General features: G+C 54.0%; 51 protein-coding genes and 3 pseudogenes. 23 read left to right on the forward strand and 31 right to left on the reverse strand.

What is annotated here, in order from left to right; translation table 11 throughout:
• Nucleotides 1-85 precede the first annotated feature (85 nt).
• Both mobB and mobA read right to left on the reverse strand, forming a co-directional pair.
• Nucleotides 86-625 (reverse strand): molybdopterin-guanine dinucleotide biosynthesis protein MobB, encoded by a 540-nt coding sequence (gene mobB / locus APU02_RS19300; protein ID WP_060570964.1) that lies wholly within the window; start codon nt 623-625, stop codon nt 86-88.
• A complete protein-coding gene (gene mobA / locus APU02_RS19305; RefSeq protein WP_072197156.1) occupies nt 607-1,191 on the reverse strand; it encodes a molybdenum cofactor guanylyltransferase MobA in 585 nt (194 codons plus the stop codon). The genes mobB and mobA overlap by 19 nt, the downstream gene beginning before the upstream one ends.
• A gap of 69 nt (nt 1,192-1,260) precedes the next feature.
• Here mobA and APU02_RS19310 point away from each other — a divergent pair, with 69 nt between their 5' ends.
• The 3 genes from APU02_RS19310 to dsbA all read left to right on the forward strand — a co-directional run bounded on the left by APU02_RS19310 (nt 1,261) and on the right by dsbA (nt 3,231).
• Nucleotides 1,261-1,530 (forward strand): YihD family protein, encoded by a 270-nt coding sequence (locus APU02_RS19310; protein WP_012133952.1) that lies wholly within the window; start codon nt 1,261-1,263, stop codon nt 1,528-1,530.
• Nucleotides 1,531-1,606: 76 nt separating this feature from the next.
• Nucleotides 1,607-2,593, forward strand: a complete 987-nt coding sequence (locus APU02_RS19315) for a serine/threonine protein kinase (RefSeq protein ID WP_060570966.1) — start codon at nt 1,607-1,609, stop codon at nt 2,591-2,593.
• Nucleotides 2,594-2,607: 14 nt separating this feature from the next.
• Nucleotides 2,608-3,231: a thiol:disulfide interchange protein DsbA gene (dsbA, locus tag APU02_RS19320; RefSeq protein WP_042292408.1), complete on the forward strand. Its 624-nt coding sequence runs from the start codon at nt 2,608-2,610 to the stop codon at nt 3,229-3,231.
• 12 nt (nt 3,232-3,243) lie between these two features.
• On the opposite strand, the gene APU02_RS19325 is transcribed toward dsbA, so the two are convergent.
• Nucleotides 3,244-4,179, reverse strand: coding sequence for an acyltransferase (locus tag APU02_RS19325; protein WP_042292410.1), 936 nt, complete (start codon nt 4,177-4,179; stop codon nt 3,244-3,246).
• 363 nt (nt 4,180-4,542) lie between these two features.
• Between APU02_RS19325 and polA the strand changes: the two genes are divergently transcribed.
• Nucleotides 4,543-7,329: a DNA polymerase I gene (gene polA, locus APU02_RS19330; protein ID WP_060570967.1), complete on the forward strand. Its 2,787-nt coding sequence runs from the start codon at nt 4,543-4,545 to the stop codon at nt 7,327-7,329.
• Between the two features lie 333 nt (nt 7,330-7,662).
• On the opposite strand, the gene yihA is transcribed toward polA, so the two are convergent.
• Entirely contained in the window at nt 7,663-8,295 is a 633-nt protein-coding gene (gene yihA, locus APU02_RS19335) for a ribosome biogenesis GTP-binding protein YihA/YsxC (RefSeq protein WP_042292415.1), read from the reverse strand.
• 212 nt (nt 8,296-8,507) lie between these two features.
• Here yihA and APU02_RS27155 point away from each other — a divergent pair.
• The 3 genes and pseudogenes from APU02_RS27155 to hemN all read left to right on the forward strand — a co-directional run bounded on the left by APU02_RS27155 (nt 8,508) and on the right by hemN (nt 10,943).
• A pseudogene (locus APU02_RS27155) lies at nt 8,508-8,760 on the forward strand (hypothetical protein).
• Between the two features lie 112 nt (nt 8,761-8,872).
• Entirely contained in the window at nt 8,873-9,382 is a 510-nt protein-coding gene (gene yihI / locus APU02_RS19345; protein ID WP_042292418.1) for a Der GTPase-activating protein YihI, read from the forward strand.
• A gap of 187 nt (nt 9,383-9,569) precedes the next feature.
• Entirely contained in the window at nt 9,570-10,943 is a 1,374-nt protein-coding gene (gene hemN / locus APU02_RS19350; RefSeq protein ID WP_060570968.1) for an oxygen-independent coproporphyrinogen III oxidase, read from the forward strand.
• A gap of 52 nt (nt 10,944-10,995) precedes the next feature.
• Here hemN and APU02_RS26335 read toward each other — a convergent pair whose 3' ends face one another.
• From APU02_RS26335 to glnA, 4 genes are all read right to left on the reverse strand, one after another.
• Nucleotides 10,996-11,106: a YshB family small membrane protein gene (locus APU02_RS26335; protein WP_090050632.1), complete on the reverse strand. Its 111-nt coding sequence runs from the start codon at nt 11,104-11,106 to the stop codon at nt 10,996-10,998.
• 112 nt (nt 11,107-11,218) lie between these two features.
• A complete protein-coding gene (gene glnG / locus APU02_RS19355; protein ID WP_060571022.1) occupies nt 11,219-12,628 on the reverse strand; it encodes a nitrogen regulation protein NR(I) in 1,410 nt (469 codons plus the stop codon).
• Between the two features lie 10 nt (nt 12,629-12,638).
• Nucleotides 12,639-13,688, reverse strand: a complete 1,050-nt coding sequence (gene glnL, locus APU02_RS19360) for a nitrogen regulation protein NR(II) (RefSeq protein ID WP_042292424.1) — start codon at nt 13,686-13,688, stop codon at nt 12,639-12,641.
• A 213-nt stretch (nt 13,689-13,901) separates the two neighbouring features.
• The gene (gene glnA, locus APU02_RS19365; protein ID WP_042292427.1) at nt 13,902-15,311 is read right to left on the reverse strand and encodes a glutamate--ammonia ligase; all 1,410 of its coding nucleotides are present in this window, start codon (nt 15,309-15,311) and stop codon (nt 13,902-13,904) included.
• A 377-nt stretch (nt 15,312-15,688) separates the two neighbouring features.
• Between glnA and typA the strand changes: the two genes are divergently transcribed.
• Nucleotides 15,689-17,512: a ribosome-dependent GTPase TypA gene (gene typA / locus APU02_RS19370; RefSeq protein WP_042292429.1), complete on the forward strand. Its 1,824-nt coding sequence runs from the start codon at nt 15,689-15,691 to the stop codon at nt 17,510-17,512.
• Nucleotides 17,513-17,628: 116 nt separating this feature from the next.
• Here the strand turns inward: typA and ompL are convergent, their stop codons facing one another.
• The 9 genes from ompL to yihU form a co-directional block, all read right to left on the reverse strand.
• Nucleotides 17,629-18,321 carry a porin OmpL gene (ompL, locus tag APU02_RS19375; RefSeq protein ID WP_060570969.1) on the reverse strand — a complete coding sequence of 231 codons (693 nt, stop codon included), beginning with the start codon at nt 18,319-18,321 and terminating at the stop codon, nt 17,629-17,631.
• Between the two features lie 66 nt (nt 18,322-18,387).
• Entirely contained in the window at nt 18,388-19,806 is a 1,419-nt protein-coding gene (locus APU02_RS19380) for an MFS transporter (RefSeq protein ID WP_060570970.1), read from the reverse strand.
• A gap of 42 nt (nt 19,807-19,848) precedes the next feature.
• Complete coding sequence (locus APU02_RS19385) at nt 19,849-21,234, reverse strand: MFS transporter (protein ID WP_060570971.1); 1,386 nt, start codon at nt 21,232-21,234, stop codon at nt 19,849-19,851.
• A gap of 46 nt (nt 21,235-21,280) precedes the next feature.
• Nucleotides 21,281-23,317, reverse strand: coding sequence for an alpha-glucosidase (locus tag APU02_RS19390; RefSeq protein WP_060570972.1), 2,037 nt, complete (start codon nt 23,315-23,317; stop codon nt 21,281-21,283).
• A gap of 95 nt (nt 23,318-23,412) precedes the next feature.
• Nucleotides 23,413-24,288 (reverse strand): sulfite exporter TauE/SafE family protein, encoded by an 876-nt coding sequence (locus APU02_RS19395; protein WP_060570973.1) that lies wholly within the window; start codon nt 24,286-24,288, stop codon nt 23,413-23,415.
• A 91-nt stretch (nt 24,289-24,379) separates the two neighbouring features.
• Nucleotides 24,380-25,288, reverse strand: a complete 909-nt coding sequence (locus APU02_RS19400; RefSeq protein WP_060570974.1) for an aldose-1-epimerase — start codon at nt 25,286-25,288, stop codon at nt 24,380-24,382.
• Between the two features lie 57 nt (nt 25,289-25,345).
• Nucleotides 25,346-26,587: a sulfoquinovose isomerase gene (gene yihS / locus APU02_RS19405; RefSeq protein WP_060570975.1), complete on the reverse strand. Its 1,242-nt coding sequence runs from the start codon at nt 26,585-26,587 to the stop codon at nt 25,346-25,348.
• Between the two features lie 13 nt (nt 26,588-26,600).
• Complete coding sequence (yihT, locus tag APU02_RS19410; protein ID WP_060570976.1) at nt 26,601-27,479, reverse strand: sulfofructosephosphate aldolase; 879 nt, start codon at nt 27,477-27,479, stop codon at nt 26,601-26,603.
• Between the two features lie 28 nt (nt 27,480-27,507).
• Nucleotides 27,508-28,389: a sulfolactaldehyde 3-reductase gene (gene yihU / locus APU02_RS19415; protein WP_060570977.1), complete on the reverse strand. Its 882-nt coding sequence runs from the start codon at nt 28,387-28,389 to the stop codon at nt 27,508-27,510.
• A gap of 166 nt (nt 28,390-28,555) precedes the next feature.
• Here yihU and APU02_RS19420 point away from each other — a divergent pair, with 166 nt between their 5' ends.
• The 7 genes from APU02_RS19420 to fabY all read left to right on the forward strand — a co-directional run bounded on the left by APU02_RS19420 (nt 28,556) and on the right by fabY (nt 36,558).
• Nucleotides 28,556-29,452 carry a sugar kinase gene (locus tag APU02_RS19420; RefSeq protein ID WP_060570978.1) on the forward strand — a complete coding sequence of 299 codons (897 nt, stop codon included), beginning with the start codon at nt 28,556-28,558 and terminating at the stop codon, nt 29,450-29,452.
• A 33-nt stretch (nt 29,453-29,485) separates the two neighbouring features.
• Nucleotides 29,486-30,289 (forward strand): DeoR/GlpR family DNA-binding transcription regulator, encoded by an 804-nt coding sequence (locus APU02_RS19425; RefSeq protein WP_060570979.1) that lies wholly within the window; start codon nt 29,486-29,488, stop codon nt 30,287-30,289.
• Between the two features lie 454 nt (nt 30,290-30,743).
• Nucleotides 30,744-33,488: an autotransporter outer membrane beta-barrel domain-containing protein gene (locus APU02_RS19430; protein ID WP_060570980.1), complete on the forward strand. Its 2,745-nt coding sequence runs from the start codon at nt 30,744-30,746 to the stop codon at nt 33,486-33,488.
• A gap of 184 nt (nt 33,489-33,672) precedes the next feature.
• Nucleotides 33,673-34,272: a glucose-1-phosphatase gene (yihX, locus tag APU02_RS19435; protein ID WP_042292451.1), complete on the forward strand. Its 600-nt coding sequence runs from the start codon at nt 33,673-33,675 to the stop codon at nt 34,270-34,272.
• Nucleotides 34,266-35,138 (forward strand): virulence factor BrkB family protein, encoded by an 873-nt coding sequence (locus APU02_RS19440; RefSeq protein ID WP_042292454.1) that lies wholly within the window; start codon nt 34,266-34,268, stop codon nt 35,136-35,138. Before yihX ends, APU02_RS19440 begins: the two co-directional genes overlap by 7 nt.
• Nucleotides 35,135-35,572 carry a D-aminoacyl-tRNA deacylase gene (gene dtd / locus APU02_RS19445; protein ID WP_042292457.1) on the forward strand — a complete coding sequence of 146 codons (438 nt, stop codon included), beginning with the start codon at nt 35,135-35,137 and terminating at the stop codon, nt 35,570-35,572. The genes APU02_RS19440 and dtd overlap by 4 nt, the downstream gene beginning before the upstream one ends.
• 44 nt (nt 35,573-35,616) lie before the next feature.
• Nucleotides 35,617-36,558 carry a fatty acid biosynthesis protein FabY gene (fabY, locus tag APU02_RS19450; protein WP_042292459.1) on the forward strand — a complete coding sequence of 314 codons (942 nt, stop codon included), beginning with the start codon at nt 35,617-35,619 and terminating at the stop codon, nt 36,556-36,558.
• Here fabY and APU02_RS19455 read toward each other — a convergent pair.
• Complete coding sequence (locus tag APU02_RS19455) at nt 36,528-37,475, reverse strand: alpha/beta hydrolase (RefSeq protein WP_060570981.1); 948 nt, start codon at nt 37,473-37,475, stop codon at nt 36,528-36,530. The genes fabY and APU02_RS19455 overlap by 31 nt on opposite strands.
• Nucleotides 37,476-37,674: 199 nt before the next feature.
• Here APU02_RS19455 and APU02_RS19460 point away from each other — a divergent pair, with 199 nt between their 5' ends.
• Nucleotides 37,675-37,923, forward strand: a complete 249-nt coding sequence (locus tag APU02_RS19460; protein WP_060570982.1) for a CopG family transcriptional regulator — start codon at nt 37,675-37,677, stop codon at nt 37,921-37,923.
• Nucleotides 37,923-38,292 (forward strand): annotated as a pseudogene (locus APU02_RS19465) (type II toxin-antitoxin system VapC family toxin). The gene APU02_RS19460 and the pseudogene APU02_RS19465 overlap by 1 nt, the downstream one beginning before the upstream one ends.
• A gap of 35 nt (nt 38,293-38,327) precedes the next feature.
• Here APU02_RS19465 and fdhE read toward each other — a convergent pair.
• The 4 genes from fdhE to fdnG all read right to left on the reverse strand — a co-directional run bounded on the left by fdhE (nt 38,328) and on the right by fdnG (nt 44,121).
• A complete protein-coding gene (gene fdhE / locus APU02_RS19470; RefSeq protein WP_042292465.1) occupies nt 38,328-39,257 on the reverse strand; it encodes a formate dehydrogenase accessory protein FdhE in 930 nt (309 codons plus the stop codon).
• A 266-nt stretch (nt 39,258-39,523) separates the two neighbouring features.
• Complete coding sequence (fdoI, locus tag APU02_RS19475) at nt 39,524-40,159, reverse strand: formate dehydrogenase cytochrome b556 subunit (protein ID WP_042292467.1); 636 nt, start codon at nt 40,157-40,159, stop codon at nt 39,524-39,526.
• A complete protein-coding gene (gene fdxH, locus APU02_RS19480; RefSeq protein ID WP_060570983.1) occupies nt 40,156-41,058 on the reverse strand; it encodes a formate dehydrogenase subunit beta in 903 nt (300 codons plus the stop codon). The genes fdoI and fdxH overlap by 4 nt, the downstream gene beginning before the upstream one ends.
• Nucleotides 41,059-41,070: 12 nt before the next feature.
• The gene (gene fdnG, locus APU02_RS19485) at nt 41,071-44,121 is read right to left on the reverse strand and encodes a formate dehydrogenase-N subunit alpha (RefSeq protein WP_082636871.1); all 3,051 of its coding nucleotides are present in this window, start codon (nt 44,119-44,121) and stop codon (nt 41,071-41,073) included.
• 191 nt (nt 44,122-44,312) lie between these two features.
• Here fdnG and fdhD point away from each other — a divergent pair, with 191 nt between their 5' ends.
• A complete protein-coding gene (gene fdhD, locus APU02_RS19495) occupies nt 44,313-45,149 on the forward strand; it encodes a formate dehydrogenase accessory sulfurtransferase FdhD (RefSeq protein ID WP_060570985.1) in 837 nt (278 codons plus the stop codon).
• 126 nt (nt 45,150-45,275) lie between these two features.
• On the forward strand, nt 45,276-45,488 hold the full coding sequence (locus tag APU02_RS19500; RefSeq protein ID WP_042292481.1) for a DUF1471 domain-containing protein: 213 nt from the start codon (nt 45,276-45,278) through the stop codon (nt 45,486-45,488).
• A gap of 43 nt (nt 45,489-45,531) precedes the next feature.
• On the opposite strand, the gene APU02_RS19505 is transcribed toward APU02_RS19500, so the two are convergent.
• Nucleotides 45,532-45,855: an AzlD domain-containing protein gene (locus APU02_RS19505; RefSeq protein ID WP_060570986.1), complete on the reverse strand. Its 324-nt coding sequence runs from the start codon at nt 45,853-45,855 to the stop codon at nt 45,532-45,534.
• The gene (locus APU02_RS19510; protein ID WP_060570987.1) at nt 45,855-46,514 is read right to left on the reverse strand and encodes an AzlC family ABC transporter permease; all 660 of its coding nucleotides are present in this window, start codon (nt 46,512-46,514) and stop codon (nt 45,855-45,857) included. Before APU02_RS19510 ends, APU02_RS19505 begins: the two co-directional genes overlap by 1 nt.
• 100 nt (nt 46,515-46,614) lie before the next feature.
• Between APU02_RS19510 and APU02_RS19515 the strand changes: the two genes are divergently transcribed.
• A complete protein-coding gene (locus tag APU02_RS19515) occupies nt 46,615-47,163 on the forward strand; it encodes an XRE family transcriptional regulator (RefSeq protein ID WP_042292509.1) in 549 nt (182 codons plus the stop codon).
• A gap of 346 nt (nt 47,164-47,509) precedes the next feature.
• Nucleotides 47,510-48,901, forward strand: coding sequence for a carbohydrate porin (locus APU02_RS19520; RefSeq protein ID WP_060570988.1), 1,392 nt, complete (start codon nt 47,510-47,512; stop codon nt 48,899-48,901).
• A 45-nt stretch (nt 48,902-48,946) separates the two neighbouring features.
• Here the strand turns inward: APU02_RS19520 and rhaM are convergent, their stop codons facing one another.
• From rhaM to rhaB, 6 genes and pseudogenes are all read right to left on the reverse strand, one after another.
• Nucleotides 48,947-49,261, reverse strand: a complete 315-nt coding sequence (rhaM, locus tag APU02_RS19525; RefSeq protein WP_042292513.1) for an L-rhamnose mutarotase — start codon at nt 49,259-49,261, stop codon at nt 48,947-48,949.
• Nucleotides 49,258-50,406 carry a lactaldehyde reductase gene (gene fucO / locus APU02_RS19530; RefSeq protein WP_060570989.1) on the reverse strand — a complete coding sequence of 383 codons (1,149 nt, stop codon included), beginning with the start codon at nt 50,404-50,406 and terminating at the stop codon, nt 49,258-49,260. The genes rhaM and fucO overlap by 4 nt, the downstream gene beginning before the upstream one ends.
• 49 nt (nt 50,407-50,455) lie before the next feature.
• A pseudogene (locus APU02_RS26340) lies at nt 50,456-50,581 on the reverse strand (ABC transporter permease); the annotation flags it as partial.
• Nucleotides 50,582-50,632: 51 nt separating this feature from the next.
• The gene (gene rhaD / locus APU02_RS19540; RefSeq protein ID WP_060570991.1) at nt 50,633-51,460 is read right to left on the reverse strand and encodes a rhamnulose-1-phosphate aldolase; all 828 of its coding nucleotides are present in this window, start codon (nt 51,458-51,460) and stop codon (nt 50,633-50,635) included.
• A 64-nt stretch (nt 51,461-51,524) separates the two neighbouring features.
• Complete coding sequence (gene rhaA / locus APU02_RS19545; RefSeq protein ID WP_060570992.1) at nt 51,525-52,784, reverse strand: L-rhamnose isomerase; 1,260 nt, start codon at nt 52,782-52,784, stop codon at nt 51,525-51,527.
• Nucleotides 52,781-54,250, reverse strand: coding sequence for a rhamnulokinase (rhaB, locus tag APU02_RS19550; RefSeq protein WP_060570993.1), 1,470 nt, complete (start codon nt 54,248-54,250; stop codon nt 52,781-52,783). The genes rhaA and rhaB overlap by 4 nt, the downstream gene beginning before the upstream one ends.
• 302 nt (nt 54,251-54,552) lie before the next feature.
• Between rhaB and rhaS the strand changes: the two genes are divergently transcribed.
• Together rhaS and rhaR are read left to right on the forward strand one after the other, a co-directional pair.
• Nucleotides 54,553-55,389, forward strand: a complete 837-nt coding sequence (rhaS, locus tag APU02_RS19555) for an HTH-type transcriptional activator RhaS (RefSeq protein ID WP_060570994.1) — start codon at nt 54,553-54,555, stop codon at nt 55,387-55,389.
• Nucleotides 55,390-55,544: 155 nt separating this feature from the next.
• Nucleotides 55,545-56,393 (forward strand): HTH-type transcriptional activator RhaR, encoded by an 849-nt coding sequence (gene rhaR, locus APU02_RS19560; RefSeq protein ID WP_042292682.1) that lies wholly within the window; start codon nt 55,545-55,547, stop codon nt 56,391-56,393.
• Here rhaR and rhaT read toward each other — a convergent pair.
• Nucleotides 56,390-57,424: an L-rhamnose/proton symporter RhaT gene (gene rhaT, locus APU02_RS19565; protein ID WP_060571023.1), complete on the reverse strand. Its 1,035-nt coding sequence runs from the start codon at nt 57,422-57,424 to the stop codon at nt 56,390-56,392. The genes rhaR and rhaT overlap by 4 nt on opposite strands.
• Nucleotides 57,425-57,671 lie beyond the last annotated feature (247 nt).

Here is a 57,671-nt window from a genome sequence, read left to right on the forward strand (position 1 = left end):
GCCCATCCTGACGGATGGGCTTTTTGCGTTTCTGGCACAGGCCATCTCAGCGCAGCGCCATCCGGCACGGGATGGCGGCTTTGCTTTATTCGGGCGACGGCGAGGAATTCCCCTTCAGCCAGTCCAAAACAAAGGTGGCGATCTGCGGTATATCATTTATATCCAGAACGGGTACGCTCACGTCAAGCGGCACATCACTGGCAATCGCAATGACATGCTCGTCTACAGCCAGTTCATCCATCCCGTGGCCGCATTCCTGGCGGAATAATAGGATCTTCGCCACTGTTTCATGCTTGAACCCTTCTACCAGCACCAGGTCCAGCTTAGAAGCATCCATCTGATTTGCCAGATACGCTAAATCCAACTCTGCTTCTTCCGGCGTTTCAGTCATCAGAGCCCAACGCTGCTGGCTGGCGACCAGGGTTTGCATGGCTCCTGCTTTACGCAGTTCATAACTGTCTTTACCTGGCTTATCCACGTCCATATTATGATGGGTGTGCTTGATCAAACCCGGACGGACGCCGCTGGCGCAAAGCGCTGGAATCAGCTTTTTTAACAGCGTGGTTTTTCCGGTTCCACTCCATGCAGCTATCGCCAGTAAAGGGATTATGGTTTGTCCTGCCATCTGGCAAGTTCCTCAAGTGTATTCACGTTTACGAAAGCTTCTTTGCAATCGCTGAAATCAACGGCATGTCCGCCTGCCTGGCGCATAAAAACCATTACCCGGCGCTCACCAGAGCACAAATACTGCTGCAAAAATGGCTGAACCGAGCGGTTTACCAGCGCGATGGTAGGATGATCCCGCTCGCCATCGTGAACCCATACCACTGGCGCATTGTGTCGCTGATGTCGCAAGCGGGCGACCAAATCATCAGGAATAAACGGCGTGTCGCACGGGCAAAACAGAAACCAGTCGCCTTCCGCCTGCTGAAAAACGGAAAGCATACCGGCGAGCGGACCAGGGTAATCCTCCAGTGAATCGGTGATAACCTTCAGCCCACCGGCGCGATAGCGATCAAGATGGCGGTTTGCGTTCACCATCACACTATCCAGTTGCGATAAGAGCGTATCGGCAACGTGTTTCCACAGCGGCTTCCCTTGCAGTTCAAGTAACCCCTTATCTGTTCCGCCCATTCGCCTGGCTTTTCCGCCCGCCAGCACAACCCCTGTTATTGCACTATCCTCATTCACTGATATCGCCTCTTTTATTGTGGGATTGACCCTGCTAACGTGTCTGTCTCAAGAGTAAGGAGCACTACCATGAAATGTAAACGTCTGAATGAAGTTATTGAACTCCTCCAGCCTGCCTGGCAAAAGGAGCCAGACCTGAACCTGCTGCAATTTTTGCAGAAACTGGCCAAAGAGTCAGGTTTTGACGGCGAGCTGGCGGATTTAACTGACGACATTCTGATCTATCACCTGAAAATGCGCGACTCTGCGAAAGACGCCGTTATTCCCGGGATTCAGAAAGACTACGAGGAAGATTTCAAAACGGCGCTGCTGCGCGCACGCGGCGTAATTAAAGAGTAAAAGCTTGTAAGCGGCGCAACCGAAACCGTCACGAAATGATATCCTGAATCATTCAAAGCATTTTCCGGATGATGGGATGAACGATAACGCTTTTACTTTCCAGACATTACACCCGGATACCATCATGGATGCGCTGTTTGAACAGGGGATCCGGGTGGATTCCGGACTGACCCCGCTGAACAGCTACGAAAACCGCGTCTATCAGTTTCAGGATGAAGATCGCCAGCGTTTTGTTGTGAAATTCTATCGCCCTGAGCGCTGGTCCGTTGGACAGATCCTGGAAGAGCATCATTTTGCGCAGGAACTGGTGAATGATGATGTCCCGGTGGCCGCACCGCTGGCCTTTGATGGCCAGACGCTGTTGCATCATCAGGGATTCCACTTCGCCATCTTCCCGAGCGTAGGCGGCCGACAGTTTGAAGCGGATAATATCGATCAGATGGAGTCAGTTGGCCGCTATCTTGGGCGTATGCACCGTACCGGACGTCGTCAGCCTTTTACGTTCCGCCCCACCATCGGTCTGGAAGAATACCTCACTGAACCGCGCAAACTGTTTGAGCATGCCGTACTTATTCCCTCCGGACAGAAAGCGGCCTTCCTGAAAGCGACCGATGCGCTGATCGCAGCGGTGACGGATCGCTGGCATACATCGTTTGACATTCTGCGACTGCATGGCGACTGTCATGCCGGGAACATTCTCTGGCGCGATGGGCCTCTGTTTGTGGATTTAGATGATTCCCGTAATGGTCCGGCTATACAGGATCTCTGGATGCTTCTGAATGGAGACAAAGCGGAACAGCGCATGCAGCTGGAAGCGATTATCGAAGCGTATGAAGAATTTAGTGAATTTAATCCGGCTGAAATCGGGCTAATAGAGCCTTTACGCGCGATGCGTTTAGTTTATTATCTGGCCTGGCTGATGCGTCGTTGGGACGATCCTGCCTTTCCTAAGAATTTCCCGTGGTTAACTGGGGAAGATTACTGGCAGCGTCAGACCGCGACGTTCATCGAGCAGACTAAAATCCTGCACGAACCCCCATTACAATTAACACCTATGTATTAATCGGAGACGCAATCATGAAAAAGATTTGGCTGGCGCTGGCTGGTATGGTTTTAGCTTTTAGCGCATCGGCAGCGCAATTCCAGGATGGCAAGCAGTACTCCACACTGGAAAAGCCCGTTGCCGGTGAACCGCAGGTGCTGGAATTCTTCTCTTTTTATTGCCCACACTGCTACCAGTTCGAAGAAGTGCTTCATGTTTCTGATAACGTGAAGAAAAAACTGCCGGAAGGCGTCAAAATGACCAAATACCACGTCGAATTCCTCGGCCCGTTGGGTAAAGATCTGACCCAGGCGTGGGCCGTAGCGATGGCGCTGGGTGTGGAAGATAAAGTAACCGTGCCGATGTTCGAAGCGGTACAGAAAAACCAGACAGTACAAAGCGTAGCGGATATTCGTAAAGTGTTCGTTGATGCTGGCGTTAAGGGTGAAGACTACGACGCGGCGTGGAACAGCTTTGTGGTGAAATCACTGGTCGCACAGCAGGAAAAAGCGGCGGCCGACCTGGAACTGAGTGGCGTTCCGGCGATGTTTGTTAACGGCAAATATCAGGTGAATCCGCAGGGGATGGACACCAGCAGCATGGATATCTTTGTACAGCAGTACGCAGATACCGTGAAATATCTGGTCAGCAAAAAATAATAATAAAGCCGGTCACTGACCGGCTTTATTATTTTCAGCTTTTATTGCCTCTATTTGGGCGTCTTTTTCACTCCACAGCGTATTCAGCCAGCGCTGGAAATGGCGCTTAAAGTCTTTATCGTTAACGTAGTCCCCGTGCAGTTGCCGGGTAACGGGCTGCATATCCACGCGAACCACAATGCGCGTCAGCTTACCTCTCAACATGTCGTAGAAGGGCGTCTGGTCATTGTCCGGGTAGCACAATGTGACATTAAGCAATTTGTCGAACTGGGCGCCCAGCACGTTTAGCGCCATTGCGATCCCCGCGGCTTTAGGCGCCAGCAGATTCTTATACGGTGAACGGGTTTGCTGGCGCTTTTCTTCAGTAAAGCGGGAACCTTCGACAAAATTTACGATGGTTGTCGGATGCGCACGAAATTTCTCGCACGAGCGGCGGGTCGTTTCCACGTCTTTACCGCGCCGCTCCGGGTGGCGCAGCAAATAAGCGCGCGAATAGCGCTTCATAAACGGCATATCCAGTGCCCAGCAGGCGAGGCCAATAAAAGGTACCCATGCTAACTGCTGCTTGAGAAAGTACTTATTCATGGGAATGTGTTTACGAAAGAGTACGCAAAGTACCACGATATCTGCCCAGCTATGGTGATTACAAACCAGCAGATACCAGTTTTTCTTGCTCAGCCCTTCCAGACCTTCCACATCCCATTTCAGCCAGGGATTTAGATGTAGCAGCAGCGCCAGCCCTTCGCACCAGCAGTACATCATAAAATTACAAAACAGGGAGACCCTGCGCCAAACGCTGGGGACGGGGAGCAGAAGCTTTACGATCCCGGCAACGATGATCGGCACAGAGCAGATAATAGTGACTAAAATGGTCAGTACGATGCTCAGCAATAACGTCAGCGAAGCGAGCAATCTCGTCATCAATAATGTATTCAAAGGATTAGCCATAAACAGTGCGCTTAAATGCGCAAGGTGGCTGATTTTATCAGAAAACGATCCAAATGACGGTTCTTCGCTGATTCAAAAAAGACGGCTTATCTATCCACATTTCATATTTCACTGAAAAGGTGAGGAAAATTCCTGGTTAAATTTATAACTTATTGAAAATAATATGTAAAATGAGTTATCGCAAAAATATGCATTTGAAATTAAATCGAAGAAAACTAATTATGCACAAAGTTATCCACAGATAATGTTGCGAGCGATCCCGAAGATCGACAAAAGAATTCCTACAAATGCGGCGAAAAACTGATGTTTTCATCCCGTCTGTGGCATCCTTTACCCATAATCTGATAAACAGGCACGGACATTATGGTTCAGATCCCAGAAAACCCACTTATCCTTGTAGATGGCTCCTCTTATCTTTATCGCGCATACCATGCGTTCCCGCCGCTGACCAACAGCGCGGGGGAGCCGACAGGCGCGATGTATGGCGTCCTCAACATGCTGCGCAGCCTGATCATGCAGTATCAGCCAACGCATGCCGCAGTGGTGTTTGATGCTAAAGGCAAAACCTTCCGTGACGAGTTATTCGAGCATTACAAATCGCATCGCCCACCGATGCCGGATGACCTGCGTGCGCAAATCGAGCCGCTGCACGCGATGGTGAAAGCGATGGGCCTGCCATTATTGGCTGTATCGGGCGTGGAAGCGGACGATGTGATCGGCACCCTCGCGCGCGAGGCCGAGAAGGTGGGCCGTCCGGTGCTGATCAGCACCGGTGATAAAGATATGGCGCAGCTGGTTACGCCCAATATTACGCTGATCAACACCATGACCAACACGATTCTGGGCCCGGAGGAAGTGGTCAATAAATATGGCGTACCGCCAGAGCTTATCATCGACTTTCTGGCGCTGATGGGCGATTCCTCGGACAACATTCCGGGCGTACCGGGGGTCGGCGAGAAGACCGCCCAGGCGCTGCTCCAGGGGCTGGGAGGACTTGATACTCTCTATGCCGAGCCGGAGAAAATCGCTGGACTGACCTTCCGCGGGGCGAAAACGATGGCGGGTAAACTTGAGCAAAATAAAGAAGTTGCTTATCTCTCTTACCAGCTGGCAACCATTAAAACCGACGTCGAACTGGAACTGACCTGTGAACAACTGGCTGTACAGCAGCCGATTGCCGATGAGCTGCTGGGCCTGTTCCGCAAATACGAGTTCAAACGCTGGACCGCCGATGTCGAGGCTGGAAAATGGCTGCAAGCGAAGGGCGCGAAGCCTGCGGCTAAACCGCAAGAGACGATTGTGATTGATGAAGCCGCTGACGTGCCTGCCGCCGCGCTCTCTTATGACAACTACGTCACCATCCTTGATGAAGCGACGCTGAAAACGTGGATCGCGAAGTTGAAAAAAGCGCCAGTGTTCGCTTTTGATACTGAAACGGACAGCCTTGATAACCTCACCGCCAACCTGGTGGGACTGTCGTTTGCTATTGAACCCGGCGTGGCGGCGTATGTTCCGGTTGCGCATGATTATCTGGATGCGCCGGATCAGATCGCCCGTGACCGCGCGCTGGAACTGCTCAAGCCGCTGCTGGAAGACGAAAATGTCCGCAAGGTTGGGCAAAACCTGAAATACGATCGCGGCATTCTGGCGAACTATGGCATCGAACTGCGCGGCATTGCCTTTGATACCATGCTGGAGTCCTACATCTTGAACAGCGTGGCCGGACGTCACGATATGGACAGTCTCTCCGATCGCTGGCTGAAACACAAAACCATCACCTTCGAAGAGATTGCTGGCAAAGGCAAAAATCAGCTGACCTTTAACCAGATTGCCCTGGAAGAGGCGGGGCGCTACGCGGCAGAAGATGCGGACGTCACGTTACAACTGCATCTGAAAATGTGGCCAGAACTTCAGCAGCATAAAGGACCGCTGAACGTTTTTGAAAACATCGAAATGCCGCTGGTGCCGGTGCTTTCCCGCGTTGAGCGCAACGGTGTGATGATCGACCCGGCGGTCCTGCATAAGCATTCAGAAGAGATTACGCTGCGTCTGGCGGAGCTGGAGCAGAAAGCGCACGACATCGCAGGAGAAGCGTTTAATCTTTCTTCAACCAAACAACTGCAAACCATCCTGTTTGAAAAACAGGGGATCAAGCCGTTGAAGAAAACCCCAGGAGGCGCGCCGTCAACGTCGGAAGAGGTGCTGGAAGAGCTGGCGCTGGATTACCCACTGCCGAAGGTGATACTGGAGTATCGTGGCCTGGCGAAGCTGAAATCGACCTACACTGACAAACTGCCGTTAATGATTAACCCGAAAACCGGGCGCGTACATACGTCGTATCATCAGGCCGTCACCGCAACCGGGCGTTTATCGTCCACCGACCCGAACCTGCAAAATATTCCGGTACGTAACGAAGAAGGACGTCGTATTCGTCAGGCGTTCATCCCGCCGAAGGACTACGTTATTGTGTCTGCCGACTATTCGCAGATTGAACTGCGCATTATGGCGCATCTGTCGCGTGACAAAGGGCTGCTGACCGCGTTTGCAGAAGGCAAAGATATCCACCGCGCCACCGCGGCGGAAGTGTTTGGCCTGCCGCTGGACACCGTGACGAATGAACAGCGTCGCAGCGCGAAAGCGATCAACTTTGGCCTGATCTACGGCATGAGCGCCTTTGGTCTGGCGCGCCAGCTCAACATTCCGCGCAAGGAAGCGCAGAAGTATATGGATCTCTACTTCGAGCGTTATCCTGGCGTTCTGGAGTATATGGAGCGTACGCGTGCCCAGGCGAAAGAGCAGGGCTACGTTGAAACGCTGGAGGGCCGCCGTCTCTATCTGCCGGATATTAAGTCCAGCAACGGCGCGCGCCGCGCAGGTGCTGAGCGTGCGGCGATCAACGCCCCGATGCAGGGCACCGCCGCCGATATCATCAAGCGTGCGATGATTGCCGTTGATGCCTGGCTGGAAAGCGAGCAGCCGCGCGTTCGCATGATCATGCAGGTGCACGATGAACTGGTGTTCGAAGTGCATAAAGACGACCTGGATGCCGTGTCGAAGCAGATCCACCAATTGATGGAAAACTGTACGCGCATTGACGTACCGTTGCTGGTGGAAGTCGGTAGCGGTGAAAACTGGGATCAGGCGCACTAAGAGGACGCGGAATAACTCACCTTTTTCGTAAGTAAGCAACATAAGCGGAAGCATTTTGTGATGAGCATTGGAATTCCTTATGTAAAGAATGAAAAAAAATTACAAAAAGTGCTTTCTGAGCTGCTTAAAAAAGAGTAAAGTTATTCGCGTAGGGTACAGAGGTAAGATGTTCTATCTTTCAGACCTTTTACTTCACGTAATCGGATTTGGCTGAATATTTTAGCCGCCCCAGTCAGTTTCTGACTGGGGCGTTTTTTATTGCGTTCTTTCTGCTGTAAAGATGAGTCCGTAGGCCGGATAAGGCATTCACGCCGCTATCCGGCATGACGAAACTTACGCTTCGTCCTGTACGTCTTCTACCGGCGCCAAATCGCTAAACCAACTGTCCAGTTTCTGCCGCAACTTATCCACGCCCTGTTTCTTCAGCGACGAAAACGCTTCAACCTGTACATCGCCATTAAAAGCCAGCACTGCTTCGCGTACTTTATTTAACTGTGCCTTACGCGCGCCGCTTGCCAGTTTGTCCGCTTTGGTCAGCAGAACCAGTACCTGGATATTGCTTTCAACCGCCCATTGAATCATTTGCTGATCGAGATCTTTCAGCGGATGGCGAATGTCCATTAGCACAACCAGACCCTGCAGGCTCTGACGTTTTTCAAGATACTCACCCAGCGCGCGCTGCCATTTACGCTTCATTTCCTCTGGTACTTCGGCGTAGCCATAGCCAGGCAGGTCAACGAGGCGTTTGCCGTCGACCACTTCAAACAGGTTAATAAGCTGGGTACGGCCAGGCGTTTTTGAGGTCCGCGCCAGGCTTTTTTGATTGGTCAGCGTATTCAGCGCACTGGATTTGCCTGCGTTAGAACGGCCAGCAAAAGCCACTTCAATTCCGGTGTCGGAAGGCAAATGGCGAATATCAGGCGCACTCATCACAAAATGCGTCTGTTGATAATTCAAGTTAATCAAAGCGGTCGTCTCCGTCAGTCAAAGCTTTGCGGCGATTATACCTGAACGGCAGCAAAAGACGGATTTTTCGGCGCACGACGTCTGTAAGCAAAAACCCTGTGCTTTGTGAGACATTGCCGACAATTCTTATACGAAATTTAGGCATAATTGCAGGGCTGAAAATCAATTAAATTAACTAAATCAATCTATTAACGTTGTGTAATAATCTGAAAATGTCTGTATTACACGCCCGATGGCTTGTCTGTTTTCGTCAAAAGAGTAGAGTATTACTTATAGCGAGGACGCTGGAAGGATAAACGACTCAGGATGAGGGTCAGGAGCGCCAGGAGGCGAAGACACAGGATTGTCAGGAAGACAGACGTCCGGAGACGTTGAGATTACGGAAATGGAAAAGACACGGAACGTTCCAGGCTGAAGGAAAAACAGGGTGCGTTGAGAGCCGACACGGAATGTAGAACCCGTTAAGGGTTGTGAGTCAGGTTAAAAGGCGACAGAGCAATCTGTCGCCTTTTTTCTTTATTTCTGCTAGATTCCGGCGCAAATGTATACTGAATAAAACAGCCAAAGACGAATCACTATGAAATCCACATCTACACCACGCGGCAAAGGGCCTGCAAAGGCGCGCCGTAAAACCCGCGAAGAGCTGAATCAGGAAGCTCGCGACCGCAAGCGCCAGAAAAAACACCGTGGTCACGCGGCGGGTAGTCGTGCGACGGGTGGCGACGCGGCGACGGGCGCAAAAAACCAGAAAAAAGCAAAAGATCCACGTATTGGCAGTAAAACCCCCATTCCATTGGGCGTGACGGAAAAAGTCACCAAACAGCACAAACCGAAGAGCGAGAAACCTATGCTTTCACCGCAGGCTGAGTTGGATTTACTGGAAACGGATGAGCGCCTGGATGCGCTGTTAGAACGTCTGGAAGCTGGCGAAACCCTGAGCGCCGAAGATCAGAGCTGGGTGGATGCCAAACTGGATCGCATCGACGAACTGATGCAGAAGCTGGGCCTCTCCTACGATGATGACGAAGAAGAGGAAGAAGACGAGCAGCAGGAAGATATGATGCGCCTGCTTCGCGGGGGTAACTGACGGTTTACACCGTGGGCCTTCCCGTCCTGCTTATAACCCTTCCGGTTATATGTTATCTGGTGTGGTTATTCGTTAAACTACAACGGTTGTCGCGGCGACAAAAGTGGCTGCGCAACCGGCTTATCACTCGCAGTGGAGTGAGGCCGGTACGCCGTACCCGCCAGAGACGCCATCGGAAGGAGTGAGCATGTCTGAACAACAAATAGACTGGGATCTGGCCCTGATCCAGAAATATAACTATTCCGGGCCACGATATACCTCGTACCCGACCGCGCTCGAGTTTTCTGAAGCGTTTGATGAGCAGGCATTCTTGCAGGCCGTTGCGCGTTATCCTGAGCGTCCGCTCTCGCTGTACGTCCACATTCCGTTTTGCCACAAACTCTGTTACTTCTGCGGTTGCAATAAGATTGTCACCCGCCAGCAGCACAAAGCCGATCAGTATCTGGATGCCCTGGAACAGGAAATTCTGCACCGCGCGCCCTTGTTTGCTGGTCGGCAGGTTAGCCAGCTGCACTGGGGCGGCGGTACGCCAACCTATCTGAATAAAGCGCAAATCAGCCGCTTAATGACTCTGCTGCGCGATAATTTCCATTTCAACGCCGATGCGGAAATCTCGATCGAAGTTGATCCGCGCGAAATTGAACTGGATGTGCTCGATCATTTACGTGCGGAAGGCTTTAACCGTCTGAGCATGGGGGTGCAGGACTTCAATAAAGAGGTGCAGCGTCTGGTCAACCGCGAACAGGACGAAGAGTTTATCTTTGCGCTGCTTCACCATGCCCGTGAAATCGGTTTTACCTCCACCAATATTGACCTGATTTATGGTTTGCCGAAACAAACGCCGGAAAGCTTCGCTTTTACTCTGAAGCGGGTGGCGGAACTGAATCCGGATCGGCTGAGCGTCTTTAACTACGCGCATCTGCCGACGCTGTTTGCCGCCCAGCGTAAGATTAAAGACGCGGATCTGCCGAGTGCTCAGCAGAAGCTGGATATTCTCCAGCAGACCATCGCCTCGCTGACAGAGAGCGGCTATCAGTTCATTGGCATGGATCACTTTGCCCGTCCGGACGATGAGCTGGCGATTGCCCAGCGTGAAGGCGTTTTGCATCGTAATTTCCAGGGCTACACCACCCAGGGCGATACTGACCTGTTGGGGATGGGCGTTTCCGCCATCAGTATGATTGGTGACTGCTATGCGCAGAACCAGAAAGAGCTTAAGCACTATTATCAGCACGTGGATGAACAGGGAAATGCGCTGTGGCGCGGCATAGCCCTGACGCGTGACGACTGTATTCGTCGTGATGTCATCAAGTCGCTGATTTGCAATTTCCGTCTCGACTATTCTGCCGTTGAACAGCAATGGGATCTCAATGTCGCCGACTACTTCGCGGAAGATCTGAAACTGCTGGCGCCGTTGGCGAAAGATGGGCTGGTGGATGTGAATGCGAAAGGGATTCAGGTGACAGCGAAAGGCCGTTTGCTGATTCGCAACATTTGCATGTGCTTCGATGCTTATCTACGTCAGAAAGCGCGGATGCAGCAATTCTCGCGGGTGATTTAAGCCGAACAGTAAAGAGTTGGCCGGATAAGCGTAAGCGTTATCCGGCACTCCGTTAGCTGAACAGCCCAACCAGCGCCGCGCACAGTACTGCGGCGACCGCAGTTTGTGGCGTATGGCTGTCGACCGCTCCGCTTGATAGCAGATTTATAATCGATTCCAGCATAATATGTCCCCCGTTTGCCGGGCACGATCATACTCAACTCATCGGAACAGTAAAGCGCAAAATAACGGCAATTTGCGCTCAATTATTAATCTTTACACGCGCGCGCCGACGCCTACTCCATTCCCAGCTCTTTTAACTTCCGCGTCAGGGTATTTCGACCCCAGCCGAGCAGTCGCGCGGCTTCCTGCTTATGCCCCTGGGTGTGGCGTAACGCTGTTGTCAACAGGGTGCGCTCCATTTCCGGCTGCGCTTCAGACAGCAGGTTTTGATGACCGGAACGCAGCGCCCGATCCGCCCACTGCGCCAGCAGGGTCGCCCAACTGTCTGGCTGCATGTGGGAAGGGCTGTCCGGCACTGTCGCTTCAAACAGCTCGCCTGGCAGGTCCTGGATCAACACCTCCTGACCGGCCGCCATCACCGTTAACCAACGGCAGGTATTTTCCAGTTGTCGAACGTTGCCCGGCCACGCCAGACGCGTCAGCGCGGCTTCGGTTTCCGGGTGCAGCAGTTTAGCTTCAACGCCAAGTTCACGCGCCGCGACCTGAAGGAAGTGGCGGGCGAGTCGTGGAATGTCCTCCCGCCGTTCGCGCAGCGGCGGCAAATGAACGCGTATCACGTTCAAACGGTGGAACAGGTCTTCACGAAATTTGCCTTCCTGTACCCGCTGTTCGAGGTTCTGGTGCGTGGCGGCGATAATTCGCACATCCACCTTCACCGGCGCATAGCCGCCTACGCGGTAAAACTGACCGTCAGCCAGCACGCGCAGCAAGCGTGTCTGCACATCCAGCGGCATATCGCCGATCTCATCAAGAAATAGCGTACCGCCATCGGCCTGCTCAAAGCGACCCTGACGAATGGTGTTCGCGCCGGTGAACGCCCCTTTTTCATGACCAAACAGCTCGGATTCAATCAGGTCCTTTGGGATCGCCGCCATGTTCAGCGCGATAAACGGCGCTTTCGCCCGTGGGCTATGGCGATGCAGCGCGTGGGCGACCAGTTCTTTACCGGTCCCGGACTCACCATTAATCAGCACGCTGATAGAAGAACGGGACAGCCGCCCGATAATGCGGAACACGTCCTGCATGGCGGGCGCTTCGCCGATGATATCTGTGGTGGGGCCGTTGATCTGAATATTGCGCGGCTGCTGCTGTTCCTGATAATGGCTGATGGCGCGCTCAACCAGCGCGACGGCCTCGTCGATATCAAACGGTTTTGGCAGGTAATCAAACGCGCCCTGCTGATAGGCGCTGACGGCGGCATCCAGATCAGAATGCGCGGTCATTATGATGACCGGAAGCATTGGATGGCGCTGCTTGATCTGCTTTAACAACGCCAGCCCGTCCATGCCAGGCATCCGAATGTCGGACAACAATACGTCCGGCGTTTTACTCGCCAGTGCGTTCAGTACATCGTTACCGTTTTCAAATGTGGTGCAACTCAGACCCGCCCCAGCGAGAGCACGTTCAAGCACCCAACGGATGGAACTATCGTCATCGACTACCCAGACTATTCCTCGTTGCATAAACGTCACCTTATTTCCTGATAGGCAGATAAACCGAAAACTCGGTGTGCCCTGGCCAACTGGTAAATTCAATTTTGCCGGAATGTTGATCGATCAAATTGCGGGCGATGGATAAGCCCAGCCCGGTGCCGCCTTCGCGACCGCTGACCATCGGATAAAACAACGTGTCCTGTAAATGGGAAGGGATCCCCGGCCCGTTGTCTTCCACGTCAATACGCGCCGCAAGACGGTAGCGCTCCCCGTGCAGCGTAAGCTGGAAGGCGGTACGGGTGCGCAGCACGATCTCCCCGCCCTCCGGTCCCAGCGCCTGTAATGCGTTGCGAACAATATTCAACAGCACCTGTTCGATCTGCTCCGGGTCGTGCGGCAACTCCGGCAGGCTGGGGTCGTAATCGCGGATCAACGTGACGTTATCCGGTAGCTCCATCGACACCAGCGCTACCACACGCTCCGCCACCTTATGAATACTCTCCGTGACATGGGTGCCTGGCATCTGTGGACCTAACAACCGGTCGACCAGGTTACGCAGCCTGTCGGCCTGCTCAATGATCACTTTGGTGTATTCCAACAGCGCCGGGTCAGGCAGGGCTTTACTCAACAGTTGCGCCGCGCCGCGTAAGCCGCCGAGCGGGTTTTTTATCTCATGGGCCAGCCCACGTACCAGATCGCGTGCGGCGACCTGCTGAGCGTGCTGAAGCTGCTCCTGGCTCAGACGGCGCTGATTATCCATCGGGGCCATCTCCAGTAAAATCTGGCCGTCCGGCATACGCTGCGCGGTGACGGAAAGAATATGCGAACGCCCGTCAATCACCAGCGTCACTTCGTTATCCGTAAAACCTTGTCCCGCCTCTAAACTCTCGCGCATGAGTTCAAGATTTAAGGAGAAGTAGCTCAGGAGTTCAGGAAGCGGCGTACCAAACAGTTTGCGTGAGCTTTGAGCGAGCAATTGTTGAGCAGCCGGGTTGGCGTAGTGTACCGCCAGCTCATCGTCGACCAGCAAGATGCTGTTGATAAGCGAATTGAGGATCTGCCCAGCATCGGGCGGCGTGCCTGTTGCCATACAGCAGTCTCCTGACAGTCTGCACCATTTTGGTGCATTATAGCTTTTACGCAGAAAAAGCGCGAAGGATCAGGTTGTTGGCGGAGAAAAAAGCCCATCAGATGATGGGCTACAGATTGCTGACAACCTTCACGCCGAATGGCGGCGATGAGGGTCGACATCAGTCTTAAACCTGCCGGAGCAGGCAAAAGTTTCCACGGCAACTTAAAACGATTAAACGCTGTAATACAGCTCAAACTCTACCGGGTGCGGCGTCATGCGTACGCGGTCGTTTTCTTCGCGGCGCAGGGCGATGTAGGCATCGATAGCTTCATCGGTAAAGACGCCACCCGCTTTCAGGAACTCGCGGTCCAGATCCAGCTCGTTGAGGGCTTCTTCCAGAGAACCAGCAACCTGCGGGATCTCTTTCGCTTCTTCCGGCGGCAGGTCGTACAGGTTTTTGTCCATCGCTTCGCCTGGGTGGATCTTGTTCTTGATACCGTCAAGACCCGCCATCAGCAGAGCGGCAAAGCACAGGTACGGGTTCGCCGCCGGGTCCGGGAAGCGCACTTCGATACGACGCGCTTTCGGAGAAGCCACTACCGGGATACGGATAGATGCGGAACGGTTACGCGCGGAGTAGGCCAGCATGACTGGCGCTTCGTAGCCCGGAACCAGACGCTTGTAGGAGTTGGTGGTCGGGTTCGCCAGGGCGTTGATCGCTTTCGCGTGTTTGATCACGCCGCCGATGTAGTACAGCGCCTGCTCGGACAGACCGGCATACTTGTCGCCAGAGAACAGGTTGGTGCCGTTTTTCGACAGCGACATGTGGCAGTGCATCCCGGAACCGTTATCCCCGAACATCGGTTTTGGCATAAAGGTCGCGGTTTTACCGAAGCGGTGCGCAACGTTGTGGACCACATATTTGTAAATCTGAATTTCGTCCGCTTTTTTGGTCATGGTATTGAAGCGGGTTGCCACTTCGTTCTGACCTGCGGTTGCCACTTCATGGTGGTGCGCTTCAACGACCAGACCCATCTGCTCCATCACCAGGCACATTTCAGAACGGATATCCTGAGCGGAGTCTACTGGCGGAACCGGGAAGTAACCGCCTTTCACTGCCGGACGGTGGCCTTTGTTGCCGCCTTCATACTGGGTGGCAGAGTTCCAGGCGCCTTCGATATCGTCAATAGCGACATGGGAACCGGAGATAGAGCTGCCGAAACGGATGTCGTCAAACAGGAAGAATTCCGGTTCTGGCCCGAACAGCACCGTGTCGGCGATGCCGGTAGAACGCAGGTAGTCTTCCGCGCGCTTGGCGATAGAACGCGGATCGCGGTCATAGCCCTGCAGCGTACCCGGTTCCAGGATGTCACAACGAATGATCAAGGTAGAGTCTGCGAAGAACGGGTCGATAACCGCAGTAGAGGCGTCCGGCATCAGCACCATGTCAGATTCGTTGATACCTTTCCAGCCACCAATCGAGGAGCCGTCAAACATTTTGCCTTCTTCAAAGAATTCGGCATTCACCTGATGAGCAGGGATTGTGACGTGCTGTTCTTTACCTTTGGTATCAGTGAAGCGCAAATCGACAAACTTCACTTCGTGCTCATTCAGCATCGTCAAAACGTGTTCAGCGGACATACTTAACTCTCCAGATTGGTCATGGTCGTCGTGGTAACGAGGTGTTCAATTCTTGCATCATTTGGCCGTGTCGCCGTAAAAATGATAAAGCGAAATCTGTGCCAACTTTTAAATTGCCCCTAAAAGGCGTTATCATGCGCACCATCGTGCAAAAGGGCTGCACCATACTGCGTATGTTGCACCAAAATAGTGCTTTAATGTGAACATTAAGCACCATGTTGGTGCAATGCACAATGAATAACCCTTTTAACGCTCCGTGAAAGCGATCACAAAGAAACTCTGCAATACTTGTTTGCGGAGGATGTTTGTGATCCTGTTTTGTAGTGCGATTAATCCGTGTACAATAACGCGCTATTTCTAATGCCTGAGGCAAAGTTGTGATCGAAAATTTGCGTAACATCGCCATCATCGCGCACGTTGACCATGGTAAAACTACCCTGGTTGATAAGCTGCTGCAGCAATCCGGTACGTTCGACTCTCGTGCCGAAACTCAAGAGCGTGTGATGGACTCCAACGATTTGGAGAAAGAGCGTGGGATTACTATCCTCGCGAAAAACACCGCTATTAAATGGAATGATTACCGTATCAACATCGTTGATACCCCTGGGCACGCAGACTTCGGTGGTGAAGTTGAGCGTGTCATGTCCATGGTCGACTCCGTGCTGCTGGTGGTTGACGCATTTGACGGCCCGATGCCGCAGACGCGCTTCGTGACCAAAAAAGCCTTTGCTCATGGCCTGAAGCCTATCGTGGTTATCAACAAAGTTGACCGTCCTGGCGCGCGTCCGGACTGGGTTGTCGATCAGGTATTCGACCTGTTCGTTAACCTTGACGCGACCGACGAACAGCTGGACTTCCCGATCATTTACGCATCCGCCCTGAACGGTATCGCTGGTCTGGATCACGAAGATATGGCGGAAGACATGACTCCGCTGTACCAGGCGATCGTTGACCACGTACCTGCGCCGGACGTTGACCTTGACGGTCCGTTCCAGATGCAGATCTCCCAGCTCGACTACAACAACTACGTTGGCGTTATCGGCATTGGCCGTATCAAACGCGGCAAAGTGAAGCCGAACCAGCAGATCACTATCATTGATAGCGAAGGTAAAACCCGTAACGGTAAAGTCGGTAAAGTGCTGACTCACCTGGGTCTGGAGCGTATCGACAGCGATCTGGCGGAAGCAGGCGACATCATTGCTATCACCGGTCTGGGTGAGCTGAACATCTCTGACACCATTTGCGATCCGCAGAATGTGGAAGCGCTGCCTGCGCTGTCTGTTGACGAACCGACTGTCACCATGTTCTTCAACGTCAACACCTCGCCATTCTGTGGTAAAGAAGGTAAATACGTTACCTCTCGTCAGATCCTTGACCGCCTGAACAAAGAACTGGTACACAACGTTGCGCTGCGCGTTGAAGAAACCGAAGATGCGGACGCGTTCCGTGTATCCGGTCGCGGTGAACTGCACCTGTCCGTTCTTATCGAAAACATGCGTCGTGAAGGTTTCGAAATGGCGGTTTCCCGTCCGAAAGTTATCTTCCGTGAAATCGATGGCCGTAAACAAGAGCCGTTCGAGAACGTGACGCTGGACGTTGAAGAACAGCACCAGGGTTCCGTGATGCAGGCGCTGGGCGAGCGTAAAGGCGACCTGAAAAACATGAATCCGGATGGCAAAGGCCGCGTGCGTCTCGACTACGTGATCCCAAGCCGTGGCCTGATCGGCTTCCGTTCCGAATTCATGACCATGACGTCCGGTACCGGTCTGCTGTATTCCACCTTCAGCCACTACGACGACGTGCGTCCGGGTGAAGTGGGCCAGCGTAACAACGGCGTACTGATCTCCAACGGTCAGGGTAAGGCGGTGGCGTTTGCGCTGTTCGGTCTGCAGGATCGCGGTAAGCTGTTCCTGGGACACGGTGCGGAAGTTTATGAAGGCCAAATCATCGGTATTCACAGCCGTTCCAACGACCTGACGGTAAACTGCCTGACCGGTAAGAAATTGACCAACATGCGTGCGTCCGGTACGGACGAAGCAACGGTTCTGGTTCCGCCGGTTAAGATGACGCTTGAGCAGGCGCTGGAATTCATCGATGATGACGAACTGGTAGAAGTGACGCCACAGTCTATCCGTATTCGTAAGCGTCATCTGACGGAAAACGATCGCCGTCGCGCGATGCGTGGTCCGAAAGAAGAGTAATCCCGACTGAATCCCGATGGCACTTCGCTAATCGGGTTATAACGGGGTGGCTGGATTAGGCGTTTACGTTACTCTCCAGCAAACAAAAAAGCCGCTGAATTTCAGCGGCTTTTTTATCAGAAGAAATACTTCGCGCCAATACGTATCTGGTTTTGTTCCCGGTGATAGGGCTCGACGTTACGGTCCAGCCAGCGTAACTCTAAGTACGGCAACCAGTGCGCGTTGATACGATAGCGGAAGGTATTGGTTATTTCCCAATGATGGTCTTTACCGTTGCTGCTGTTGAAATCATTCACCCGTATAAAATAGTGTGGCTCGAAGGTATAAGAGAACTTGTCGGTAATCATAAAATTCCAGTAATTACCGATCTCATAGGTATCATTATTATCCAGCTCGCCGTTTAAATCGGCGGAGCTGTAATTGTTGTGGTTATAGCGGTTGCGTACTGTCAGGTTAAACCAGGGGGTAAATTTATAATTTACATCCAAATAAACAGCACCGCTGGAACCAATACTTTTATCGGTAATCAATCCACCGGGCTGGATAGTGAGTTTATCCGTTGGCTTAAACAGCGGATACCAGCCTTCAATCTCGTTATAGCCATGCTTGAGTTCATCGGTGCGTTGCAGGGTATACGTGTTGGTGAGCATAATACCTGCGCCCGTATCGGAGTTATAGCCCACGCGCAGCATGAACTCCATCTGATCGGAAGCCAGGTTGTACGCCTCACGATTTTCGACATAGGCGCCAGCAAAAACAGAGGTGGATATCACCGAAGACAACAGCATCATTGTGTTTAGTGTTTTCATCATAAATCCATTTTATAAGCGTAGGGAAGCCGCCATCCCTAAGATGGAAATAGCGGCGGGCTCTGATTAAATATCTACAGTAGCGATGTCTTTATTATTATGTGAAAGGCTTTCAGGATGTTTGGTTTTTTTCCGTTGATTAATTTCCTCAATAATAAACGCGAAACGCGCTTCGTTCAGTTTATAGAAGAACCCCATGGTTAATGCGGCAATAATTGCCAGCCCGCAAGGCCAAAGAAATATCAACTGGCGTAAACCCAACAGCGTGGCATCGCTTTGCGCGATATTGGGGATATAGCCAATCTGAGTGAGCATGATCCCTGGTAAGAATCCTGCCAGCGCCGCAGAGATCTTGCGCGAAAAGGTATAACCGGTGTACACCGAACCTTCCGCGCGAATGCCTGTTTTCCACTCACCGTAGTCCACCGTATCCGGGACCAGCGCCCAGTTCAGGCTGTTTACAAAGGCAGTGCCGAAAAAGGCGATGCAGGAGAAAATAATAAAGGTCAGCGAGGTACTGCCCCAGAAATAATTAAGGATATCACCCAGTGCCCACAGCACCATCCCGCCCAGATAGACTTGCTTCTTGCCAAAACATTTTACAGTCCAGGGGACGAGAATAACGCCCACTAAAACGCATCCCATGCTAAAGAATCCCATCCACGATAACAGATGGATATCGTTCAGTACGTATTGCGCGTAATAAACCTGAATTGCTAACTTAATGTTGAAGGCGGCCAGTGTACATAGATTCGCCAGGCAGAGCACAAATAAAGGGGGATTGCGGAATATGGCGTAAAACGATTTAAAGATGCTGATTTTATGTTCTGTTGACGGCCGCTCGATGTAATGCTCTTTAACGCCTTTGAAGCACAGCAGCATAAATCCAAAACCGCAAACGGAAAAAATTAACGCCGCGCAGACGTAGCCCAACGAGGTCGACGAAAATAAGGCCTGTAAAGGCATAAACGCCACGGTGCAGACGAGTAAACCCAGCGTTGCGCCTCCCTGACGAAAGGCAGCCAGTTGAGCCCGTTCATGTGAGTTTTTGGTTATCGCGGGAATCATCGCGCCATATGCACAATTCATCAGGCTGTAAAACAGGCCAAACAACATAAACAGACCGGTGGCAATCGCCGTTTTCACTGGCAAACTAAATGTCGTGGCAATGAACTGTACCGTCGTAATAATAGTGGTCGGAATCGCCGCATATAAGATAAATGGCCTGAATTTCCCCATTGGACCAATATTTTTCCGCGAATCTAGCAGAATACCGGTTAGCATATCGGTGAAGGCGGTAAAGAATTTCGCCACCAGGAAAATAATCCCGCCGTACCATGCAGGCATTGCCAGTTCATCGGTGTAAAATTTCAACAGATATAGCGTGCCGATGCTTAACATCAGATTGGAACCAATATCGCCCAGTCCGTAGGCGATTTTTTCCCGTAGGCTTAGTTTACGTGTTAGCGGATCGTGATCAGACATAATAAATCCCCGTAGCGCCCCGCAGGGCGCCATTCATTATCATTATGCGGTTGCGCGTTTACGGGCTTCGATTTCATCAACGATGCGGATGTACATTTTTTCATTGAGGTTATAGAAACAGCCCATCGCGATGATAGTGACAACCGCCAGCACGCACGGATAAATAAAGATCAACTGGCGTAACCCTTCGACCGTCCCTGCAGACTGCACCACGTTCGGCACATAGCCGATTTGCGTCAGCATCCAGCCGGGGAAAAAGCCCGCCAGCGCCTGCGAAACTTTACGGAAGAAGGTGAATCCGGTGTACACCGTCCCTTCTGAACGCACGCCGGTGCGCCATTCGCCGTATTCCACCGTGTCGGACACCAGCGCCCAATTCAGGCTGTTGACGAAAGCGGAGCCAAAGAATGCCAGGCACGAGAACGCGACAAAACTGACCGAACCGCCGCCGAAGAAATAGTTCAGTAAATCTCCGGCTACCCAAATCAGCAGGCCGCCGATGTAGACCTTTTTCTTGCCAAAGCGGCGTACCATTCCCGGCATCAAAAACACACCAATGAAGATACAGCCCATGCTGAAGAAGCCCATCCACGAGAGCAGAATCGGATCGTTCAGCACGTACTGGGTGTAATAGACCTGGATCGCCAGCTTGACGTTGAACGCGCCCAGGGTGCACAGGTTGGCGATACAGAGAATAAACAGAGGACGGTTACCGGCGATGGCGCGGAAAGACTGCAACAGCCCCGGTTTCTGCGTCGCGTCAGCCGGTTTCACCTCGACATAACGCTCTTTGACGCCAGCATAGCACCACCACATAAAGAGCAGACCAAACAGCGAAAATAGGGTGGCGGCAAAGATATAACTTAACTGCGCGTTGCCTTCGATCAGGTTCATCACTGGCACAAACCCGACCGTACAAAGCAGCAGGCCCAACGTAGCGCCGCCCTGGCGCCAGGCGGCAAGCGAGGCGCGTTCGTCCGGGTTTTTGGTAATCGCAGGCACCATTGCGCCGTAAGAGCAGTTCATCATGCTGAAGAACAGGCCATACAGCATAAACAGTACCGTCGCCATCACCGTTTTCCCGGTAATTTCAAAGGGCGTGCCGACAAAGTTGGCGATAGCCAGCAGCGTCACCGGAAACGCGGCATACAGCACGAAAGGACGGAATTTGCCCTTTGGACCGATTTTACGCCGCGAATCGAGCATAATCCCGGTTCCCATATCGGTAAACGCGGTGAAAAATTTTGCGATAAGGAAAATGATCCCGCCGTACGTCCCCGGTAAACCTAAGACATCGGTATAAAACTTAAGTAAATAAAGCGTACCGATATCCAACAGGATATTGGACCCTAAATCACCTATTCCATAGGCGACTTTTTCTTTAAATGGCAAACGTAATGTTGCTGGGTTGGCTGTATTTTGACTCATGATTATCCCTCATTCGCCCGCGGGGTACTCCCACGGGCGAGCCTGATCAGATTTGGCGTAACGACGCGAACAGCGACGCCCACTCACTGCTGGCGCGATAAAAAACCGGTGGTTTGCCGATAGGCGCATCCACGGTAATCTCTCCGCCTTGATGAGCTTCACCGGTCCAGACGTTGATCCAATTGTCCTCTGGCAGATACAGCGTCCAGTCGCAGCGTCCCTGCTCATGAACGGGCGCAACCAGCAGGTCCTGGCCCAGCAGGTACTGGTATTTCAGGGTGTAGGTGGTCGCGTCGTCTTCGTAATGCAGGAACAGCGGACGCATCACCGGCAGGCCTGTCGCCGCGTTTTGCGCGACGGCGTCTTTGAGATACGGTTTCAGGGTTGTGAAGACGGTGGTCATACGGGCAAAGTGGGCAAGGGTTTCCGCATCGCCGTCAAACTGCCAGTTATCGCCCGGGCGGTTGCCTTCGTGGGTACGCATCATTGGCGTAAAGGCGCTAAAGTCGCACCAGCGCAGTAGCAACTCCTTCGTGCGTTTCATCTCAAACAGCGTGGTGTAACCGCCAATGTCGCTATGGTGCAAGCCGTGACCGGTCATCGCCAGAGAAAGCGCGGCAGGAACAACCGACGCCAGACCATCGTCGAGACTCCAGTCAACGTTCTGATCGCCTGCCCACATCATGGTGGAGTATTTCTGGCTGCCGGTATAACCCGCGCGCATAAAGAACAGGATTTCGCCGAGCTTGCCGGTCTCTTCCAGCGCTTCGTAGTTACATTTCGCCCACAGCGCAGGCCAGGCGTTATGCATAATTTCGGCGCTGACGCCGTTATGCAGATACGTATCCGTCGGCAGATACTCGCCAAAGTCCGCCATCCAGCCGCCGCAGCCGAGTGCGATCATGTTCTTTTTGATCACATCCTTGAACCAGTTGTAGGCTTCCGGATTGGTCAGATCGACCACGCCGCCATAGAACTCGCCAAATTCAACCAGATAGTCGCCACCTGTGGCATCTTTCGCCAGATAGCCGCGTTTTGCCGCTTCGGCACAAAGATCTTTGTCGCTGGCGACATACGGGTTGATGTAGGAGAGGAACTGCACCCCTTCGGCGTTCCATTGTTTTATCCGGCTGTCCAACCCGGGGTAGTTGTCGCTGTTCCACTTCCAGTTCCACATCACGCGCTTGCCGAAGGAGGTCATGCGGATCCCGGACCAGTCCTGTGCCCAGATACCGTTTACCTTCACCCCCGCGTTACGCATGGTGTCCAGCTTCTGCTGGCAGATCTCGGTACCGCCCTGAATACCGAGCGTAACGCCGTCATAGACCCAATCCGGCAACTCGGGCTGGCGGCCCAGCAGCGCCGTCAGTTTTTCGAGCAGAGAAATGTAAGTGTCCGCGCATTCGAAGCGCAGAGTCGTGTTATCTTCCCAGAACGCCAGCTCGTGATAGTCCGGCGCGCTGAAGTCGAGATTCATATAGCAACTGTTATCGACGTGGCAGTAATACTTCTGGGTGCTGACGAAAGTGGGCTGCGGGAAGAAAGTCCAGTAATAGTCGCCGCCCGCGTTCTCTTTGCAGTCGGCCTGCCAGGTGACATAGCTCTGTTTGTTACGTCCCACGCCCTGTTCGCTGGTCCACAGCGGGAACGGTTTGCCGCGCAGATCGAAGTAAGAGAACTGCTCGCCGCAACCATAGATATGGTCTTCCGGCTTCGCGGCCAGCCGCAGCCAGATACGGTTATGGCTGCGTTCGCCGTTTTGCAGGTTCAGCGTCAGGCGGCCTTTGTCGTCGGCACAGACGTTCAGGGTGGCATTGACCGCGTCGCCGCGGCTGAACAGGATCCGCCAGCCGTCCGGGGACTCACTGACGGTCGCCTCGGTCAGGGCGATTTTTTCGTTCAACTTGTCTTTAATACTGAAGTTGCCGCGGAACATGTCGATATCGGCCACGCCTGCGCCAATCCACAGGCACGGGGATGCCGTGCTGTGGTGAAGGAGAGGGCGTTGTTGGTAGAATAAAGTAAAACCGTTCTCACTTTTCTCTAACCGGATATTCAGTAAAAACTCATCTTTCAGACTCATATCAATATCTCCATTCATTGAGGAGCGTGGGACGGGTAATGTATTTATGTTTTTTAGATTTTTAATAAGTGCTAAAACATAACGATCAGCATGTTTTATTTCGCCTCATCAGCTTTGCGAATCTCGGCGATTTTTTTACCAAACAACAGCTGTAACAGCGCCAGTAATAGAAATGGCGGTAACAGGGCAACAATCGCAGGAATTCCCATTGCGCCTTTGATTAACATCGCGCCAGAGGCAATCAGTAATAAAAAGACCAGCACACGAAATACCTTCACTGAGATACGTTTATGAACGTATTGACCTACCAGCGATCCCAGAATCATCGTCGGAATACAGAAAATCACCAGCTTGAAGGTCGAAATAGTCAATATTCCGCTGGTTGCCAGGCCGCCGACCACGGCAATATTATTTGCAGTAAAGAAGGCATTCAGCGTCCCACGAAAAGCCGCCGGTCCTAAATTACGTAACATGCCATACATCACCACCGGCGGACCATTGGTGGAGAACGCGGCACCCAGCGCACCGGCGACTGCGCCAAGCGGCGCGGCGATCCATCTGCGGTCATAAACGGGCAGGCGGGGAATGAACATGCTGTAAAACGAGTACAGGATCAGAAACGCGCCAAGCCCTATTTTCATCATATGATCGGGCAGAAACGTCAGCGCATATAAGCCGACCGGAATGCCGAGAAATGAAAAACCAATTAACACCGCAGCGGAGCGCCAGTCCGTTTCTTTTCGCGAAAGCCAGGTTGCATAGATAGCGGTTGCGGTGCCGACAATAACCGATAAGGGCGTAGCCATTTTTACCGGCAACATTAGGGTGATAAGCGGCATCGTCGTCAGCCCGCCGCCAAAGCCAGCGCAAATTCCCACAAAGGTATAAAGGAACATTAATGCAATGACGATTAATACCACGTTGGTATCTAACATGACGCCATCAGGCGTGAATAAATTAAAAAAATCCATGGTAATTCCTTATAGTTAATCCAGACCTAAACCTGGCGACGCAAATGACGCGCTGAAGCCTTTAATTGTTATTCGGTTACTTTTATTGAACTCAGGGCTCCTGGCGTTCGCCTTTAATAGATAAAAAGAGACGATGACGTTTCCCTGGTTGCAGGTAGATGAGATCGATTGCCGAATTAAAAGCATTCGGTGGACAACTCATAGGTTCAACCGCCAGTCCCTGACGATTTAACTTTTCACCGCTGTATATCTGTAACCACGGCTGATCGGCGTACAGAGTTACAGAAAGTCCTTGCGCTGGGTCGGTAATATTGACTTCCCACGTGCGGGAATCGGTTTTAAATGTGTGATCGATTTTCCGTGTGCCAATAGTCCGTGGAAGGGAAAAGTCCAGGTCCAGTTCTTGCGCCGGATGTAGCGATGTGGGATTTGAACGACTATCTACCGCAAAAACCTGTTTTGCCGGAATTTGCACCCGGTAGTTATCGACAGGCGAGAGGTTACAGGTGAGATAAGGGTGAATGCCCGCGCCATAGGGGGCCGGAAGTTGTCCGGCATTTTCACTGATTATCTCTACGGACAGGCCTTTTTCCCGATCCAGCGAATAAATCACCGTTGTAAATAAAGAGAAAGGATAACCATAGCTGGGAGGTAAAAATGCCGTCAGAGTGACGTTATCCGGTGCCGCATCAGCGACCTGCCAGTCGCGCCAGGCCAGAAAACCATGAATGGCGGCGCGTGAAGCGTGCTCATTCACCGGCAACTGAAATTCCTGCCCCTGATACCGATAACAGCCATTCGCAATACGGTTAGGCCAGGGAACAAGCACTTTCCCCAGATGTGCGGGCGGCATTTCTTCCGGGTTATGCGGTATCACCAGGTGGCAGCCCTGATATGTTAATTCCGCAAGTCCGGCGCCAACGGTCACAATTTTTGCGCGGTAATCGCCTGCTGTAAGGGAAAGGGTTTTCCCCCCGCTATGCAAACGTATTTGCTGCATACTTATCCCCTGACGGCATATCAACGCAGAATGTTGATATGCCGTATTACGTTGGTTTTACTTAGCGTTTATGTCCAGTAACCCGGCGGCGACGGCGGGCGCCAGGCCCGGCGCTAACGGGATGCGTGGAATCACCAGACAGTGAAGCAGGTGGTAAATATCCTGTTTACCGTCCCAGACTTTGGTGGTGACCTTGTTGTCAGGATCAAGCTCCTGCCACCAGGAACCATTTTCGTAGTCCATCAGGTATTTAATGCAGTAGTCCCACCATTTCTGATACCAGTTTTCATACTGGCGATCGCCTGTCACGGTATAGAGCGCATATGCCGTTCCCATCGCTTCCACGATCGGCCAGCGTACACGTTCCCGCACGATGGGTTTACCTTCCCAGTCTACGGTGTAAACGATGCCGTCAGCGCCATCCGGCGCCCAGGCGTCGCGGATAGTGGCGTGGAACAGCCCTTTGGCGTCTTCCAGCAGCCAGGCGGGAGGTTGCTCGCATCTGGCTTCAAACGCGGCGTGGATATGCAGCATCAAGCGGCCCCATTCAATCCAATGGCCGGGCGTGCCGCCGTAGGCGCGGAAGCGGTGAGCCGGATTGTCTTTGTTGTAATCGCGGATGGGATTCCAGTTGACGTCGAAGTGCTCATTGACGCGATACTCGCCTTTACGCGCGACGTCGTGAATAATCACCGACGCGATACGCACCGCACGGTCAAGCCATTTACGGTCATGTGTGACGTCATAGACGATCAGGAAGGCTTCGACGGCATGCATATTGGCGTTACCGCCGCGGTAATCTTCGGTTTTGCTGAAGGCTTCGTCCCAGGATTCAAGGCACATCTGCTCTTCTTCGCTCCAGAAGTATTTTTCAATGGTTTCAATGGCATCATCGAGTAACTTTCTGGCTTCCGGATGGCCAGTGGTGACCGCGCTGGCGGCACCGAGCAGGACAAAGAAATGCTGGTAACCCTGTTTGGAAGCATCCATCACTCCCTGATCATTAACGCAGGCGTACCAGCCGCCATATTTTTTATCCCGCAGTGCGCCATTGAGGGCTTTAATCCCATGCTCAACGAGATCGTAAGCCCCCGGTCTGCCCATCGCGGCGGCGACAGAATAAACGTGCAGCATACGAGCGGTGATCCACAAATGGGTCCCCATCTCTTCTTTTACCTGGCCTTTATTACCCAGCCAGCCGAAGCCGGTTGGCACCGCTGCATTTTTACCAAAATCAAAGATGCGATCCGTTTCTTGCTCCAGCCAGCGGTTGTGGCTTAAGGTGTTAAACCATTTCATGTGCATTCCTCGTTTAATTACGTTTAGCCATCATTTCGTCGACGATTTCGCCTAATCGCTGCAGTTTCGGTACAGAGATGTCGCGTAACATCATGGTGGTATCCGGCAGCCCAATCACTGACGACCAGACCGCGCGGCCAGCCAGGAAGCCGGATGCGCCAGCACGCATCGCCACACTGACCGCCCGCGGGAATAACTTTTCATCCACGCCGGAGGAGAGAATCACCCACGGCATCGCGATATGCTCATTCAACCGCTGGGAGGCCGACAGCAGTTCCTGCTGTGAACCTTTGCCGTACAGCGGCATTTCGACTTTGTAGAGGTCGGCGCCGCTGTCGCCCAGCTCTTTCGCGGCGTCGATGATGGCCTGCTCGCGATCGAATTTATCGCCGCGACGCGGTGGGCGAACCACGGGTTCGATAATGCTCAACAGGCCGTTGCTGTGGCATAGCGTGTTGAATTCTTTCACCATATCCAGACGTTGCTGTGCGTCTTCATCACTGCGCCACAGCACCAGCAGCTTCAGCGCTTTTGCGCCATCCTGCTTCACGGCCTGAGGGTTAATACTTTTGTCGATTGTCACGCTGTCGACGGGAATGCCGTTACCCGGAATAAACGCATCGGCGGCGACGATCATCGCGCAGCTTTTGGCGACCGCGTTTTGTTCCACCACCTGGCGGTAACAGAACTGCTCATCCAGCAGAATCGCCGAGGCATACGGCGACAGTATTTTTGCCGCGTTGACTTTGAAGTCGGTCAGATGCTGATCCGTCACCGGCGTCGGCGCGCCTGCGGCGGCAAACATCAGGCGCATTGCTTCGCGCTGATCAACCGCCAGCATGGCAAAACCGCCGGAAGGTCGGGTGATATCTTTCAGGGTGTACGTCGTCATTCTTCAGTCCTTTTGCGTATCAAAATGGTTATTTCAGTCCGGCAGAAGTGCGAACCTGTTCGAGAATCGCTGTCCAGTCTTCGCGGCCGCGGCCAGCCGCCCGCGCCTGGTTATAAACCTCACGGGAGGCGGCGCCGAGCGGCATCGGGACGTGCAGGTGGTTGGCGACATCCAGCGCGATGCCCAGATCCTTGTGTGCCAGATCGATCATGAAGGCCGGGGAAAGATCCCCTTTCAGCACCTTGTTCGGCCAGGAGGTTGTGAAATGGCCTTTCCCGGCGGGGGTCCCGCTCATGACTTTCAGGGCCACCTCAAAAGAGAGACCGAGTGCTTCACAGAGCACAGCGGCTTCGGCGGACAGGGCGTTGAGCGCAATGCTCATGTAGTTGTTGATGAGCTTCACGCGGATACCCATGCCCGGCCCTCCGGCATTAATCAGCTCGTTACCCATTGTCATCAGCAACGGCATGGCCCGTTCTATCTGTTCCGCGGTGCCGCCCGCCAGCAGAAGCAGCGTGCCGGCCACGGCGTGATCGGAGGTACGGCCAACGGGCACGTCCATCATTTCGAACCCTCTGGCGCGCATGTCGGCAATCAGGCTATCGGTCTGTAAGGGATGAATGGTCGACATATCAATCACCAGCGCCTGCGGCGACAGGGCTTCGCAAACGCCCTGTGCGCCAAACAGCACGCTGCGCACCAGATCGCCATTCGGCAGCATGGTGATAACAAACTCAGCGCCTTCCACGGCCTGCGCCGGACTGCTGGCTGGCTGAGCGCCTTTTTCCACCAGGCGCTGTACGGCGTCCGGATTGACGTCGAAGACGCTGAGTTGGTGACCCTGCTTCAACAGGTTGCTCGCCATCGGCGAACCCATTTGCCCTAATCCGATAAATGCTACTGCTGCCATAACGTCCTCCTGAGACGTGGATGTCATTTTTTGTCATTCATTGCTGCTTGTTTTGTCTGTTTTTGATCGTATTTGTAATTTATGGTCAAAAAATTGACAGCCGTCACTTTTTAAACATTTTGTGAAATTAAAATAAATCCCATCCCGAACTGCTTAAGGAACGACCATGATTCGCATTGCTTGTGTAGGAATTACCGTGATGGATCGCATCTATTACGTAGAAGCGTTACCGACAGAAGGAGGTAAATATGTGGCAAATCGCTATACGGAAGTGGGCGGCGGGCCTGCTGCGACTGCCGCAGTGGCTGCGGCGAGGCTGGGCGCGCAGGTGGACTTTATTGGCCGTGTGGGCGATGACGCCACCGGAAACACCCTGCTGGCGGAACTGGAGTCCCTGGGGGTGAACACGCGCTATACCCGGCGCTACGCGGGGGCGAAGTCATCCCAGTCGGCGATTACCGTCGACGCCAAAGGGGAGCGGATTATTGTCAACTTTCCCAGTCCGGATTTACCGCCAGACGCAGACTGGCTCAGGGAAATCGACTTTTCGCAGTGGGACGTGGTACTGGCCGACGTTCGCTGGCATGAAGGCGCAAAACAGGCCTTCACGCTGGCGCGCGAGGCGGGCGTCATAACGGTACTGGATGGCGATGTCACGCCGCAAGACATTCGCGAGCTGGTGGCAATGTGCGATCACGCAGCGTTCTCTGAACCGGGACTGACGCGTTTAGCGGGGACAGAAAATGTCATTGATGCGTTAAGATACGCACAAACGATCACAAATGGTCATGTGTATGTGACTCGCGGCAGCGATGGGTGCAGTTGGCTCGACAAGGACCTGCTACGACATCAGCCCGGCTTCGCCGTTGAGGTTGTCGATACCACTGGCGCGGGCGACGTTTTTCACGGCGCGCTGGCGTTTAGCCTGGCTTGCGGTGAGGCGCAGCCAGAGGCGGTCAGATTCGCCAGTGGCGTGGCGGCGCTGAAGTGTACCCGACCCGGTGGACGCGCCGGGATCCCCGACTGTGATCAAACCCGCTCTTTTCTGTCACTTTTTGTATAAAATTGCAGGGCAATGGTTTTTCGAGGAAATTTCATGAGTCTTACTGAACTGACCGGCAATCCCCGTCACGATCAACTGCTCGCGCTCATTGGGGAGCGCGGGTATATGAACATTGATGAGCTGGCGGATTTGCTGGAGGTCTCAACCCAGACGGTGCGTCGCGATATCCGAAAATTAAGCGAGCAGGGGCTGATCACTCGTCATCACGGCGGTGCGGGGCGCGCATCCAGCGTCGTCAATACGGCATTTGAGCAGCGTGAGGTCTCGTGGACACAGGAGAAAAAAGCCATTGCGGAAGCGGTGGCTGATTATATCCCGGATGGTTCCACCGTGTTTATCACCATCGGCACCACCGTCGAGCAGGTCGCACGGGCGTTGTTGAACCACAACCATCTGCGCATTATCACCAACAGTCTGCGCGTCGCCCATATTCTCTACAACAATCCGCGATTTGAAGTGATGGTGCCCGGCGGAACGCTGCGTCCGCACAACAGCGGGATTATCGGACCTTCCGCGACAGCCTTTGTCGCCGGATTTCGCGCCGACTATCTGGTCACCAGCGTCGGGGCGATAGAGGGTGATGGCGCGTTGCTGGAGTTTGATGTCAACGAGGCCAGCGTGGTGAAAACCATGATGACGCACTCACGGCACATTCTCCTCGCCGCCGACCATACCAAATACCATGCTTCTGCCGCGGTAGAAATTGGTAATGTTTCGCAGGTAACAGCCTTGTTTACCGATGAACTGCCCGGACCCGCCCTGCATAATTTGCTTACCTCCCAGCAGATCGAAATCGTTCAGGCGAGCCCCGGTCAGGACGATGCCGTGAATGCCTGACAGCACTTTTCATATCAACCGCCGATGCTGGCGGTTTTTTTATCACAAAAATAAAAAATAGATAAACATCCTAATATTCAGCGCACTATTCTTAAAATCCTCTCCTTTAAGCAAAAAATGCTTTTTTTACCATTTGATTTTTTTATGAATTTGCGTTTTGGCACGCCGTTTTTTTTTCAGCAAAAAAAGTGCCCAGGAATAATGCAAATAATTATATAAAAATCTTCCTAGTTATATATTTCTGCGTTATAGCACCCATTGACAGCCCGATTAATTAAAGATATTTATGCCGTAAAAGGTAAGGTGCATAAATTTTTAAGTTCGGCGTCGCTTTAATTTAAAGAGCGCGGTCCTTTTACCTTTGGTTTTTTAAAGCAGTTATTTTCATTAGAAAACGGAGTCCTGATTCCTGACGAGTACGTGTAAAAACAAACGTTAAGGAAAAGGTGGAAATATGAAAACCATGAATAAAGATCTGAAAAAGAGCGCGCTTTTTAATAAGACGGCATTAAGCATTGCCGTTGCGCTTATTGCTGTAGGCGGCCATGTTCCGATAGCAGACGCGGAGCTGACGCTGGACCATAACAACGTACTTTATTATTACGCAGGTGCTACCCCCCTTGGTGATTACGATCTGATTAACGTCACAACCACCGGGACAGGCGCTACATCCCCGCTCGGGGGCTTTGGTGTTTATCTACAGACGAACGGCATGAATGCGCCAAGTCTGAAAGACATTACTATTAAAACGTCCGGTTCTGCTGCCGATGCGATTAGGGGCAACAGCGAAGCGGTCTTTTTTAAAGCCAGAAATTTAACCATTGAAACCACGGGGTCGTCGGCTGACGGCATTAATGCGGCGTCCGATTTTAATAATAACTACGACTCTCTGGTTTATGTCTCTGAATCTGCGAATATTGCGGTAAAAGATGGCGTTGCCGTCCGGGCGAATAACTTCCAAAACGCGGGAGCAAACAGCATTATTGTCCTGGCCGGAAAAAACGTGTTGAAAGTCACAGGCACGGGTACTGCGGCGAATGTGGCAGACAGTAAAGGCTACGCTGTTTACGCCGGTAACCGGGACAGAGATACCAACGGCATGGGGATTGTGGATATTCTGCAAGGGAAAAGCCATAACACCAAAGGTAATGCGTATGTCTTTATCGGCGATGACTCTGAAATTTCTACCACCACCAAAGCGGGGCATGCTGTTTACGCCAATAAGGGCGGCCTTATCCAGCTAGGTGACGGGGTGGATATTTCAACCACGGGAACCAACGCATTCGCTATTTACGCCTCTACGGAACAGCAAGGTACCTACACGGATAATATCCGTCCGGGTACGGTGTATCTGGCGGGAGGCGCGAAGCTGAGAGTGGCTGACAGCGCCGATGTGATTCAGGCCAACGGCGTTGATTCAATCATTGCCAGCCAGGCGCTGGCAGTGCCGGAGATTGCCGATACGTATCTCAGGACCGACCGGTTAAACATCGACAGAACGGCGCTGACCGACAGCGAAGGCGTGTTTGATATTGAAGGCAATATCAACGCCATCAATGGCGGTACCGTGGCGCTGAATATGGCAGATACTTCCCTGTTCGTCGGCTCGTCCAGCGTAGACGCCACGTCAAAAGTTAACCTGAACATGAAAGGCGGCGACAGCCTGTGGACGATGACCAAAGACTCCACGCTGACTAACCTGACGCTGGATCAGGCGACGCTGCGCTACAGCCCTGACGGCGTATCCCGCGACGATCAGACCACCTTCAAGACCCTGACCGTGATGGGTAACTATATTGGTACTAACGCGTTGCTGGTACTGAACACGGTTCTGGAAGGCGACAGTTCATTTACCGATAAGCTGATTGTACAGGGCGATACCTCCGGCAATACCAACGTCGGCATTAACAACATTGGCGGCATGGGCGAGCTGACTGTTGACGGTATCAAAATCGTTGAGGTCGCAGGGAACTCTGACGGTACCTTCACCAAAGCCGGACGTATTGTCGCGGGCGCGTATGACTACGATGTGGTGAAAAAAGCCAGTGACTGGTATCTGACCAGTGAGCTGACGCCTGTGGATCCGCCGGAAGAACCGGATCCCGATCCGGTCGATCCGCCAGAGCCTCCGACACCGCCAGACCCGGTCGATCCGGTTGACCCTCCTGAGCCGCCGGAGCCTCCAACACCACCGACGCCGCCTGCGCCTGAACCCACGCCGGTTGAGCACCAGTATCGTCCGGAATTTGGCAGCTATCTGGCGAACAATTACGCAGCCAACACGATGTTTATCACCCGTCTGCACGACCGTCTGGGTGAGACGCAGTACACCGACGTGCTGACCGGAGAAGAAAAAGTCACCAGTATGTGGATGCGCAACGAGGGCGGTCATACTCGCTTCGACGACGCCAGCGGGCAGTTGAAAACCACGGCAAACCGCTACGTCCTGCAAATTGGCGGCGACCTGGCGCAATGGAGCAGTGACGGCCTTGACCGCTGGCATCTCGGCGCGATGGCGGGCTATGCCAACCAGAAAAGCAAAACCCGTAATAGCCAGACAGGCTATGCCTCTCGCGGTTCCGTAGACGGTTATAGCGTTGGCCTGTACGCCACCTGGTATGCGAATGAAGCCGATAAAACCGGCACCTACCTGGATAGCTGGGTATTGTACAACTGGTTCGATAACACCGTTCGCGGTGACCATCTGGCCAGCGAAAGCTACAAATCCGACGGTATCACGGCGTCTGTGGAAGGCGGTTACAGCTTCCTGGTCGGTGAAAGTGAGAACGCAACTTACTGGATCCAGCCGAAAGCCCAGGTTATCTGGATGGATGTGCAGGCTGATACCCACCGTGAAAATAACGGAACGGTTGTCAAAGATAAAACTGACGGCAATCTGATGACCCGTCTTGGCGTTCGCGCTTACCTGAAAGGGCACGCGGAAAAAGACGCCGGTAAAGGGCGTGAGTTCCAGCCGTTTGTAGAGGCAAACTGGATCCATAATACCAATAACCAGGCCGTGCAGATGGGCTCCATCACGGATGAAATCAGCGGCACGCGCAATATTGGCGAACTAAAAGTGGGTGTGGAAGGGCAGGTGACGCCACGACTGCAGGTCTGGGGTAACGTTGCGCAGCAGGTGGGCGACAACAGCTACAGCGATACCTCCGCGATGCTTGGCGTGAAGTACACTTTCTGATACGACAGGCTGCCATAAATCGTTGTAAAGATTGAAACCACAGGCCCGATAATCGGGTGATGTCACCAGAGGCGATGCTGAAAATGCATCGCCTTTTTTTTCGCTGATCTTCCCGGTCAGACGGATAGTCAAACTTCGCCTTTCCCGCTACAGTTATTCATCCACGGCGAGTAAGGAGATGAACATGCTCTATATCTTTGATTTGGGTAATGTGATTGTCGATATCGACTTCAACCGCGTGTTAGGGGCATGGAGTGATTTGAGCCGTGTACCGCTGGCGTCATTAAAGCAAAGTTTTACGATGGGAGACGTCTTCCACCAGCATGAGCGCGGAGAAATCACTGACGAAGCGTTTGCCGAAGCGCTGTGTCAGGAGATGGAACTGTCGCTGAGCTATGAGCAATTTTCTCACGGCTGGCAAGCGGTGTTTGTCGCGCTGCGGCCTGAGGTGATCGACATCATGCATAAACTGCGTGAGCAGGGACATCGCGTGGTTGTTCTGTCGAACACTAACCGTCTGCATACCACGTTCTGGCCGGAAGAGTACCCTGAGATTCGCCAGGCGGCGGATCATATCTATCTTTCTCAGGATCTCGGTATGCGCAAGCCGGAAACGCGTATCTATCAGCACGTTCTCCAGCAGGAAGGATTTTCCGCGAGCGATGCGGTCTTTTTTGACGATAACGCCGATAATATAGAAGGGGCTAACCAGGTTGGGATGACCAGCATTCTGGTGACCGATAAATCCACCATTCCTGATTATTTCGCGACGCTGTTATGCTAAAAACCGCGCATCAAAAAGCCAGGCACCATACGCGTCCGATCCGGGCCTGGCTAAAGCTGCTCTGGCGGCGCATTGATGAAGACAATATGACGACGCTGGCAGGAAATCTCGCCTACGTCTCGTTGCTCTCTTTAGTGCCGTTGATCGCGGTTGTTTTTGCGCTGTTTGCCGCCTTTCCCATGTTTTCCGAAGTCAGCGTTCAGCTCCGGCACTTTGTTTTTGCCAACTTTATCCCCGCCACAGGCGATGTGATTCAGCGCTATATCGAACAGTTTGTGGCGAATTCCAACAAAATGACCGCCGTCGGGGCGTGTGGGCTGATCGTTACCGCACTGCTGCTGATGTACGCCATCGACAGCGCCCTCAATACCATCTGGCGCAGCAAGCGTACGCGGCCAAAGGTCTATTCTTTTGCCGTGTACTGGATGATCCTGACGCTCGGGCCGCTACTGGCCGGGGCGAGTCTTGCCATCAGCTCATATTTACTTTCATTGCGCTGGGCAAGCGATCTCAATTCGGTGATTGATGATGTCCTGCGCATTTTCCCGCTGATCCTTTCCTGGCTCTCTTTCTGGTTGCTTTACAGTATTGTGCCGACTACGCGCGTACCCAATCGTGATGCCGTTGTCGGCGCATTTGTCGCTGCGGTGCTGTTCGAAGCAGGAAAGAAAGGTTTCGCGCTTTATATCACCATGTTTCCGTCTTATCAGCTCATTTATGGCGTGCTGGCGGTGATCCCGATTTTATTTGTCTGGGTATACTGGACCTGGTGTATCGTCTTGCTTGGCGCGGAAATAACTGTCACTCTCGGGGAATACCGCAAACTCAAACAAGCCGCAGAACAAGAAGAAGCAGACCAACCATGATTGCACTCATTCAGCGCGTAACCCGTGCCAGCGTCACCGTGGAGGGAGAGGTGACGGGTGAAATTGGCAACGGACTTTTAATCTTATTAGGTGTCGAAAAGGATGACGACGAGCAGAAAGCGAATCGCTTATGCGAGCGCGTACTGGGCTACCGTATTTTTAGCGATGCTGACGGCAAGATGAACTTAAACGTGCAGCAGGCGGGCGGAAGCGTGCTGGTGGTATCGCAGTTTACGCTGGCGGCCGATACGGAACGCGGCATGCGTCCCGGGTTCTCCAAAGGGGCAACGCCGGAACGTGCTGAGGCGCTGTACGATTATTTCGTCGGGCGCTGCCGCCAGCAGGAAATGAACACGCAAACCGGACGCTTCGCTGCGGATATGCAGGTTGCGCTGGTCAACGATGGTCCCGTGACGTTCTGGCTTCAGGTATGAATCAGCTTCCGGCGTGGCCGCGGGTAACAAGAGAGAGTACAGCTATGTATCACCTTCGTGTACCGCAAACAGAAGAAGAATTAGAGCGTTACTATCAGTTTCGCTGGGAAATGCTGCGTAAACCGCTGCATCAGCCAAAAGGTTCCGAACGTGACGCCTGGGACGCGATGGCGCATCACCAGATGGTCGTGGATGAAGACGGTAACCTGGTTGCCGTGGGACGGTTGTACATTAATGCCGATAACGAAGCCTCTATCCGCTTTATGGCCGTTGATCCCGCAGTACAGGAAAAAGGACTGGGGACGCTGATGGCGATGACGCTGGAGTCGGTGGCGCGTCAGGAGGGCGTTAAGCGAGTGACCTGTAGCGCTCGCGAGGACGCGGTCGACTTCTTCGCCAAGCTGGGCTTTGTGAATCAGGGCGAAATTACCACGCCGCAAACCACGCCAGTACGCCATTTTTTGATGATTAAGCCTGTCGCTTCGCTCGATGACATATTGCATCGCGGCGACTGGTGCGGACAGCTACAGCAGGCCTGGTATGAACATATCCCGCTAAGCGAGAAAATGGGCGTACGTATTCAGCAGTACACCGGGCAAAAATTCATTACCACCATGCCGGAGACGGGCAATCAAAACCCGCACCACACGCTGTTCGCCGGAAGTCTGTTTTCGCTGGCGACACTCACCGGTTGGGGGCTTATCTGGCTGATGCTGCGTGAGCGCCACCTCGGCGGCACCATTATTCTTGCCGACGCCCATATTCGCTACAGCAAGCCCATCAGCGGCAGACCCAGCGCGGTAGCCGATCTCGGCTCACTGAGCGGCGATCTCGACCGACTGGCGCGAGGTAAAAAAGCGCGCGTCCAGCTGCAGGTCGAACTGTTGGGCGATGAAACAACCGGCGCGATATTTGAAGGCATTTATATCGTCCTGCCCGCAAAGCCCTTCGGTCCCTATGAAGAAGGTGGGAACGAGGAGGAGTAGGCTGCCTTCTGCTGTCCAATGCGCCAGGCGATATCCTGCATTGCGCTGCGCGCGGCCTGGCTTACTCCGCCAAGCTGGAAGAATCCATGAATAACGCCGAGGTAACGCTGGCAGGTGCAATCTACGCCCTGTGCCGTAAGGCGGTCATACAGCGCTTCGTCTTCATCGCACAGTGGATCGTACTCTGCGCTAATAATGTGAGTGGGCGGCAGGCCATTGAAATCCTCTCTCCACAAAGGGCTGGCTTCGGGGTGCTGGCGGTCGGTGTGTGATAAATACATCTCATAGCCGGTAAGTAATGTGTCACGCGTGATGAGGTAATCCAGCCCATTGCGGGTATAGCTTTCAAAATGCGCCGTGGCGTCGAGCATAGGGTAAATGAGTAACAACTGCGCAGGCAGCCAGCGTTTCGCCGCTTTCAGGCGCATCGCGGTTACCAGCGCCAACTGCCCACCCGCGCTGTCTCCGGCAAGCGTAATGCGCTGTCGGTCGATGCCAAATCGCTCGTGGTAGGTCCAGACAAGATTTGCCCCTTTTTCAGCATCGTCATGCGCCGCCGGGAAAGTATGCTCTGGCGCGAGACGGTACTGGACGGCGATTACCCGGCAGTTGCTGCGGTAAGCCAACTGGCGTAGTTGCTTATCGTGGGTGGCAAATCCTCCGCTGACAAAACAGCCGCCGTGATAATAGATCACACAGGGCAGCGCGCCTGATGCGTGACGGGGAGAAACCACCCGAAACGTTATTTCTTCGAGTACACACACTTCCACTTCGACACGACTTTCCGTGTCGCCGGCGAGCACCGTACTGGCGACATAGCCCGCCCTCCTGTCATCAATACGCTGACCGCGAACAGAGGGGCGTCCCGCGGCGATAAAGTCTCCAACCAACTTTGCAATGCCCTTTTCCAGCGCCATATTTCTCACCCTTTATCTGTATGAATACACAGTGTTATAGCCTGGATAGGGGCGAAATAAAATGACGAATTTTACCGTGATAGCGATTCTGGAAAGCGCCTCGCAAAAGTGAAAGTCACGTCTGAAAGCGCTTTTTTCCCTGCCGCCACGGGTGTATGTTGTGCGAAAAATAGCTGCAAACGATATGCCGGAGAGATATATGAGTATGATGGTTGGAATGGTTATGGGCAGGGTTTTACTCGACCTGCCAGACGATGTGATCAAGCGTCTTGATGATCTCAAAAAGCAGCGCAACCTACCGCGTGCTGAGCTATTACGCGAAGCAGTAGAACAATACCTTGAAAGACAAGGTCTGGCAGAAAATACCCTTTCTAACGCGTCAGGACTGTGGCAGGGCTGCGAAGAAGACGGTATCGAATACGAAAGGAAATTGCGCGAGGAATGGTGATGCAGCAAGGGTTTGTATTATTTGATACCCATAGATCGATTTGTTTAACGGTCGTCGTGAAGCGAAACAGGGGCTTGAAACGTATCCCCCACAAAATGCGATTAGCCTTATCACATGGATGGAAGTAATGGTCGGTGCGAAGAAATATCATCAGGGAAACCGCACGCGTATAGCTTTAAGCGTCTTCAACGTGATTGGCGTTACACAGGATATCGCAGAACGCAGCGTCAGCCGGAGGCAGGAGTATGGTATGAAACTGCCGAATGCGATCATCCTGGCAACCGCCCAAATCCATCGCTGTCAGCTTGTGATGCGTAATACAAAAGACTTTACCGGGATACCGGGGTGATCACGCCATATCACTTGTAGACCGGACGACGGGGGCCATCCGGTCCAGGTAAGCTTTACTCCCCTTCACCCGGGAACAGGAACGGGTTGATAGAGCTACGGGCAAAGCCCTCCTGCTCCATTTTGGCGTCCAGAATCAACGAGGCAAGATCGTCAGCCACCGCTTCGACTTTCGGGTCTTTTTCCTGATAGAGAATCTTCAGGTAGGTTCCGCAGTCGCCGCAGCTTTCGGCTTTGATTGCCGCCTGCTCATTTTCCAGCGACCAGTAGTGCAAATCGCGGCTCTGCTCGCAGTTGCTGCATTTCACGCGCACCACGTGCCATTCGGTTTCACACAGGTTGCAGTGCAGATAGCGCAGCCCCTGCGTGGTGCCAATTTGCACAATGCTGGAGACCGGCATTGAGCCGCACACCGGGCAATACTGACGCTGTTCGCCGTATTCGGCGCGGGCTTTGCCCGGGATCAGGTTAGCCATCTGTGCCCAGTAAAGCGACAACGCAGCCCAGATAAACGGCGCTTTGTCGCTGCTTACAGAGGCAAAATCCGCAGCGAACAGCGCGCTCGCCATCTGTTCCAGCTCTTGTTCGGAGGCTTTTTCCAGGTTTTCGATCACCGCCAGCGCCGGGCCGCTCATTTCGGGCTTCAGCTCCGCAATTAGCGAATGCAGCAGCGTTTGCCAGTGTTTATCGCGCGGCAGAACGTGAATATCCAGCGGTGGTTTGCCCTGTTCGTTCGCGTCTTTAATGCGTGCGGTCAGGTCTATCTGAAGCGGGTGATCGTACAGCACCACTTCCTGCGCGTGGGCGATCAGCGCAGCAAAGCGCAGGTAATCGCCCAGCGGGTTGTTCTCTGCCAGTTCGCGCAGGCGTTCGGCGCGACGGTTATATAAATTTTTGAGCCGGGGAAATAATAACGGTGGGATCATATCCGTCGCGCGCTTCTCGCTTTTTTCCAGCTCATCTTGCGGGATGATACGAATGCTCATTGAGTGCTTCCTGGTTGGGCGGATCGGTGGTCTGTCATCCGCTCTTGATTTGGCGCCTGCCACGCGCCCGCTCTGGTGAATATCAGTAATGATAACCGCAATCGGTCTGCGGGATATACCGGTGACATCGCAATGTGTGCGGTACGATACCCGATCTTAACGGAGCAGACTATTCACCGTTCGGATTAGCTGGCGGAGCCTGACACGAAATAGCGCCGGAAACAATGTTCCCGGCGCCAGAGTCATTGGGATGGATAATCAGCGGGTCAGGACGATGATTTGTCCTGCTTTTCACGCACTTCGCGGTACCAGCGTGGGTGATGTTTCTTCGCCCACGAGCGGGTAACCCAGCCTTCAACCATAGCCGTAATCGTGCCTTTCACCCACAGCGCAGCGTAAATATGCACCATAATCACCACGATCAGCGCGACGGCGGCAAAGGAGTGCAACATCAGCGCAAAGCGGATCACCGGAATGGAAAACGCCGGGGCAAAGTACGGACGCCAGATGATCACGCCGCTCACCAGCAGCAGCACCAGGAAGATAATCGCCGCCCAGAACACGCATTTCTGGCCGAAGTTATACCGTCCGGTGTCGCCAACCTCGTCGTTGACGATAATCTTGCGGATGTTCTTCGCCCAGAAAATATCGTCCCGATTGATCAGGTTGTGATGCCAGTAACGGAAGAACATGATGATGAACGAGGCGAACATGATCACGCCCACGAACGGGTGCAGAATGCGCGCCAGCTGCGGCGTGCCGAGAATCTGCATCAGCCAGTTGAAGGACGGGAAGAAAAAGCCCAGTCCACTCACCGCCGCCAGCACGAAGCAGAAGGCTGTGACCCAGTGGTTGATGCGTTCCGGCGCGGTGTAGCGCACGATGGTGTCACGACGTTTCATTTGCGCACCTCGTCTTTCTCTTCATGCAGGTTGTCATCTTCTTCCTCCGCACGGTTCGGACCGACCCCGACGTAGTGGAAGACGCTGGCCGCAAAGGTCGCTGCAAAGCCGACCGCTGCAAGAGGTTTCCAGATCCCTTTCCAGAACTTCACGGTGGCGCTGATTTCCGGGTTTTCCGGCAGGCCGTGGTACAGATTCGGCTTGTCGGCATGGTGCAGCACGTACATCACGTGCGTACCGCCGACGCCTGCCGGATCGTACAGGCCTGCGTTGTCGTAACCGCGAGTTTTCAGCTCGGCGACGCGCTCACCCGCCAGCGTTTTCATATCCTCTTTTGAGCCAAAGTGGATAGCGCCGGTTGGGCAGGTTTTCACGCAGGCTGGTTCCTGGCCGACGTTGACGCGGTCGACGCACAGCGTACATTTATACACGCGGTTGTCTTCCGGATTCAGACGCGGCACGTCGAACGGGCATCCGGCGATGCAGTAGCCGCATCCGATGCACTGTTCAGACTGGAAGTCGACAATGCCGTTAGCATACTGAATGATCGCCCCTTCCGCCGGGCACGCCTTCAGGCAGCCCGGATCGGCACAGTGCATGCAGCCGTCCTTGCGGATCAGCCATTCCAGTTTGTCGTTCTGTTCCACTTCCGAGAAGCGCATCACCGTCCATGATTTGGCGGTCAAATCCGCCGGGTTATCGTAAACCCCGACGTTGCTGCCGATTTCATCACGAATGTCATTCCACTCCGAACAGGCCACCTGGCAGGCTTTACAGCCGATACAGGTGGTTACGTCGATAAGCTTCGCCACTTCTTGCTGGTGATCCCGCGCCTGGGGCGCGGGGGTGAAACCGTTAGTCGCGGAACGACGAATGATGTCTTGCGATTGATAAGCCATAAGTCGTCTCCGTTATACCTTTTCCACATTCACCAGGAAGGACTTAAACTCCGGCGTCTGCGTGTTCGCATCACCAACGAATGGCGTTAACGTATTGGCGATAAACCCTTTTTTCGCCACGCCCTCGTAGCCCCAGTGAATCGGAATACCGATGGTATCGATATCCTTGCCGTCAGCTTTCAACGTGCGGATACGCTTGGTCACTACCGCCTTAGCCTTAATGTAACCGCGGTTAGAGGAGACTTTCACCGTATCGCCGTGGGCAATGCCCAGCTTGTTCGCCAGCTTCTCGCCAATTTCCACAAACTGTTCCGGCTGGGCGATAGCATTAAGCAACGCGTGCTTGGTCCAGTAGTGGAAGTGCTCGGTCAGGCGGTAAGTGGTGCCGACATACGGGAACTTATCGGCTTTACCCAGCGCTTCGGCGTCGCTCTTAAAGATGCGGGCGGCAGGGTTAGAGATCACGTTCGGGTGCAGCGGGTTGGTGCCCAGCGGTGTTTCAAACGGCTCATAGTGTTCCGGGAACGGACCTTCCGCCATCTTATCGACAGCAAACAGGCGCCCCATCCCTTCCGGCTGCATGATAAACGGTCCGACATCGCTACCCGGTGCGGCGGCGCTGTAGTCCGGAATGTCCATCCCGCTCCATTTCGTCCCATCCCATTTCAGGATTTGACGTTTCGGATCCCACGGGTTGCCTTGTGGATCAGCGGAGGCGCGGTTATACAAAATACGACGGTTAAGCGGCCATGCCCACGCCCAGCCCAGCGTATTGCCGAGGCCTGACGGATCGGCGTTATCGCGACGCGCCATCATGTTACCTTCCGGTGTCCAGCTACCGGCAAAAATCCAACAGCCGCTGGCGGTGGTACCATCGTCACGTAACTGGGCGAACGAACTGAGCTGCTGGCCTTTCTTGACGATCACCGCGCCCGTTGCCGGGTCGACGATATCCGCCAGCGCTTTACCGTTACTTTCCTGCGCCACTTCTTCCGAATCTGGCTCATCCGGTTTGGTGTAGTTCCAGGTCATGTTCAGCACCTGTTCCGGGTTGGCGCCGCCCTGTTCGGCGTACATCTTGCGCATACGCAAGAAAATACCCGCCAGAATTTCACCGTCGGTACGGGCTATTCCCGGTGCGTCGGCACCTTTCCAGTGCCACTGCAACCAGCGACCGGAGTTAACGATAGACCCGTTTTCTTCCGCAAAGCAGGTGGACGGCAAGCGGAACACTTCGGTCTGAATTGTCGACGGATCGACATCGTTCGACTCGCCGTGGTTCTGCCAGAAGGTTGAGGTCTCGGTGTTGAGCGGATCAATGGTCACCAGGAACTTCAGTTTCGACAGGGACGCGATCACTTTGTTTTTGTTCGGGAATGACGCCACCGGGTTAAAGCCCTGGCAGATATAGCCATTGACCTTGCCCTCGTTCATCATCTCGAAGTACTGCAGCACGTCGTACCCTTTGTCCCACTTCGGCAGCCAGTCAAAGCCCCAGCTGTTTTCCGCCGTTGCTTTGTCGCCAAAGAAGGACTTCATCAGCGAGACAAAGAATTTCGGATAATTGCCCCAGTAGTTGACCTGGCCTTCCAGCAGCGGCTTCGGCGTATTGGCGGTAAGGTAGGTTTGCAGGTCGGTCTGCTTCTCGTTCGGCAGGGTCAGGTAACCCGGCAGGCTTTGCGACAGCAGGCCCAGGTCGGTCAGCCCCTGAATGTTAGAGTGACCGCGCAGGGCGTTAACGCCGCCGCCCGCCATCCCCATGTTGCCGAGCAGCAGCTGGATCATCGCCATGGTGCGGATGTTCTGCGCGCCGATGGAATGCTGCGTCCAGCCGAGGGCATACAGGAACGACGCGGTTTTGTCTTTCGCACTGGTTTCCGCGATGTACTCACACACCTTCAGAAAGTCGGCTTTCGGTGTGCCGCAGATATTTTCGACAACGTCCGGCGTATAGCGGGAAACGTGCTGTTTCAGCAGGTTCCAGACGCAGCGCGGGTGTTGCAGTGTGGTGTCGCGTTTCGCAAAGCCGTTTTCGTCCAGCTCGTAGTTCCAGCTGGTTTTGTCGTATTTACGTTGCTCCGCGTCGTAGCCGGTGAACAGGCCATCGTCGAAGCCAAAGTCTTCACGCACGATCAGGCTGGCGTTGGTGTAAGCTTCGGTGTATTCGCGGTTGTATTTTTCGTTTGTCAGCAGGTACAGCATCACGCCTGACAGGAAAGCAATGTCAGTACCGGAACGAATCGGCGCATAGAAGTCGGCCACCGACGCGGTACGCGTAAAGCGCGGATCGATCACAATCAGCTTCGCGCCGTTGCGAATTTTCGCTTCCATCGCCCAGCGGAACCCGACCGGGTGCGCTTCAGCGGCGTTACCGCCCATTACCACGACGAGGTTGGCGTTCTTAATGTCGACCCAGTGGTTGGTCATCGCACCGCGACCAAATGTTGGAGCAAGACTTGCTACCGTTGGTCCGTGTCAGACACGCGCCTGGTTGTCGACCGCGAGCATACCCAGCGCGCGGGAGAATTTTTGCGTTAAATAGCCGGTTTCGTTACTGGAGGCTGAAGCACACAGCATGCCGGTCGACAGCCAGCGGTTGACGGTCACGCCTTCAGCGTTCTGCGCAACGTAGTTGGCGTCGCGGTCTTCTTTCATCAGCTTCGCGATGCGGTCAAACGCCTCATCCCAACTGATCTTCTGCCATTTATCAGAACCTGGCGCGCGATATTCCGGGTACTTCAGGCGGCTTTCGGAGTGGATAAAGTCCACCAGACCGGCCCCTTTCGGGCAGAGTGCGCCGCGGTTTACCGGATGGTCCGGATCGCCTTCAATATGGAAGATAGATGCTTTGGCGTTTTTCGCCCCGTCGCCGAGGCTGTACATTAACAGCCCGCAGCCAACGGAACAGTAAGTGCAGGTATTACGGGTTTCGCGGGTGCGCAGCAGTTTGTATTGCCGTGTTTCCGCTAGCGCTACGCCGGGCGCGAAGCCCAGTGCCGCCGCCGTGGTGCCTGCCATACCGCCAGCGCAGATCTTAAAGAACTGCCTTCTGCTGACCTGCATGGTTTGCTCCTTGTTTCGACATTGTCACTTCTCATTCACATTCAGTCTGAATGCTCAGGGAGTGGTTGTTATTTTTCTTTGCGGAGAGGACCGCAAAGGTCCAGAATTGGGTCAATTTCCCCTTGTCCCGGTGGGGTTTGTGACAGAATACCACAATGTTGGTACGTCTGTTCTTATACGGTTAAAAGAAAGTGAATAAGATACATCCAGAAGAAGTCGAATATGTGACAAATGTCACGGGTTATCGCGAGGTTAGCCTCTGGACGCGCGAGGATTTGCAACATCCTCAGCGGGATGAGGTCGCGGAAGAAGTCCCGGTTGCGCTGGTCTATAACGGCATTTCGCACGTTGTGATGATGGCGTCGCCGAAAGATCTTATGCATTTCGCCGTTGGCTTTTCCCTTTCTGAGGGAATCATCGCCAGCCCGCGGGATATTTTTGGTATGGATGTCGTGCCGTCCTGTAACGGGCTTGAGGTGCGGATTGAGCTTTCCAGCCGCCGCTTTATGGGGTTGAAAGAACGTCGCCGCGCGCTGGCTGGACGGACTGGCTGTGGCGTCTGCGGCGTGGAACAGCTTAACGACATTGGTAAACCGGTGCAGCCGCTGCCATTCACCCAGACGTTTCATCTCGCCAGTCTCGACCCGGCTTTACAGCATCTGAAGGACTTTCAGCCCATCGGAAAACTGACCGGATGTACCCATGCCGCAGCCTGGGTTATGCCTTGTGGCGAACTGGCGGGCGGTCATGAAGATGTGGGACGTCATGTGGCGCTGGATAAACTGCTCGGGCGCCGTGCCGGGGAAGGAAAAGCCTGGGAACAGGGGGCGGCGCTGGTATCCAGTCGCGCCAGCTATGAGATGGTGCAGAAATCGGCGATGTGCGGCGTTGAAATCTTATTTGCGCTCTCTGCCGCCACTACATTAGCGGTGGAAGTAGCCGAGCGCTGCAACCTGACGCTGGTGGGCTTCTGTAAGCCGGGCAGGGCGACCGTTTATACGCACCCGCAGCGGTTAATTGCCGGATAACACATTCAGTTTATTTGAATTAGATTGGCAAATCCTTCCGCTTTCAGTTGTCTGAGTAACGGCCTATTATTTATCACATCAAGGCACAGTGCCTTACTCAAACAACCAAGTGAAAGGGTTTATATCATGAAAAGCATCAAAACTTTTGTCGCAGTAATCGCTCTCGCTACGTCCTTCGGTACTTTCGCCGCGCAGTCCGTGACCGCAACCGGCTCGACGCTGGAAAGCGCGGAAGCGAAAATCGCCGCTCAGGCTGAACAAGCTGGCGCCAGCGCCTACAAAATTACCCAGGCTTATACTGGTAACCGTGTGCACATGACTGCTGAATTGCTGAAATAAGCCTTGCCGGACGGCGGCGCAGTTCAACTGCGCCATCCGGTAATTAGTGCACTCCCGCCATTCTCAAGAGCGCCGTCACCACCGCCGCAGCGATAATCACCACAATCAGCGGCATTTTCCGCCAGGCGAGAAATACCGCGAAAGCCACGCCCAACACGCGCGCCATACTCGCAAAGTGTTCGCCTTCGTAGAAGGTGGTCGCCAGCGCAACGGAAAACAGCAATACCGTCGCGGCATCGGAAAGCAGCGCCTGCGAACGCTCGGAAAGCGCCAGACGACTCCCCAGCTTTGCGCCGCCGAGGCGCATCAGGTAGGTACCCGCCGATAAAATTGCGATGCCGAGGATAAACAGCGTCATATTGCCCATTATTTTTTCCTCGTCAGTAAGCCAAGCAGGGAAAGCAGCACCGGCAGCCCGACCGGCGCAAAAGGCACGGCAGCAAGCGACACGGCGGCGCCGCTCAGGCTGCGAATTAAAGTAGTACGGTTTTTGAAAGCAGGTACCACAAGCGCGAGCAGGATCGCCGGGAACACGGCGTCGAGACCGATGGTTTCCGGCGCGGGCAGCAACTGTCCCACCACCGTACCCAGCAGGGTACCTACCGGCCAGAGAATGGCAACGCCCAGACCGCAAAGCCAGTAAGCGGCTTTACGCTGCTCCGGCGTTTTCTGCGACAGGCCAAACACCACGCTCTCATCGTTCATAATGTGGCAGCCCAAAAAGCTGGCGGCGCGGGTGCCGACCAGATCGCGCACCGTCACGCCGAAAGGTACGTGGCGGGCGTTAACCAGTAAACCGGCTGCCGCTGCCGCTAACGGGTTTCCGCCGCTGGCGACAATGCCGATGAACATGAATTCTGACGCGCCGGCCAGTACAAAAATCGAGAGCACAAACGGTACCCAGACCGGGAAACCGTAGGCCATCGCCAGCGAGCCGTAGGACATGCCCACTACGCCGACGGCCAGGCATACCAGAAATATCGCTTTTATCGTGTCTGCTTTCAGACTGGAAAAGAGGTGTTTCATCCATTTTAGCCATATCGAACGAGTTTCCATTATAATGAACGGAACATGATCGATTTACAAGACGAACGAATCGTTCGTTATAAAAAACGCGGAGACGTGAATGACACAGCCCATCAGCGTGATTGCTAAAAGTCTGGTACGCGAACGTCAGCGGACAGGACTGTCGCTGGCGGAAATCGCCCGCCGGGCAGGCATCGCCAAATCCACACTTTCACAGCTGGAAGCGGGAAACGGTAATCCTAGCCTGGAAACGCTCTGGTCGCTCTGTGTGGCGCTGGATATCCCCTTTGCGCGGCTGCTGGAACCGCAGGTGCAAAAAACGCAGGTGATTCGGCGGGGCGAAGGGACAAAAGTGGTGGCGGAGCAGGCGCACTATCAGGCCATTTTGCTGGCCGCGTGCCCCCCTGGCGCACGTCGCGATATCTATTTACTGCTGACCCAGCCGGGAGCCGACCGCGTTTCACAGCCCCATCCGCCCGGGTCGATAGAGCATATCATCGTGACGCAGGGAAAAGCGCTGGTTGGTCTGACCGACGCGCCGGAAGAATTAGGTGTGGGTGACTATATTTGTTACCCCGCCGATCGGGAACATATATTTAAGGCGCTGGCACCGGATACGCAGGCAATTCTGGTCGCCGAACAAAATTAAGATTATTTCGATTAATTCGAGCGTGGTGTAATAACGTCACGCTCAATGATTAATCAAAATTATATTTTCATTAAATCTATATTTATAACTTTTTACGATATTTCGTTTATTTCCCCGCTTTTGTTAGATTCCTCACGAACTGTGTATTTGCTGCATTTACACCAATAAATCAGAATGCTAATAATTATTAGCCTGTGAAAGCACCCGCAATCGCTGTTCAATCATTCATGGGTTCAATTGCTGGTGTCAATATATATAAAAATAAAATTGTTCTTATCTCATTATTCACCACGCGTATTCCTACAGGAAAACGCTGATCATTCTTTATTTCAAGGAAAGCGAATAAATGAAGAAATCGACGTTATCTTTAGCAATCGGATTATTATTAGTGGCAAATACCGGTTTTGCTAAAACAGCGCAATTGACTCTGGAACAACGGCTTGAGCAATTAGAGGCCCGACTGGCGGCGGCGGAAAACCGGGCGGCCCAGGCGGAAAGCCAGGTACAACAATTACAGGTCCAGCAGGCTGCGGAGATCCGCGAAATCAAAGCCGCTCAGGGCAACACTCCGGTTAACGGACAGACACCGACGGAAGAAACGCAGAAAAACGCCGCGACGCCAAATCTGCAGCTCTCCGGCTACGGCGATTTGAAAATCTACGGCGATGTGGAATTCAACATGGATGCCGAAAGCAAACATGGCCTACTGGCGATGACCAATGCCAATATGGATCCTGACACAACGAATGAACAATGGGATCTGAATGGCCGTATCCTGCTGGGTTTTGACGGGATGCGGAAGCTGGATAACGGCTATTTCGCTGGCTTCTCGGCGCAGCCGTTAGGGGACATGTCCGGCACGGTGGACATTGATGACGCGGTCTTCTTCTTCGGCAAGGAAAACGACTGGAAGGTGAAAGTCGGGCGTTTCGAAGCCTACGATATGTTCCCGCTGAATCAGGATACGTTTGTCGAACATTCCGGCAATACCGCTAACGATCTGTACGACGACGGCAGCGGCTATATCTACATGATGAAAGAAGGGCGCGGCCGTTCCGACGCGGGCGGTAACTTCCTTGTCAGCAAGCAAATCGATAACTGGTATTTCGAACTCAACACCCTGCTGGAAGACGGTACCGCGCTGTTTAATGAGGGTGACTACCATGGTCGTGAGATGGATCAACAGAAAAACGTTGCCTATCTGCGCCCGGTTATCGCGTGGTCAAAAGATGAGTTCTCGGTGGCCGCGGCGATGGAATCGAACGTGGTCAATAACGCCTACGGCTACACCGACGCACAGGGCGACTTTGTCGATCAGTCCGACCGCACCGGCTATGGCTTAACCATGACCTGGGACGGCTTAAAGACCGATCCGGACAACGGTGTGGTGCTTAACGTCAACACCGCGTATCTGGATGCCAGCAGTGAAAAAGACTTTACCGCCGGGGTGAACGCCCTGTGGAAGCGCTTTGAGCTGGGGTATATTTACGCGCATAACAAGATTGATGAATATTCAGGTGTCGTCTGCGACGATGATTGCTGGATTAACGATGAAGGCACCTATGACATTCATACTATTCATGCGTCCTATCAGTTCGCCAACGTGATGGATATGGAGAACTTCAATATCTACCTCGGTACCTATTATTCCATCATGAACAGCGACGGCGATGACGTTCACGGCGACGATTCCGACGACCGCTACGGCGCCCGCGTTCGCTTCAAATATTACTTCTGATGCAAAAAAAGGCCCGGTATTCACCGGGCCTGGACTCACCGGCGCTTACGCCAGATAAAACACTTCCTTCAGTTCCGCGCTGACCGGGCTGTTGTCCGGGTTTGCGGGCATCACGTCGCGCATATGTTTCCACCAGCGCTGACACACGTCAGTATTCGCGACCGCGTTCCAGCGCTCTTCGGACTCAATCTCCACGGTGGCGAACAGCAGGTTGCGCGCTTCGTCGAGATAGATCGCATAGTGATGCGCGCCGTGCGCTTTTAGCACCGCTTCCAGCTCCGGCCAGATGGGGTTATGGCGGCGCTGATACTCTTCGTGCGCGTCGCCGTTAACCTGCATCACGAATGCTTTGCGGATCATAACGCCTCCAGGTATAGCTCGCGGACTTCATCGCGGCTGGCAGTGCGCGGGTTGCATGGCGCGCATGGGTCAGCCAGCGCTTTATCCAGCCAGCCTTCGATGTCCTCTTTGGTTACGCCGAGTGCGCTGAACCCTTCCGGAATACCCACGCGTTTGCTCAGGGCGCGGATCGCATTAATCGCTTCCATACTTGCCGCTTCATCGCTCATGCCGCGGGTATCCACCCCCATCGCCCCGGCGATGCGGGCAAAACGCGCGACGGCGTTCGGGCGGTTAAAGTTTTCAATGATCGGCAGCAGAATGGCGTTGCAAACGCCGTGCGGCAGGTTGTGAGTCGCGCCCGGCTGATGCGCCAGCGCATGAACCAGCCCCAGGCCGGCGCTGTTGAATGCCATCCCCGCCAGATACTGACCGAACGCCATCTGCTCACGGGCTTCCATGTTGTGGCCATCATCCACGGCTTTCGGTAGCCACAGGTTGATCAGACGGATAGCTTCCAGCGCGTTAGCGTCGGTTAGCGGGTGCGCGCCAACGGAAACGTAGGCTTCCACCGCGTGGGTCAGGGCATCCATACCGGTCGCCGCGGTGACGGACGCCGGAATATCCAGCATCACGCTGGCATCGTCTACCGCAATATCCGGAATGATATTCGGGTCGATGATCACTTCTTTTACCTGACGTTCGGCGTCAATAATCACCGCGTTGCTGGTCATCTCAGCCGCTGTCCCGGCGGTGGTGTTGATTGCGACCAGCGGTACGCCCGGGTTCTTCACTTTGCCCACGCCGGAATAGGACGTGGATGGCGCCGGATTAGCGGTAAGGATTTTCACCGCTTTGGCGGTATCGATTGGGCTGCCGCCGCCAAATGCGATGATGTAGTCGCAGTTCGCCTCCTGATACGCCGCGTAACCCTTTTGCACCAGCGCTTCGGTTGGATTCGGGAACACCTCGTCAAACAGGTGATACGACATCTGGTGCGCATCCAGCGCGGTGAACAGGCTATCGAGTAGCCCAAGCTTCACCAATTGACCGTCGGTGACGATCAGCGCTTTTCCCCACTGCTTGTTCGCAACCAGATTCACCATATCGCCAATCGCCCCTGCGCCGTGCAGGCTGATTTTGGGAAGTGCCAGCATAAAGCTCATGTTATTCTCCTTAATTACGATGAAATTATGTCCGGCGGCGCTGCGCTTGCATGGCGCCGGAACCGCCAGGGATAGGGATGCCGCTCAGTACCCCACAGGCTGCCACGGCCTGCCACTCAAAACCGTTAGCCACATCGACATATGCAACAGCGAAACGGGAGATCCACATATTGCCGCTCTGGTAAGGTTTCAGCGCGGCAACGGTGAGCGGGGCGCGATGTTGCGATTAATACAGTTCTAATGCGCTGGCGAGCGGGGTGACGCCGAAACGTTTACCCAGCGCGATCAGTTCTTCACGGCTGATGGTTTGCTTCATACCGCCCATCGACAACACTTTGACTAACACTTCGGCGGACTTCTCTGCGGTGTCGATCAGGCCGAACGCTTCATCCAGCGTCGGGCCGCTGCCAAACACGCCGTGGAACGGCCACAGGACCAGCGAATGTTTTTGCATTTCCTGTGCGGTGGCCTGGCCGATGTCGTCGGTGCCCGGCACCATCCACGGCAGAATGCCGACGCCGTCCGGGAACACCACCAGACACTCGGTACTGCCTTCCCACAGCTTGCGGGTGATGAGATCGGTGCTGTTTTCCAGCACGTAGGTCAGGGCGATCAGGTTGGTCGCGTGGCAGTGCATGATCACACGGTCTTTGCCATGGGTCGCGATGATGCGCTCGCAGTGGGAGAGGAAGTGCGCCGGCAGTTCAGAGGTCGGCACCGCCTCGTGGGTCAGTCCCCATAAAATGTGATAGCCCGCGCCGTCGCTATCGACTTTCACCACGCCTAAATTGGCTGCCGGGTCGAGCTGCACATTGCGGAAAAATTTACCGGAACCGGTCACGATAAACGGCGTGTTCGCCAACAGCGGCATTGGCTGGCTCAGGGCGATATAACGTGGCGCGGCGTGGAAGTCTGCGCTGAACGGCGCGATATCCGCCTCGTCGAGACGCAGCGTCAGGTTGCCGCCGTTGCGCTCGTCCCAGCCTTTCAGCCAGGCATCGGAGGTGGCTTTGATCATCCCCTGAACAAACCAGGAATCGGTAATGTTTTGCATAATATAGTGTACCTGTCTCATTATTTGCCCGATGGCGCAGGGCCGATCGGGCCTACGATTTGTCTTAACGACGTTGACTGAGGATCGCTTTCTCGTATGCGCGTACGTTTTCCAGCCACTGGCTACCGGCTGGCGTATCGTGACGCTGGCAGTACATTTCCCAAACCGCCTGCCACGGCAGTGATTTTTGTTCTTCCAGCAGCGCCAGACGCGCGGTGTAATCGCCGCTGGCTTCCAGCTGGCGCAGTTGTTCTGTTGGCTCCAGCAACGCGCGCAGCAGCGCTTTTTTCATGTTGCGGGTGCCAATAACCCATGCCGCGATGCGGTTGATGGAGGCGTCGAAGAAATCGAGACCGATGTGGACGCGGTCGAACAGATTGTGGCGTACGATCTCGCTGGCGATCGCCTGGGTCTCGTCGTCCAGCAGCACCACGTGGTCGCTGTCCCAACGGACCGGGCGGCTGACGTGCAGCAGCAGGCGCGGCACGTAAAGCATCGCGGCAGAGATCTTGTCGGAAATCACTTCAGTTGGATGGAAGTGGCCTGCGTCCAGGCACAGCGCGGTCTGGCGGCTGGTGGCATAGCCCATATAAAATTCGTTGGAGCCGACGGTGTAGCTTTCCGCGCCGATGCCAAACAGTTTGCTTTCCACGGCGTCGATGTGATGCGCCGGATCGAGTTTCTCGCTGATCACCTCGTCCAGTGCGTCCAGCAGACGCTGGCGCGGCGCTAAGCGGTCAACGGTAATGTCTTTCATGCCGTCCGGGATCCAGATATTCATCACCGACGGCGTGCCCAGTTGTTCGCCAAAGTAAGCGGAAACGCGGCGGCTGGCTTTGCAGTGATCGATCCAGAACTGACGGGTTTTGTCGTCGGCATGGGAAAGGGTGAAGCCGTCCGCGCTCAACGGATGCGAGAAGCAGGACGGGTTAAAGTCCAGCCCGAGCTGGTTCGCTTTTGCCCATTCCACCCAGTTTTTAAAGTGTTCCGGTTTTATCTGGTCGCGGGAAACCGGGGTCTCCGACTCCAGATAAATGGCGTGCAGGTTCAGGCGCTTCGACCCTGGGATCAGGCTCAGCGCTTGCTCAAGGTCGGCGCGAAGCTCCGTGGCGTTACGTGCTTTACCCGGGTAGTTGCCGGTGGCCTGAATGCCGCCGGTAAGCGATCCTTCCGGATTTTCAAAACCGGCTACGTCATCGCCCTGCCAGCAGTGCATGGATACCGGCAGACGATCGAGCTGGCGCAGCGCCTCCTCGACATCAATACCTACAGCGGCGAAGCGTTGTTTCGCCAGTTCCCAGGCTTGTTCCAGTTGAGTGGTCATGCGCAAAGCTCCTTTGTCTGTCGTTTTGCGTGAAATTGCGCGACATAGCGGGCAATTTCACTGTCAGGATGAGGGGTAAAAGTCGTCAGGTTATAGTTGGCGGTGACCACCTGGCGGAAGTCATCGACGTTGCTCAGTTCATCTAAGGTCATCAGTTGAATGCCGATATTACCGAGCGTAGAGGCTTCGATCGGACCGGCCATCACGCGGATGCCGCAGGCGTCGGCGCAGAGTTGGTTAAGCAGGGCGTTCTGGCAGCCGCCGCCGACGATGTGTAACTGGGTGAAGGCCTCGCCGCGCAGGGCCGCCAGTTCCTCAAGCACATCGGCGTACAGCAGCGCCAGGCTGTCGAAAATGCAGCGCGCCAGTTCCGCGTCGCTGACCGGTACCGGCTGTCCGGATTCGCGGCAGGCCGCCTGTATTTCCGCGCACATGTCGTCCGGGTTGATAAAGCGATCGTCGTTAGGGTTGATCAGGAAGCGGCAGGCTTTTAACGTCTGCGTTTCGGCGATCAGCGCAGGGAGATCGCCGACCTGACGTTCTTTCAGCACGCGCTGGAGCAGCCACAGCCCCATGATATTTTTCAGCACCCGGTAACGGCCTTCCGCGCCGCCTTCGTTGGTGATATTGGCCGCCAACGCCGCGTCGTTGGTGTACGGCGTACGGCTTTCAAAGCCCATTAACGACCAGGTTCCCGACGAGAGGTAGGCGCTATGGGTATCGGCCAGCGGAGAGGCGATCACCGCGCTGGCGGTGTCATGACTGGCGACGGCAACCACCGGAATTGCGTTCTTCTGCGGACAAATCCAGTAGCCAATGACATTGCCGGGATGCGTAGGGCGGCCAAACCAGGTTTTCTCCGCACCGGTCCAGGCCAGCAGGGTCTCATCCCAGTCGTCGCTGTTGATATTGACCAGTTGGGTGGTGGTGGCGTTGGTGTATTCCCAGTTCATTTCGCCGGTAAGACGATAGCTGAAGTAGTCAGGGATCAGCAGCGCGTGAGCCACCTGCGACACCAGTTCTGGCTGCTGTTCGACCAGCGCGCGCAGTTGGTAAAGCGTATTGAACGGTAGAAACTGGATCCCGCTACGCTGATAAATATCGCCTTTACCGATCTGCGCCTGCGCCAGCGGCATAATGCCGGTGGTGCGGCTGTCGCGGTAGGAGACCGGTAGCCCGACCCGCTGGCCCTGCTTATCCAGCAGGACATAGTCCACACCCCAGGTGTCGATGCCGATGCTGTCAATGCGGATGCCTTCATCGCAAACTTTCTCCAGCCCGAGGCGAATGGCGTCTTCAAGACTGTCGACGTCCCACGTATCAAAACCGTCCTGTTTTTGCAGGCAGTTTACGAAGCGGTGGATTTCACGCAGCGTCAGGGTGCGATGTTCACTGTCATAGCGCGCCAGCATTACGCGTCCGCTGGATGCGCCGAGATCGACAGCGACACAATGGCGAAAAGTCATAGCGAGGTCCTTCTGAGTTTCATTGCGCTCAGTCTAAAAAACCTCGTCATGGCTCACCTTCTTGTTACTGACAGCCATAATTAGCCGCTGGCAAGAAAGCAAAGATGAACGTGATAGCGTTCACAGTTTCCAGTTATACCGCCCCGTTTTCCTGATGTGATGTCGACCGCATTTCCGGATCTTTCCCGCCTTTTCTTGAAAAATTGACGCTGTTTGCTCAGTTTCGTGTCGAAAATTTAAGGTGAGGTTGATAACCCTTAATTACTATTTTGCCATGTTCATTTCATCCGGAAGGGATCATCATGACCGTACTGCACAGCGTGGATTTTTTCCCATCAGGTAAAGCGCCTGTCGCCATTGAGCCCCGGCTGCCACAGTCTGCCTTTCCGGAGCATCACCATGATTTTCATGAAATTGTGATTGTGGAACACGGCACAGGCATCCATGTGTTTAACGGACAGCCGTATACCATTAGCGGCGGCACCGTCTGTTTTGTTCGCGATCACGATCGGCACTTATATGAACACACCGATAACCTTTGCCTGACCAATGTGCTCTACCGTTCGCCCGATGCGTTCCAGTTTTTGTCCGGGCTGGATCAACTGCTGCCCCAGGAACAGGATGGGGCGTACCCTTCACACTGGCGGGTGAACCAAAGCGTGCTTCAACAGGTGCGCCACCTGGTGGCGCAGATGGAACAACGCGATGAAGAAATGGATCTCCCCACGCTGGCGAACCGCGAAATTGTGTTTATGCAACTGCTGGTATTACTGCGCAGAAGCAGTCTGATGGAAGGGGCGGAAAATAACGACGCGCGACTGAATCAACTGATGGCGTGGCTGGAAGACCATTTCGCCGAAGAAGTATGCTGGGAGGCGCTGGCTGACCGGTTCTCGCTGTCGCTGCGTACTCTGCATCGTCAGCTTAAGCAGCACACCGGGCTGACGCCCCAGCGCTATCTTAATCGTCTGCGTCTTATCAAAGCCCGCCACCTCCTGCGACACAGTGATGAAAGCGTAACGGACATCGCCTATCACTGCGGTTTCGGCGACAGTAACCACTTTTCGACGCTATTTCGACGCGAGTTTAACTGGTCGCCACGCGATATCCGTCAGGGGCGCGATGCGTTACTTCAGTAACGCGAATGCAGTCACCGTTTTTTGCTGCGAGATTTGTTAGTAATGATGCAATGATGAGGCCGGATAGCGACGCGTTAGCGTTCTATCCGGCCTGCGTGTCACGCTTTTTGTAGGCCGGGTAAGGCGGTAACCGTCATCCGGCAGGGAAGACTTTGGTGGCGAATCAGTTAGTCCTGTTAAAAAAAGACTTTTTTGCCGGTGATGAACAGGCTGTCGCCGTCGCCGATCGCTATCCGCAGAGCGTGTTTGCTGAACATACCCATGAATTCTGTGAACTGGTAATGGTGTGGCGTGGTAACGGGCTGCACGTGCTCAATGATCGTCCGTACCGGATTACGCGTGGCGATCTGTTTTACATTCGCGCGGAAGACAAGCACTCCTACACCTCGGTTAATGACCTCGTGCTGCAGAATATTATCTATTGCCCGGAGCGGCTTAAGCTGAACCTTGCCTGGGAGAGCGCCATTCCCGGTTTCAACGGTACGCCAAGACAGCCGCACTGGCGATTGGGCAGCGCCGGAATGACCCAGGCGCGCCAGGTGATTAACCAGCTTGAGCATGAAAGTCATCAGCACGATCCGCTGGTTAATGACATGGCGGAACTGTTATTCGGGCAACTGGTGATGACGTTGAAGCGTCACCGCTATGCTACCGACAACCTGCCAGCCACTTCCAGCGAAACCCTGCTTGATAAACTGATCACCGCGCTGGCGGGAAGCCTTGAGCGCCCGTTCGCGCTGGATGCATTTTGCGATCGGGAAGGGTGTAGCGAGCGCGTGCTGCGCCAGCAGTTCCGCAATCAGACCGGTATGACCATCAACCAGTATCAGCGCCAGGTGCGCGTCTGCCATGCGCAATATTTGCTTCAGCACAGCCGCCTGATGATCAGTGAAATTTCGATGCAGTGCGGGTTTGAGGACAGTAACTATTTTTCGGTGGTGTTCACCCGGGAAACCGGGATGACGCCCAGTCAGTGGCGTCATCTCAGTACTCAAACCGATTAACTGGCCATTCCCAGACCAACGATATTGGCGGCAATAATGATGACCACACAGCCCAGACTCAGGACGCCGACAGGACGACGTCCGGCGTTGTTCCACTCTTTCAGTACCAGTCCGACGATCCCGCCGCAGAGTACGTAGAAGCTCATGTGCAGCATCCAGCTAATGTAGTCGTACTGCGCCGGAATGCGCGCGTGGCCCCAGGCGTAAAAGAAGAACTGTAAGTACCACATCAGACCGCCCAGCGCGGAGAGCAGTATGTTGGAGACGATCAGCGGTTTTGCCAGCGAGAAGTCGGCTTTTATCGACAGATCTTTTACTTTTGCCAGACGAATAAAGCAGAAGCCAAGGTTAACCAGCGCGCCGCCGCCCATAATCACCACATAGCTTGGCAGAGCGACATACAGCGGGTCGACACCCAGCGCGGCAGCCGCTTCGTGCATCGGTTTTGCAGCGTTCATCGCAAAGGACATCCCGGCAGAGAAGATGCCGCACATCACTGCCAGCAACAGGCCTTTTTTCAGATTGAAATCCTCGGCCTTGATGCCCATTTTACGCTCTTTAAGCTGACCGGCGCGGGTGACGATCGCGACGCCAATCAGGGCCACCAGCACGCCCAGCAGCGTCATCCGCCCGCCTTCGGTGTTGATCAGCACGTCAAAATTGCCGTTGATGATAGGCGTCATCAGCGTACCGACAATCAGCGTGATGCCAATCGCGATACCAATGCCCATCGACATGCCGAGATAGCGCATTGTCAGGCCATAGTTGATGTTGCCGATACCCCACATGGCGCCGAACAGGAACACGGGCAGCAGAGTAGAAAGATTGAAGGAGCTGAAATAGGCCCAGAAGTCAGGCAACAACATGGCGCCGATGGTCCAGGGCAGGATCAGCCAGGAGACAATGCCTCCCACCGACCACATGGTTTCCCATGACCACTGTTTAACTTGTTTGAACGGGGCATAGAAACAGGCTGCACTGGCCGCACCTATCAAATGCCAAAAGATACCCATCGTAATCGCGTTACTCATCACGTCATCCTCATTGTTTTTATCGTCGGTTTTACCCATCCGACGTCATGAGTTTAAAAAGTGCGCAGATACATAACCTTTTAACGGTTGCCGCAGTCACGGCGTTGATGGCAATCAGGACGTTAACTGAGTGATTTGGCTCACATATCAGGTAAAGTGAGAAAAAAAGATATCCCTACAAAAACTACGGCATTGATAATCATTTTCAATATCATTTAATTAACTATAATGAACCAACTGCTTACGC

The organism is Citrobacter sp. 50677481 (genome assembly GCF_001463265.1).
GTDB lineage: Bacteria > Pseudomonadota > Gammaproteobacteria > Enterobacterales > Enterobacteriaceae > Citrobacter_A > Citrobacter_A sedlakii.

Coding starts and splice junctions, on each gene's coding strand:
- mobB (WP_060570964.1), bottom strand. CDS start 625: ATGGCAGGACAAACCATAATCCCTTTACTGGCGATAGCTGCATGGAGT.
- APU02_RS19310 (WP_012133952.1), top strand. CDS start 1,261: ATGAAATGTAAACGTCTGAATGAAGTTATTGAACTCCTCCAGCCTGCC.
- APU02_RS19315 (WP_060570966.1), top strand. CDS start 1,607: ATGAACGATAACGCTTTTACTTTCCAGACATTACACCCGGATACCATC.
- dsbA (WP_042292408.1), top strand. CDS start 2,608: ATGAAAAAGATTTGGCTGGCGCTGGCTGGTATGGTTTTAGCTTTTAGC.
- APU02_RS19325 (WP_042292410.1), bottom strand. CDS start 4,179: ATGGCTAATCCTTTGAATACATTATTGATGACGAGATTGCTCGCTTCG.
- polA (WP_060570967.1), top strand. CDS start 4,543: ATGGTTCAGATCCCAGAAAACCCACTTATCCTTGTAGATGGCTCCTCT.
- yihI (WP_042292418.1), top strand. CDS start 8,873: ATGAAATCCACATCTACACCACGCGGCAAAGGGCCTGCAAAGGCGCGC.
- hemN (WP_060570968.1), top strand. CDS start 9,570: ATGTCTGAACAACAAATAGACTGGGATCTGGCCCTGATCCAGAAATAT.
- APU02_RS26335 (WP_090050632.1), bottom strand. CDS start 11,106: ATGCTGGAATCGATTATAAATCTGCTATCAAGCGGAGCGGTCGACAGC.
- glnG (WP_060571022.1), bottom strand. CDS start 12,628: ATGCAACGAGGAATAGTCTGGGTAGTCGATGACGATAGTTCCATCCGT.
- glnL (WP_042292424.1), bottom strand. CDS start 13,688: ATGGCAACAGGCACGCCGCCCGATGCTGGGCAGATCCTCAATTCGCTT.
- glnA (WP_042292427.1), bottom strand. CDS start 15,311: ATGTCCGCTGAACACGTTTTGACGATGCTGAATGAGCACGAAGTGAAG.
- ompL (WP_060570969.1), bottom strand. CDS start 18,321: ATGAAAACACTAAACACAATGATGCTGTTGTCTTCGGTGATATCCACC.
- APU02_RS19380 (WP_060570970.1), bottom strand. CDS start 19,806: ATGTCTGATCACGATCCGCTAACACGTAAACTAAGCCTACGGGAAAAA.
- APU02_RS19385 (WP_060570971.1), bottom strand. CDS start 21,234: ATGAGTCAAAATACAGCCAACCCAGCAACATTACGTTTGCCATTTAAA.
- APU02_RS19390 (WP_060570972.1), bottom strand. CDS start 23,317: ATGAGTCTGAAAGATGAGTTTTTACTGAATATCCGGTTAGAGAAAAGT.
- APU02_RS19395 (WP_060570973.1), bottom strand. CDS start 24,288: ATGGATTTTTTTAATTTATTCACGCCTGATGGCGTCATGTTAGATACC.
- APU02_RS19400 (WP_060570974.1), bottom strand. CDS start 25,288: ATGCAGCAAATACGTTTGCATAGCGGGGGGAAAACCCTTTCCCTTACA.
- yihS (WP_060570975.1), bottom strand. CDS start 26,587: ATGAAATGGTTTAACACCTTAAGCCACAACCGCTGGCTGGAGCAAGAA.
- yihT (WP_060570976.1), bottom strand. CDS start 27,479: ATGACGACGTACACCCTGAAAGATATCACCCGACCTTCCGGCGGTTTT.
- yihU (WP_060570977.1), bottom strand. CDS start 28,389: ATGGCAGCAGTAGCATTTATCGGATTAGGGCAAATGGGTTCGCCGATG.
- APU02_RS19420 (WP_060570978.1), top strand. CDS start 28,556: ATGATTCGCATTGCTTGTGTAGGAATTACCGTGATGGATCGCATCTAT.
- APU02_RS19425 (WP_060570979.1), top strand. CDS start 29,486: ATGAGTCTTACTGAACTGACCGGCAATCCCCGTCACGATCAACTGCTC.
- APU02_RS19430 (WP_060570980.1), top strand. CDS start 30,744: ATGAAAACCATGAATAAAGATCTGAAAAAGAGCGCGCTTTTTAATAAG.
- yihX (WP_042292451.1), top strand. CDS start 33,673: ATGCTCTATATCTTTGATTTGGGTAATGTGATTGTCGATATCGACTTC.
- APU02_RS19440 (WP_042292454.1), top strand. CDS start 34,266: ATGCTAAAAACCGCGCATCAAAAAGCCAGGCACCATACGCGTCCGATC.
- dtd (WP_042292457.1), top strand. CDS start 35,135: ATGATTGCACTCATTCAGCGCGTAACCCGTGCCAGCGTCACCGTGGAG.
- fabY (WP_042292459.1), top strand. CDS start 35,617: ATGTATCACCTTCGTGTACCGCAAACAGAAGAAGAATTAGAGCGTTAC.
- APU02_RS19455 (WP_060570981.1), bottom strand. CDS start 37,475: ATGGCGCTGGAAAAGGGCATTGCAAAGTTGGTTGGAGACTTTATCGCC.
- APU02_RS19460 (WP_060570982.1), top strand. CDS start 37,675: ATGAGTATGATGGTTGGAATGGTTATGGGCAGGGTTTTACTCGACCTG.
- fdhE (WP_042292465.1), bottom strand. CDS start 39,257: ATGAGCATTCGTATCATCCCGCAAGATGAGCTGGAAAAAAGCGAGAAG.
- fdoI (WP_042292467.1), bottom strand. CDS start 40,159: ATGAAACGTCGTGACACCATCGTGCGCTACACCGCGCCGGAACGCATC.
- fdxH (WP_060570983.1), bottom strand. CDS start 41,058: ATGGCTTATCAATCGCAAGACATCATTCGTCGTTCCGCGACTAACGGT.
- APU02_RS19500 (WP_042292481.1), top strand. CDS start 45,276: ATGAAAAGCATCAAAACTTTTGTCGCAGTAATCGCTCTCGCTACGTCC.
- APU02_RS19505 (WP_060570986.1), bottom strand. CDS start 45,855: ATGGGCAATATGACGCTGTTTATCCTCGGCATCGCAATTTTATCGGCG.
- APU02_RS19510 (WP_060570987.1), bottom strand. CDS start 46,514: ATGAAACACCTCTTTTCCAGTCTGAAAGCAGACACGATAAAAGCGATA.
- APU02_RS19515 (WP_042292509.1), top strand. CDS start 46,615: ATGACACAGCCCATCAGCGTGATTGCTAAAAGTCTGGTACGCGAACGT.
- APU02_RS19520 (WP_060570988.1), top strand. CDS start 47,510: ATGAAGAAATCGACGTTATCTTTAGCAATCGGATTATTATTAGTGGCA.
- rhaM (WP_042292513.1), bottom strand. CDS start 49,261: ATGATCCGCAAAGCATTCGTGATGCAGGTTAACGGCGACGCGCACGAA.
- fucO (WP_060570989.1), bottom strand. CDS start 50,406: ATGAGCTTTATGCTGGCACTTCCCAAAATCAGCCTGCACGGCGCAGGG.
- rhaD (WP_060570991.1), bottom strand. CDS start 51,460: ATGCAAAACATTACCGATTCCTGGTTTGTTCAGGGGATGATCAAAGCC.
- rhaA (WP_060570992.1), bottom strand. CDS start 52,784: ATGACCACTCAACTGGAACAAGCCTGGGAACTGGCGAAACAACGCTTC.
- rhaB (WP_060570993.1), bottom strand. CDS start 54,250: ATGACTTTTCGCCATTGTGTCGCTGTCGATCTCGGCGCATCCAGCGGA.
- rhaS (WP_060570994.1), top strand. CDS start 54,553: ATGACCGTACTGCACAGCGTGGATTTTTTCCCATCAGGTAAAGCGCCT.
- rhaT (WP_060571023.1), bottom strand. CDS start 57,424: ATGAGTAACGCGATTACGATGGGTATCTTTTGGCATTTGATAGGTGCG.